The sequence below is a fragment of the Fictibacillus aquaticus genome (assembly GCF_002245695.1).
Lineage (GTDB): Bacteria > Bacillota > Bacilli > Bacillales > Fictibacillaceae > Fictibacillus > Fictibacillus aquaticus.
Window position 1 is genome coordinate 1 of sequence record NZ_NOII01000013.1, and the last position, 57,671, is coordinate 57,671.

At 43.6% G+C, this 57,671-nt stretch carries 53 protein-coding genes, 2 tRNA genes and 3 riboswitches (1 of these 58 running past the window's edge); of the genes, 19 read left to right on the top strand and 36 right to left on the bottom strand.

Features of this window, described 5'->3' with window-relative positions:
- Nucleotides 1-254: 254 nt before the first annotated feature.
- From CGZ90_RS17565 to CGZ90_RS17605, 9 genes are all read right to left on the bottom strand, one after another.
- On the bottom strand, nt 255-1,688 hold the full coding sequence (locus tag CGZ90_RS17565; protein WP_094253843.1) for a nicotinate phosphoribosyltransferase: 1,434 nt from the start codon (nt 1,686-1,688) through the stop codon (nt 255-257).
- 90 nt (nt 1,689-1,778) lie between these two features.
- Nucleotides 1,779-2,771 (bottom strand): hypothetical protein, encoded by a 993-nt coding sequence (locus CGZ90_RS17570; protein WP_094253844.1) that lies wholly within the window; start codon nt 2,769-2,771, stop codon nt 1,779-1,781.
- Nucleotides 2,772-2,796: 25 nt separating this feature from the next.
- The gene (locus CGZ90_RS17575) at nt 2,797-3,093 is read right to left on the bottom strand and encodes a hypothetical protein (protein ID WP_133063612.1); all 297 of its coding nucleotides are present in this window, start codon (nt 3,091-3,093) and stop codon (nt 2,797-2,799) included.
- A gap of 29 nt (nt 3,094-3,122) precedes the next feature.
- Complete coding sequence (locus CGZ90_RS17580) at nt 3,123-4,127, bottom strand: VWA domain-containing protein (protein ID WP_094253846.1); 1,005 nt, start codon at nt 4,125-4,127, stop codon at nt 3,123-3,125.
- A 415-nt stretch (nt 4,128-4,542) separates the two neighbouring features.
- Nucleotides 4,543-5,841, bottom strand: a complete 1,299-nt coding sequence (locus CGZ90_RS17585) for an NCS2 family permease (RefSeq protein ID WP_094253847.1) — start codon at nt 5,839-5,841, stop codon at nt 4,543-4,545.
- Between the two features lie 461 nt (nt 5,842-6,302).
- Nucleotides 6,303-6,404: riboswitch (purine riboswitch) on the bottom strand.
- Nucleotides 6,405-6,496: 92 nt separating this feature from the next.
- A complete protein-coding gene (guaA, locus tag CGZ90_RS17590) occupies nt 6,497-8,035 on the bottom strand; it encodes a glutamine-hydrolyzing GMP synthase (protein WP_094253848.1) in 1,539 nt (512 codons plus the stop codon).
- Between the two features lie 123 nt (nt 8,036-8,158).
- Nucleotides 8,159-8,260, bottom strand: a riboswitch (purine riboswitch).
- A 41-nt stretch (nt 8,261-8,301) separates the two neighbouring features.
- Complete coding sequence (locus CGZ90_RS17595) at nt 8,302-10,494, bottom strand: DUF4129 domain-containing transglutaminase family protein (protein ID WP_094253849.1); 2,193 nt, start codon at nt 10,492-10,494, stop codon at nt 8,302-8,304.
- Complete coding sequence (locus CGZ90_RS17600; RefSeq protein ID WP_094253850.1) at nt 10,481-11,752, bottom strand: DUF58 domain-containing protein; 1,272 nt, start codon at nt 11,750-11,752, stop codon at nt 10,481-10,483. Before CGZ90_RS17600 ends, CGZ90_RS17595 begins: the two co-directional genes overlap by 14 nt.
- Entirely contained in the window at nt 11,752-12,726 is a 975-nt protein-coding gene (locus CGZ90_RS17605) for an AAA family ATPase (RefSeq protein WP_276206774.1), read from the bottom strand. The genes CGZ90_RS17600 and CGZ90_RS17605 overlap by 1 nt, the downstream gene beginning before the upstream one ends.
- A 338-nt stretch (nt 12,727-13,064) precedes the next feature.
- Here CGZ90_RS17605 and CGZ90_RS17610 point away from each other — a divergent pair, with 338 nt between their 5' ends.
- From CGZ90_RS17610 to CGZ90_RS17625, 4 genes are all read left to right on the top strand, one after another.
- On the top strand, nt 13,065-14,423 hold the full coding sequence (locus CGZ90_RS17610; RefSeq protein WP_094253851.1) for an arsenic transporter: 1,359 nt from the start codon (nt 13,065-13,067) through the stop codon (nt 14,421-14,423).
- Between the two features lie 33 nt (nt 14,424-14,456).
- A complete protein-coding gene (locus tag CGZ90_RS17615; RefSeq protein ID WP_094253852.1) occupies nt 14,457-15,110 on the top strand; it encodes a hypothetical protein in 654 nt (217 codons plus the stop codon).
- 507 nt (nt 15,111-15,617) lie between these two features.
- Nucleotides 15,618-16,871: an S-adenosylmethionine decarboxylase related protein gene (locus CGZ90_RS17620; protein WP_240515473.1), complete on the top strand. Its 1,254-nt coding sequence runs from the start codon at nt 15,618-15,620 to the stop codon at nt 16,869-16,871.
- Nucleotides 16,872-16,988: 117 nt separating this feature from the next.
- On the top strand, nt 16,989-17,318 hold the full coding sequence (locus CGZ90_RS17625; RefSeq protein ID WP_094253854.1) for a BhlA/UviB family holin-like peptide: 330 nt from the start codon (nt 16,989-16,991) through the stop codon (nt 17,316-17,318).
- A gap of 64 nt (nt 17,319-17,382) precedes the next feature.
- On the opposite strand, the gene CGZ90_RS17630 is transcribed toward CGZ90_RS17625, so the two are convergent.
- Both CGZ90_RS17630 and CGZ90_RS17635 read right to left on the bottom strand, forming a co-directional pair.
- Nucleotides 17,383-18,252, bottom strand: a complete 870-nt coding sequence (locus tag CGZ90_RS17630; protein ID WP_094253855.1) for a 5'-methylthioadenosine/S-adenosylhomocysteine nucleosidase — start codon at nt 18,250-18,252, stop codon at nt 17,383-17,385.
- Nucleotides 18,253-18,416: 164 nt separating this feature from the next.
- Nucleotides 18,417-18,520: riboswitch (purine riboswitch) on the bottom strand.
- Nucleotides 18,521-18,711: 191 nt separating this feature from the next.
- Entirely contained in the window at nt 18,712-21,792 is a 3,081-nt protein-coding gene (locus CGZ90_RS17635) for an efflux RND transporter permease subunit (RefSeq protein WP_094253856.1), read from the bottom strand.
- 94 nt (nt 21,793-21,886) lie between these two features.
- Between CGZ90_RS17635 and CGZ90_RS17640 the strand changes: the two genes are divergently transcribed.
- Nucleotides 21,887-22,723, top strand: coding sequence for a TetR/AcrR family transcriptional regulator (locus CGZ90_RS17640; protein ID WP_094253857.1), 837 nt, complete (start codon nt 21,887-21,889; stop codon nt 22,721-22,723).
- A gap of 144 nt (nt 22,724-22,867) precedes the next feature.
- Here CGZ90_RS17640 and CGZ90_RS17645 read toward each other — a convergent pair whose 3' ends face one another.
- Nucleotides 22,868-23,578, bottom strand: a complete 711-nt coding sequence (locus tag CGZ90_RS17645) for a hypothetical protein (RefSeq protein ID WP_094253858.1) — start codon at nt 23,576-23,578, stop codon at nt 22,868-22,870.
- A 291-nt stretch (nt 23,579-23,869) separates the two neighbouring features.
- Between CGZ90_RS17645 and CGZ90_RS17650 the strand changes: the two genes are divergently transcribed.
- From CGZ90_RS17650 to CGZ90_RS17675, 6 genes are all read left to right on the top strand, one after another.
- Nucleotides 23,870-24,559: an ABC transporter ATP-binding protein gene (locus tag CGZ90_RS17650; RefSeq protein ID WP_094253859.1), complete on the top strand. Its 690-nt coding sequence runs from the start codon at nt 23,870-23,872 to the stop codon at nt 24,557-24,559.
- The gene (locus CGZ90_RS17655) at nt 24,556-25,137 is read left to right on the top strand and encodes a DUF4367 domain-containing protein (RefSeq protein WP_094253860.1); all 582 of its coding nucleotides are present in this window, start codon (nt 24,556-24,558) and stop codon (nt 25,135-25,137) included. Before CGZ90_RS17650 ends, CGZ90_RS17655 begins: the two co-directional genes overlap by 4 nt.
- On the top strand, nt 25,130-27,745 hold the full coding sequence (locus tag CGZ90_RS17660; RefSeq protein WP_094253861.1) for an ABC transporter permease: 2,616 nt from the start codon (nt 25,130-25,132) through the stop codon (nt 27,743-27,745). Before CGZ90_RS17655 ends, CGZ90_RS17660 begins: the two co-directional genes overlap by 8 nt.
- 81 nt (nt 27,746-27,826) lie before the next feature.
- On the top strand, nt 27,827-28,033 hold the full coding sequence (locus tag CGZ90_RS17665) for a hypothetical protein (RefSeq protein WP_094253862.1): 207 nt from the start codon (nt 27,827-27,829) through the stop codon (nt 28,031-28,033).
- Between the two features lie 228 nt (nt 28,034-28,261).
- Nucleotides 28,262-28,783 carry an ECF transporter S component gene (locus CGZ90_RS17670; RefSeq protein WP_094253863.1) on the top strand — a complete coding sequence of 174 codons (522 nt, stop codon included), beginning with the start codon at nt 28,262-28,264 and terminating at the stop codon, nt 28,781-28,783.
- Nucleotides 28,784-28,917: 134 nt separating this feature from the next.
- Nucleotides 28,918-30,099 carry a DUF4317 domain-containing protein gene (locus tag CGZ90_RS17675; protein ID WP_094253864.1) on the top strand — a complete coding sequence of 394 codons (1,182 nt, stop codon included), beginning with the start codon at nt 28,918-28,920 and terminating at the stop codon, nt 30,097-30,099.
- 56 nt (nt 30,100-30,155) lie between these two features.
- Here the strand turns inward: CGZ90_RS17675 and CGZ90_RS17680 are convergent, their stop codons facing one another.
- Together CGZ90_RS17680 and CGZ90_RS17685 are read right to left on the bottom strand one after the other, a co-directional pair.
- On the bottom strand, nt 30,156-30,821 hold the full coding sequence (locus CGZ90_RS17680) for a DUF6143 family protein (RefSeq protein WP_240515474.1): 666 nt from the start codon (nt 30,819-30,821) through the stop codon (nt 30,156-30,158).
- Nucleotides 30,822-30,880: 59 nt separating this feature from the next.
- Entirely contained in the window at nt 30,881-31,567 is a 687-nt protein-coding gene (locus tag CGZ90_RS17685) for a hypothetical protein (protein ID WP_094253865.1), read from the bottom strand.
- Between the two features lie 399 nt (nt 31,568-31,966).
- Between CGZ90_RS17685 and CGZ90_RS17690 the strand changes: the two genes are divergently transcribed.
- From CGZ90_RS17690 to CGZ90_RS17700, 3 genes are all read left to right on the top strand, one after another.
- Nucleotides 31,967-32,653: a Na-translocating system protein MpsC family protein gene (locus CGZ90_RS17690; protein WP_165766900.1), complete on the top strand. Its 687-nt coding sequence runs from the start codon at nt 31,967-31,969 to the stop codon at nt 32,651-32,653.
- A gap of 184 nt (nt 32,654-32,837) precedes the next feature.
- A complete protein-coding gene (locus tag CGZ90_RS17695; protein ID WP_094253867.1) occupies nt 32,838-33,122 on the top strand; it encodes a hypothetical protein in 285 nt (94 codons plus the stop codon).
- A gap of 178 nt (nt 33,123-33,300) precedes the next feature.
- On the top strand, nt 33,301-33,816 hold the full coding sequence (locus CGZ90_RS17700) for a P-loop nucleotide/nucleoside kinase family protein (RefSeq protein ID WP_094253868.1): 516 nt from the start codon (nt 33,301-33,303) through the stop codon (nt 33,814-33,816).
- Between the two features lie 202 nt (nt 33,817-34,018).
- Here CGZ90_RS17700 and CGZ90_RS17705 read toward each other — a convergent pair whose 3' ends face one another.
- Nucleotides 34,019-34,942 carry an aldo/keto reductase gene (locus CGZ90_RS17705; RefSeq protein WP_094253869.1) on the bottom strand — a complete coding sequence of 308 codons (924 nt, stop codon included), beginning with the start codon at nt 34,940-34,942 and terminating at the stop codon, nt 34,019-34,021.
- A gap of 297 nt (nt 34,943-35,239) precedes the next feature.
- A complete protein-coding gene (locus CGZ90_RS17710; RefSeq protein WP_094253870.1) occupies nt 35,240-35,803 on the bottom strand; it encodes a hypothetical protein in 564 nt (187 codons plus the stop codon).
- A 278-nt stretch (nt 35,804-36,081) separates the two neighbouring features.
- Between CGZ90_RS17710 and CGZ90_RS17715 the strand changes: the two genes are divergently transcribed.
- Complete coding sequence (locus CGZ90_RS17715) at nt 36,082-36,477, top strand: hypothetical protein (protein WP_094253871.1); 396 nt, start codon at nt 36,082-36,084, stop codon at nt 36,475-36,477.
- Between the two features lie 266 nt (nt 36,478-36,743).
- Nucleotides 36,744-38,393, top strand: coding sequence for an ATP-dependent nuclease (locus CGZ90_RS17720; RefSeq protein ID WP_165766901.1), 1,650 nt, complete (start codon nt 36,744-36,746; stop codon nt 38,391-38,393).
- Nucleotides 38,394-38,709: 316 nt separating this feature from the next.
- On the opposite strand, the gene CGZ90_RS17725 is transcribed toward CGZ90_RS17720, so the two are convergent.
- From CGZ90_RS17725 to groES, 5 genes are all read right to left on the bottom strand, one after another.
- Nucleotides 38,710-39,090 carry a type II toxin-antitoxin system RnlB family antitoxin gene (locus CGZ90_RS17725; RefSeq protein WP_094253873.1) on the bottom strand — a complete coding sequence of 127 codons (381 nt, stop codon included), beginning with the start codon at nt 39,088-39,090 and terminating at the stop codon, nt 38,710-38,712.
- A gap of 62 nt (nt 39,091-39,152) precedes the next feature.
- Nucleotides 39,153-40,256, bottom strand: a complete 1,104-nt coding sequence (locus CGZ90_RS17730; RefSeq protein WP_094253874.1) for an RNase LS family HEPN domain-containing protein — start codon at nt 40,254-40,256, stop codon at nt 39,153-39,155.
- 4 nt (nt 40,257-40,260) lie between these two features.
- Nucleotides 40,261-41,163 (bottom strand): ribonuclease H1 domain-containing protein, encoded by a 903-nt coding sequence (locus CGZ90_RS17735; protein ID WP_094253875.1) that lies wholly within the window; start codon nt 41,161-41,163, stop codon nt 40,261-40,263.
- A 319-nt stretch (nt 41,164-41,482) separates the two neighbouring features.
- Nucleotides 41,483-43,120, bottom strand: a complete 1,638-nt coding sequence (gene groL / locus CGZ90_RS17740; RefSeq protein WP_094253876.1) for a chaperonin GroEL — start codon at nt 43,118-43,120, stop codon at nt 41,483-41,485.
- Nucleotides 43,121-43,192: 72 nt separating this feature from the next.
- Nucleotides 43,193-43,477, bottom strand: a complete 285-nt coding sequence (groES, locus tag CGZ90_RS17745; RefSeq protein ID WP_094253877.1) for a co-chaperone GroES — start codon at nt 43,475-43,477, stop codon at nt 43,193-43,195.
- Nucleotides 43,478-43,719: 242 nt separating this feature from the next.
- Here groES and CGZ90_RS17750 point away from each other — a divergent pair, with 242 nt between their 5' ends.
- Entirely contained in the window at nt 43,720-44,436 is a 717-nt protein-coding gene (locus CGZ90_RS17750) for a CPBP family intramembrane glutamic endopeptidase (RefSeq protein WP_094253878.1), read from the top strand.
- Complete coding sequence (locus tag CGZ90_RS17755) at nt 44,433-44,633, top strand: YdiK family protein (protein ID WP_094253879.1); 201 nt, start codon at nt 44,433-44,435, stop codon at nt 44,631-44,633. Before CGZ90_RS17750 ends, CGZ90_RS17755 begins: the two co-directional genes overlap by 4 nt.
- Nucleotides 44,634-44,789: 156 nt before the next feature.
- On the opposite strand, the gene tatC is transcribed toward CGZ90_RS17755, so the two are convergent.
- From tatC to moaC, 4 genes are read right to left on the bottom strand one after another with little or no spacing between them, the layout of a single operon-like run.
- Nucleotides 44,790-45,551, bottom strand: coding sequence for a twin-arginine translocase subunit TatC (gene tatC / locus CGZ90_RS17760; RefSeq protein WP_094253880.1), 762 nt, complete (start codon nt 45,549-45,551; stop codon nt 44,790-44,792).
- Nucleotides 45,552-45,564: 13 nt separating this feature from the next.
- The gene (locus CGZ90_RS17765; protein ID WP_094253881.1) at nt 45,565-45,783 is read right to left on the bottom strand and encodes a twin-arginine translocase TatA/TatE family subunit; all 219 of its coding nucleotides are present in this window, start codon (nt 45,781-45,783) and stop codon (nt 45,565-45,567) included.
- A 24-nt stretch (nt 45,784-45,807) separates the two neighbouring features.
- The gene (locus CGZ90_RS17770; RefSeq protein WP_094253882.1) at nt 45,808-46,455 is read right to left on the bottom strand and encodes a redox-sensing transcriptional repressor Rex; all 648 of its coding nucleotides are present in this window, start codon (nt 46,453-46,455) and stop codon (nt 45,808-45,810) included.
- Nucleotides 46,456-46,511: 56 nt separating this feature from the next.
- A complete protein-coding gene (gene moaC / locus CGZ90_RS17775; protein WP_094253883.1) occupies nt 46,512-46,997 on the bottom strand; it encodes a cyclic pyranopterin monophosphate synthase MoaC in 486 nt (161 codons plus the stop codon).
- Nucleotides 46,998-47,308: 311 nt separating this feature from the next.
- On the opposite strand from moaC, the gene CGZ90_RS17780 reads away from it, so the two are divergent.
- Entirely contained in the window at nt 47,309-49,243 is a 1,935-nt protein-coding gene (locus tag CGZ90_RS17780; protein ID WP_094253884.1) for an ABC-F family ATP-binding cassette domain-containing protein, read from the top strand.
- Between the two features lie 164 nt (nt 49,244-49,407).
- Here the strand turns inward: CGZ90_RS17780 and CGZ90_RS17785 are convergent, their stop codons facing one another.
- The 11 genes from CGZ90_RS17785 to CGZ90_RS17835 all read right to left on the bottom strand — a co-directional run.
- Complete coding sequence (locus CGZ90_RS17785) at nt 49,408-49,920, bottom strand: cysteine hydrolase family protein (protein WP_240515475.1); 513 nt, start codon at nt 49,918-49,920, stop codon at nt 49,408-49,410.
- 493 nt (nt 49,921-50,413) lie between these two features.
- Nucleotides 50,414-51,427 carry a tRNA (adenosine(37)-N6)-threonylcarbamoyltransferase complex transferase subunit TsaD gene (gene tsaD, locus CGZ90_RS17790; RefSeq protein ID WP_379675205.1) on the bottom strand — a complete coding sequence of 338 codons (1,014 nt, stop codon included), beginning with the start codon at nt 51,425-51,427 and terminating at the stop codon, nt 50,414-50,416.
- Nucleotides 51,424-51,882, bottom strand: a complete 459-nt coding sequence (gene rimI / locus CGZ90_RS17795; protein ID WP_240515476.1) for a ribosomal protein S18-alanine N-acetyltransferase — start codon at nt 51,880-51,882, stop codon at nt 51,424-51,426. The genes tsaD and rimI overlap by 4 nt, the downstream gene beginning before the upstream one ends.
- A 1-nt stretch (nt 51,883) precedes the next feature.
- A complete protein-coding gene (gene tsaB, locus CGZ90_RS17800) occupies nt 51,884-52,585 on the bottom strand; it encodes a tRNA (adenosine(37)-N6)-threonylcarbamoyltransferase complex dimerization subunit type 1 TsaB (RefSeq protein WP_094253886.1) in 702 nt (233 codons plus the stop codon).
- Nucleotides 52,582-53,037 (bottom strand): tRNA (adenosine(37)-N6)-threonylcarbamoyltransferase complex ATPase subunit type 1 TsaE, encoded by a 456-nt coding sequence (tsaE, locus tag CGZ90_RS17805; protein WP_094253887.1) that lies wholly within the window; start codon nt 53,035-53,037, stop codon nt 52,582-52,584. The genes tsaB and tsaE overlap by 4 nt, the downstream gene beginning before the upstream one ends.
- Before the next feature lie 12 nt (nt 53,038-53,049).
- Entirely contained in the window at nt 53,050-54,027 is a 978-nt protein-coding gene (gene thiL / locus CGZ90_RS17810; protein ID WP_094253888.1) for a thiamine-phosphate kinase, read from the bottom strand.
- A gap of 149 nt (nt 54,028-54,176) precedes the next feature.
- Nucleotides 54,177-54,252: transfer RNA gene (locus tag CGZ90_RS17815), tRNA-Asp, on the bottom strand.
- Nucleotides 54,253-54,337: 85 nt separating this feature from the next.
- Nucleotides 54,338-54,414, bottom strand: a tRNA-Met gene (locus CGZ90_RS17820).
- A 292-nt stretch (nt 54,415-54,706) separates the two neighbouring features.
- Nucleotides 54,707-56,092, bottom strand: coding sequence for an amino acid permease (locus CGZ90_RS17825; RefSeq protein ID WP_094253889.1), 1,386 nt, complete (start codon nt 56,090-56,092; stop codon nt 54,707-54,709).
- Nucleotides 56,093-56,176: 84 nt separating this feature from the next.
- Nucleotides 56,177-57,322, bottom strand: coding sequence for a trans-sulfuration enzyme family protein (locus tag CGZ90_RS17830; RefSeq protein ID WP_094253890.1), 1,146 nt, complete (start codon nt 57,320-57,322; stop codon nt 56,177-56,179).
- 69 nt (nt 57,323-57,391) lie between these two features.
- Nucleotides 57,392-57,671 carry the 3' portion of a c-type cytochrome gene (locus CGZ90_RS17835; protein ID WP_379675204.1) on the bottom strand. The gene runs 29 nt beyond the window's last position, so only the last 280 of its 309 coding nucleotides appear in the window; its start codon lies off the right edge, out of view; its stop codon occupies nt 57,392-57,394.

Here is a 57,671-nt window from a genome sequence, read left to right on the forward strand (position 1 = left end):
AATTCCTTACCTATGCTTTTGTTCAGTTTTCAAAGAACTTTTTTCTTTATCGCTTTAAAGCAGCGACAAGAAGTATCTTATCATGTTTCAACCTGCTAAGTCAACACTTAATTTTCATTAATTATTGAAGCCGGTTTTGCGTGTGCCGCTCGTCTAAAGCAGCAACGTTTACTAATATACCAGCCTGCTTAAAACCCGTCAATGCTTTTTTGCTAAATAAATCCCCCTTTTTTTAAAAGGGGGACCTAGACTCGTTATTTTGTATGCTTTTCAAGCAAATCCATCTTTGTCTGCCAGACGCGTTCTGATAAGTCGATATAGTATTCCTGCGGGTTAAGACGGCGCAGATGCTCCGGCCAGAAAAGGCTTAGCTGCTCCTGATGATACGATTTTATTTCTTCTAATGAAGGAAGCTCATAAACCCGCTTCCCATCAACAAAAATCGGCTGCTGCAGCTCGACCGCTTCTATATCTTTAACCACTTTGTTCTTATACGTGTGAACGGGATCGAAAAGCTTCAGCTCATCTGTCGGCACTTTTTCATCGACCATTGCGATATAGTCCGCTTCTGCCTTACCTTCTTTATTAAGGATACGGTAAACCGTTTTATAGCCCGGTGTTGTAATCTTTTCAACGTTCCCGGAAATCTTGATCGTCGGCTCAAATTCCTTGCCGTTGTATTTTGCCACAACTTTATAAACTCCGCCGAGTGCCGGCTGGTCTGCGGCTGTTATGAGCTGTGTGCCGATGCCCCACGAAGTAATCTCCGCTCCTTGGCGCTTTAAGTCTACAATCACATCATCGTCCAGATCGTTGCTGGCAACAATTACAACATCCTTCAGACCGGCTTCATCCAGCATCTTTCTCGCTTGTATAGACAGATAGGCAAGGTCGCCGCTGTCGAGACGGATGCCTTTCAGCGACTTGCCCTGCTCTTTCATTTTCAGACCGACTTTTATCGCGTTCGGCACACCGCTTTTCAATGTATCGTACGTATCTACGAGGAAAACGCTCTGATCAGGGAGTGCGTTCGCGAAACGTTCGAAGGATTCTTCCTCTGTATCATGGTCCTGTACCCATGAGTGTGCATGCGTACCCTTAGTCGGGATGCCGAACAGCTTGCCCGCTCTCATGTTGGAAGTCGCGTCAAAGCCAGCGATATAGGCCGCCCGCGCACCCCAGATGGCTGCATCCGCTTCCTGAGCGCGGCGTGTTCCGAACTCCATCAGCACATCTTTTGGAGCAGCCTGCCTGATGCGGGATGCCTTGGACGCGATAAGAGTCTGGTAGTTCATGAAGTTTAGCAGCGCTGTTTCGATGAGCTGTGCTTCAAATACACGCGCTTTTATCCGAATAAGAGGTTCGTTCTGAAAAACGACAGTTCCTTCTTTAACAGCATAAAGCTCACCTGAAAACTTAAAGTTCCTCAGTTCTTCAAAAAAGCCTTCCTCATAGTTTTCTTCCTGCTCTTTTAAATAATTAATATCTTCCTCTGAAAATCGGAGTCTTTCTATGTAAGTGATGATGCGCTCGAGGCCGGCGAAAACGGCATAGCCGCTCTTAAATGGGTTTTTCCTGAAAAATGCTTCAAAAACGCGGATATTGTTATGAGTTTCATTTTTCCAATGTGCGTACATCATATTGATCTGATACTTGTCTGTGTGCAGTGCGAGATCTTCGTAGCTCATTTATACTCACCTTTCTTCCTCGGTCTATTACTATTATCCCCTTAATTTGTGTAAGTAAAAAGCCCGGTTTCACATTGCCGGGCTCATACATTATTCGCTGACATTCAGCTTTTTTTCGAGATAATACGATCCTTCGTATTGTTCTTTTATATAATTCCCTTTAAATTTCTGCCCTTTTTCGCCGTATGTTGTCTTGATGCTGTTCCAAAAGTTAGCGTCAGGGTACATGCGTATAAAGATTTCATAGTCTTTCAGGTTTTTGATTCTTTTATCGTTTGCAGGATTTTCAAAAATGATTCGGTATGAACCATCTGGATTTACCTCTGTCACTCCCTTAAAGCCGGAAGTGACGTAACCAGGAATTTCTGCCTTTGCTTCGATATGTGTACCTTCCAGAAAATTGCTCGTTCCTTCTATATAAATATATCGTTCGTCTTTTGTTATCTTCGGGTCATCGATGCGGATATTTACATCACCATAGTCTTCGGGCTTTTGCCAAGCAGGTTCCTCAATCTCTACCGTGGTCTTTCCCCCCTCTTGCGGGATATCAAGCTTCAAAATAGCCTGATTGTTCGGTGTGCCGGAATCTTCGGAAAGACGAACGAAAGAACCTTCAAGCTTCTCACCGTTCTTGCCATAATGCTCGATGATTGGTGCGTTATCTGTTGCAGGCTCAAACTTCATGGTCAGTATTGATAGCCCGTCATACTCTTTCGGGATTTCAGCATCTAATTGAAAGCTCCCGTTATTTTGGACCTGTGCCACGTTAGTGCCGCCGACGATGCTGCCTTCGATGCTATCAATATAGTAGGTAAGCCTCGAATCAGGCTGGAGGTTCGTCTTTCCTTTAACAGAAATCTTTTTTCCTATTCTCTCAGCTTCCCCCTTGAACCATACCTTTGCATCCCCCTGGTCTTCGGGTGCACCTTTCGCTTTATCTGTCACTTCTACTGTTTCTTTTTCGCTGCTTTCTTTATTTTCCGCAGCAGCTGGCTTAGAATCCGCCTTCTTTTCATCCTCACCACAAGCACTAAGCAGCAAAACCGTTAAGACAGCTGCAAATAATAACACGTTTCTTTTCATGAAAATATCTCCTCTATTGAAATCCTTATTCTGTTCTCGCGTTCTCCGCATAATCATTGATCAGCTTAAGTACTCGCTCTGTCTCGGCATTGAGTGCCTCTTGCTTTTCATTATTCACCGACCTGTTATAATTGTGGATCGCTTCGTATCTGGCTTGAATTAGTTCAGAGAGCTTAGTGCTTTCCTCGCTTGAAAGTTTTTCTTGTTCATTTAATTCTGCATGAACATCTTTCATAACTGACCACTCGTCTTGGATGATGTCAAAAATGTCTCCTTGCAATTGTCTTAAATCGTGGCCTTTCCCTGAACTGCTCCAGTTCACACTAGACGCATCCATAGCCGATGACCAGTTTACACGTGCGTCATGCATCGCTTTCGACAGTTTGACTCCACCTCATCAAAAAGTTCTTTCTGCGAGGAAACTGATTCAAACTTTCCTCCGCCTGCTTCAGCCACGGCTTTCAGCTGCTGCTGGCCTTCGTTATCCACATCAAAACCGATGATATTCACTTCTGCCTGGATGTTGGATTCATGGAGCTTTTTCGCCGCTTCTACCGGATTGCCGTCGCACGTTTCAATACCGTCACTCACGATATACACGACATTGTTGCCTTCTTTTCCTTGAAGGTCCTTTTCTGCTGCTGCAATTGATGCGGCGAGAGGTGTCCAGCCTGTCGGTTTAAAAGCAGCAAGCGATTTTTCAAATGCCGCTGCATCATACTTCCCAAGCGGGTACATCATCTCAGTGCTGCTGCATGACAACTTCTTATCCTTATCGTCGTTGCTTCCTTTATGGCCGTAAACGCGCAGCATCACGTTCGCGTCCTTCGGCATGCTGCCCGCGAACTTTTTCAGCGCCTCTTTCGCAGCCGTCATCTTATCCGTCCCGCCAGCTTTTGCCGCCATACTCCCGCTCGCGTCCAGAAGAATCGCTACATTAAGAGGACCTTCCTTCTTGTCCTCGCCACCTTCTTCTTTATACTTCTCGTACGCTTCTACCTCTTCAAACGTAATATCGAAGTCCTCAACCTTTTTGAATGCAGGACGGTAATCGTAAGAGAATCCCGCCACAATTCGGTTAAATGCTTCATCTGCGCTTAATTTTTTCGGAAAATCCTTCGTCAGCTTCTGCAGTTCACTTTCAAGTGCATCCCCTTCAAGATCCTTCACCTCGTCATAGTGCTCACCTGGACCTTGTTCTACCATTTCCTTTGGCTCGTCCGGAGCTTGTGCTATGGTTTCTTTCTTAGGCTCTTTTTTCTCTGCTTCCGCTTTAGTTTCTGGTTTCTCAGAAGAACATGCTGCCAGAAACACCATAAGAAGGATTAGTACCGCACCAACTCTTAATCTCTTCATTCCTTCTCTCCTATCACTCGTTTAATAAACCATTGATTTTTTCCCAAATAAATACAAATATAAACAAATCCCGCCATGCAATTTATGTAAAATGTTATTTCTTGATAAATAACTATGCCAAAACTATCACAGATTTTTCATGATAGTCAACAGCCCGTCAGCCCTTGGTGCGAAAGGGAAAAGAGGCTGTTTAAAGGCTTTTTTACTATTATCAATCCTCTTCGACTTGTTTCGACACATTTGTATTCATTGTTCAAATCTTATCGCGGTAAAATATACCCTCATTTTTAACAAATGCATCCATCTACTCTGTTTTCGAATTTTTTTAAGTTCAATAGAAGAAGGAATCTCCACAGTCGCATTTCGCGCATAAAAAAAAACGCCACCGCATGCGGGGACGTTTTTTTCTCATAATCTATTCAACCAAAAACACAAAGTAGCAGACAAAGATAGCGAACAGTACGTACATGATCGGGTGAACTTCTTTGGCGCGTCCTTTTACTGCCATTGTCACTGGGTACATGACGAAACCGAGGGCGATTCCTGTTGCGATGCTATATGTGAGCGGCATCGCGATCAAAGTTAAGAATGCCGGTACGGCAATCTCAAGTTTCTCCCATTCGATCTTGCGGAGCACTGTTACCATTAATACGCCGACGATGATCAGTGCCGGTGCAGTAACGGCTGGTGTTACGACAACTAATAATGGCGAGAAGAATAGTGCGAGCAAGAACAACCCGCCTGTCACAACAGATGTGAAGCCCGTTCTTCCGCCGGCAGCTACGCCTGATGCAGACTCGATGTACGCTGTTGTAGAAGACGTTCCAAGTACAGCACCTACTGCGATAGCTGATGAATCTGCAAGTAGAGCTTTTCCTGCGCGCGGCAGTTTGTTGTCCTTCATGATGCCAGCCTGTGAGGCGACAGCCATCAGTGTTCCTGCTGTATCAAAGAAATCGACGATAAAGAATGTAAGAACGACAATCATCATTTTCACGGTGAAAATTTCATCAAAGTGGCTGAACGCCTGACCGAACGTTGGCTCAAGGCTTGGAATCGCACCAACGATTTTATCAGGTGCATCGATCTGGCCGACCGCGATACCGACGACTGCTGTGATCACCATACCGTAGAAGATGCCTCCGCGAATGTTGCGAACCATCATTAAAATCGTGACGATAAAACCAAAGATAGCAAGCAGCGCAGGTCCTTTTGTAAGATCTCCCAACGAAACGAGTGTTGCTTTATTTGCTGCGATTATGCCCGCATTTTTCAAACCAATAAAAGCGATAAATAGTCCAATACCAGATGCCGCCGCAAACTTTAGATCTTGCGGGATGGCGTTAATGATTGTTTCGCGGATTTTAAACAGTGTAATAAAGATGAAAATGATACCTGACATTAAAACACCCGCAAGGGCCGTCTGCCACGGGATGCCCATGACGAGCACGACTGAATATGCGAAGAACGCGTTCAGTCCCATACCCGGAGCGAGTGCGATCGGATACTTGGCCACGATTCCCATGATGAGCGTTCCGAGTGCCGCAGCAAGAGCTGTTGCGGTAAAGACCGCGCCTTTGTCCATGCCAGCGTCGCCTAGGACCATCGGGTTAACGAATAAAATGTATGCCATCGACAAAAACGTCGTCAAGCCAGCTACTGCTTCTTTTTTATAAGTTGTGTTGAATTCTTTAAAGCCGAAATAACGTTGCAATGTAAATCCCCCTATACGTTTTTCTTCATCAAGGCCGATACTATGTTGCTTTTTAGGTATTCGGAGATGTGGTTGATCTCCGTTTCAGGCGCACGCTTTCCGCGGGGCGGGCGGTGAGCCCTCTCGTCGCTACGCGCCATTGAGAGGTCTCACCTTCCCGCTCGTCCCGCAGGAGTCGGCGCCTTACACTCCGATCAACTTTATCAATGAAGGATTCAAGATGATTTAAGAAGTGTGATTGTCAGCAAAGTAATAGGACATAACAACATAGCTTAGTCATTGAAGCACAACTTATACCCTAGAGAATACTCCGCTGAACTTCCGATAAAACAAACCCTTCAATAACAACAGCCCTTAAGAGATGAACCAAAAGAAAAGGCTCTTGGCGGAGTGCCAAGAGCCTGAACATATAAAGGAATACAGCAGGACACATTTTCGGTCCTGAAAAAGGCCGAACGCATCTGCTAAAAACATTCCTTCATAGTCAGACCATTTACGGCAGTCCGGTAGAAACTTTTGGGCCATATCCCCAAGATTATATGAAGAACGTGATATGCAATTATTAACTCGTTTTTAGTATAACGGGACTTTCGACACCCGTCAACATAATTCACGAATATTAAAATTAAAATAATGTTTATTGTTCGTGTTTAGTCTATTCCCACTCGATTGTTGCTGGCGGCTTGGACGTAATGTCGTACACAACACGATTGATGTGGTCGACTTCGTTTACTATGCGTGTCGAGATTTTCTCGAGTACATCAAACGGGATGCGCGCCCAGTCGGACGTCATGCCGTCGATAGAAGTAACCGCACGGATACCGATTGTGTAATCGTACGTACGCGCGTCTCCCATAACACCGACACTGCGGATGTCCGGAAGAACAGTGAAATATTGCCACACGTCGCGCTCTAGGCCGGCGTTGGCGATTTCTTCACGAAGAATGAAGTCAGATTCGCGTACGATCTCAAGCTTCTCTTCTGTGATTGCACCAAGGACACGGATTCCGAGTCCTGGACCTGGGAACGGCTGGCGCCAAACGATGTGTTCAGGAATGCCCAGCTCAGTACCAACGATGCGAACTTCGTCTTTAAAGAGCGTGTTCAAAGGCTCGATCAGCTTGAACTGCATGTCTTCAGGAAGACCTCCTACGTTATGGTGAGACTTGATCGTCTGTGCCATAGCCGTGCCGCTCTCAACGATGTCTGTGTAGAGCGTGCCCTGCGCCAAGAATTCGATGCCATCTAGCTTAGACGCTTCTTCATCAAATACATAGATAAACTCGTTCCCGATAATCTTACGCTTCTGCTCAGGATCTGAGATGCCCGCAAGCTTCGTTAAGAAACGGTCCTTCGCATCAACTTTGATGATGTTGATGTTAAAGCCTTCGCTGAATGTTTTCATAACCTGGTCGGCTTCATCTTTACGAAGAAGTCCGTGATCAACAAAGATACATGTCAGCTGGTCGCCGATCGCTTTGTGAACAAGCACAGCTACGACAGATGAATCAACACCGCCGGACATCGCGCACAATACTTTCTTGTCGCCGACAACATCGCGGATTTTCTGCACTTCGTCTTCGATCCAGTTTTCCATCGTCCAGTTGCCTTCACATTCACAGACAGCAAACACAAAGTTTTTCAGCAGCTCGATACCATACTCAGAATGGCGCACTTCCGGATGGAACTGAACACCGTAAAGCTTGCGTGATACATCGCTCATCCCTGCGACCGGGCAGGAGATGCTCGTTACGTCCGTCACGAACCCTTGTGGAGGTGCGACAACAAGGTCAGAGTGGCTCATCCAGACAACTTGAGAGTCCGGAAGCTCATCGTACAGCTTGTTTTTGTTTGAAACATTAATCTGAGCCTTGCCGTACTCGCGGTGGCTCGCACGTTCTACTTTCCCGCCAAAATGGTGGGTCATCAGCTGCATGCCGTAGCAAATGCCGAGAACAGGAATACCCAGCTCAAAGATCGCTTCGTCACATGCCGGCGATCCTTCTGCATATACAGAGTTCGGTCCGCCTGAGAAAATGATGCCTTTAGGATTCATCTTCTTAATATCTTCCGCTGTAGTCGTGTGCGGATGCAGTTCGCTGTATACCCCTAAATCACGTATACGTCTTGCAATCAGCTGGTTGTATTGACCGCCAAAGTCGAGTACGACGATCATTTCGCTTGTTACGTCCATGTGCTCACCCCATCTAAAAATTCTTCATATAGTATCCGTCAGTATGCCGAACTTTATAAAAATAAAAAGAATCCTGCCTCTGTTTTCGCAATAAAAACAAAGGCAGAATTCTTTTATAACAAATATAAAGAATCCTGCCTTCATAGTCAGGTTGTTTACGGTAACCCGGTAGAGACTCTCGAACCTTATTTTCGAGGATATACGAAGGAGAAAATTATTCTGACGCTATAATCTTAAAGCCATTCTAACAATGCGCTCTATAGCGGTCAAGGGCGGATTCTTTTAATTAAATTTTCCCACAATTTGCGGTTTGTTTCGGTCCAATAATCTTTATGATTTTCCCGTCCGCTGTATTGCAGATTTTCATATGCTTTGGCGAGGATTTTCATGTCCTTCGTATCGAGCGCCCGGTCTACATGAAGTGCATACTCTCTTAGCGTGTAGGCCGGCTGGCGCTTGATTCCGTAAAAATTCAGCAGCCAAACGAGTTTTTCAAACGCCTGTGGGAACGTGTCCGCACCTTTTTTGCGTTTAAAACGCCAAAGGACGTACTCCCTCATCCATTTCTTTCGGAACAAAAATCCGAGCGCAAGACCTGCAAGGATTGTTGAGCCGGCAAACATCGCGATTTTTCGGCCGAGTTCTGCCATATCAACATTGCTGCTCTTCTCATCAGGCGTATCGGTTTCTGTATCCACTTTTTCTGGCTTTTTCTCTGGTTTCGGAACAGCAGCTGCCGGAGTGCTTGAAGTGTCTGTTTCAAACCTTGACGGGTTGCTGAATCCGCGAGTAGGTTCAAACGGAAGCCACCCGATGCCCTGGAAATACACTTCAACCCATGAATGGGCATTGGCATTCGTTACCGTAAACTCTCTCATGCCATCTTCCAGAACTTCCTCGATTTCTCCCTGCGTAAAGCCTTTTGCCCAGCGAGCCGGAATGCCGGCAGAACGCAGCATGACAACCATGGATGAGGAAAAGTTATCGCAATAGCCTATGCGTGTTTCGAACAAGAACTGGTCGACATAGTCCTCGTCTTTTTTCGGCACTTTCACATCTACTGTGTTGTAGCCATAGCCTTCTAACTCAAAATAACCCTCCACCGCTTTTACTTTGTCATAAATCGTCGGCTTGTCCTTCATGATCGACTGTGCCAGCGTTTTTACACGGTTCGGCAGCGTGGATGGCAGCTGGAGATAATTATCCTTTATATACGCAGGATAGGCATTCCCGCTCTTTTTGACCTCTTCTTCCTTTAAAACAGGCAGCTGATAATTCAATTCATATTGATCCATCAATACTTCTACATCGCCATTTTTCGTGTAAAGCTTGCCTGAGATGATATTTTCGTAAAGGTCGTTTTCATCGCCGATATCCACGCTTTGTAACTTTCCAGGATTTAGAACAAACGGATATTTAATTTTTTCCCCGGTCACGAGTGCCTTGTGGTCTTCTGTCTTCACACCGTCTTCAAGCTGCTGAACAAGCTGGGAGGACGGTTCATACCGCGATTCTATGATCTGAATCTGCTGCTGTCCTTTTGATGTTTCCCACCCTTTGCCTGTATACGTTTCTTTCGTTTCGACTTTCCAATAGTGGCGGCCGGTGTCTTTTACAGTAAAAACAGGCGTATAGTCGAACTCGAACGGACCGCCAAGACGGCTGTCATTCGTGCCGTAGCCGATTTTCGAGACCCCTTTTCCGCCAAGACCTTCGCCTTCATCTTCACCTTCACCTGATTTTGTAATAAAAGATACCGGATCCGGCCATTGCGGCTCTGCTTTTGGCGCGATGTATCCTAAAAAGGAGGAAAACGCGATAACAACGGTCAGAGGCATCATCCAAAGTATCGGAAACTTGCCTTTGAGCAGTGAAAAACCTTCTGCCTCGATGATCTTCATCATGCGCAGGATCCCTGTCAGTACGAGACCGATAAAAACGACACGGACGATCGCGACAGTCGCGTCATATCCGGCGAACGTATCAAGAACCGTAATGTAGAGAATCGTCAAAAAGAAAAAGAAGAAAATTCGCTTCGTCTGAACGAGCCAATAGTGCATCAAATAGCTGACGATCCAGAGCAGTATAAAGAACAAAAACGATCGGCTGAGAGACGTCATGCTGTCCCAGTCACGGTCCGCGATGAACCCGATATTGGTTTTTACATCTTCCATAAAATAAGGGAACCATCTGAACGACAAGAACACATCCGGAAAATACATGGAGTGCAGTGCGTACAGCAGTGCCAAAAGTTTTACCGGAAATGAGATGTAAAACGGGAACTGAAAATACGTGACGATAAAAAGAAACGCAGTATACATCACAAATATCTGGACGTCCGACGTATCGGTCAGAACTTCAATCGGCCGCAGCCATTCCCACAGCAGCAAAAAGCCGAGGGCATAAAGCACAATCGTATGAAAAGTTGAAGCTTCACCAGAACTTTTAGACTGTCGCATACGTTACACCTGCCTTTAACGACTCACTGAAATCAGGTCCAATGATCGCTGTCGCCGGAATTGAAGCGTGGTTGAGCCTGTTCAGGAGGGTCAGATCGAGAGCAGACAGCTTCATATCGGCGGCGATAAAAAAGAATAGTATATTGGCGTTTCGCACCGCCGCCATCTCAAGTATCCTGACCATTACTTCATCAAGACGCGATGAGATGATTACTGCCGTCTTTCCTTCTAAGCTGCCGGAAAGAAAATGGCGCTTCAGCACTTCATCGAACGTATCCTTCATTTCTGGCTCGACCTTCGCTAATGCATGCAAAATTCTCCACTGCTGCTCGACACCGCTGCTGATCGCGATGCCGTCGCCGCCTTCGAGATTCTCGAGCCCGATCGCCCCGCCTTTGGAGATCGAGTAATGGCTTAGAGAAGCCGCAAATGATACCGCTCTTTCAAACAGCCACGTGTGGCGGCCATAGCTTTTCGCACTTTGGTCGAGAACGATGCAAAAATCATCATTTCGCTGATGCTCGAACACTTTTGTCAGCAGCTTATTGGAACGGGCACTCGCTTTCCAGTGAAGCCAAGCCATCCTGTCGCCAGGAGCATACTCCCGCACACTGACCGTTGACGTGTAGTCGGTCATCGAACGCCTGCCTGCCTGCTTGGAGCCGCTTTGCAGCATCTTCCCGACTTCCCAGCGCTCAATTTCCTGATAACGCGGGTAAACGAACACTTTATCGAGTGTTTTCACAACCGCTTTGCGGTGCACGAAACCGAAAAGGTCACCCGTCTTTAGGGCGATCGCATCGAGCTCGAACACTCCGCGCGGCGCCGGTTCAATCTTATACGTAAACGTCATCTCTTTCTTAAACAGCGGAAACAGCAGCACACGCGACTGCTGCTGATGAGCGTTTCCAGCCGTATGCGCCACTTTTTGCAGCGCGTCTGGAATCAAGTCTTCGATCACCATGTAAAACAGCGGAAAGTTGCTTTTTTTCTTGATTGAAATCGTCACGGTCAGCTCTTCACCCGCCATCAGCATTTCCTTGCTGATGGTGCGCCTCGCACTAAGCCGGTCGGCCGGATAAAAAGCCATCATGATCGAATAAAGAACAAACGGAAGCACACTGTAAAACAAAAACCAGCTGACAAAGCCGCCCTGAAACATCGCATATGAAAAAGCCAGCCCCAGAAGAAGAAGGATTCCCGCAAAACCGAGAGGCGCTTTATACTTGCTTCTCAAGGACATCCATTTCTTTTTCATCACACACTTTGTTCCTTATTAATCGGAACCGGCACCCTTGCCATCAGTTCCTTCACGACTTCAGCAGGCGTCGTTCCTTCAAAACGGGCTTCCGGCTTCAAAATGATGCGGTGTGTCAGCACGAACGGAGCTAGGTATTTAATGTCGTCAGGGATGACAAAATCACGGTTCATAAGCAATGCATAAGCCTGTGCCGCCTTCATGAGTGCAAGCGATCCACGGGGACTCACGCCAAGGTAAATCGAACGATGGTTGCGGGTGCGGCTTATGAGCTCAACAATGTAACGTTTAACCGGCTCGGAAACATGAACAGCCTTCATATCCTCTTTAAGCTGCAGCAGTTCTTCCACTGTAATGACTGAGTCGATGAACTCGATCGGGTGCTCTTTTCCGATAAGGTCCAGCACGTTCAATTCTTCTTCTACTGTTGGATAGCCCATCGAAAGCTTCATTAAGAAACGGTCAAGCTGCGCTTCCGGAAGCGGGTACGTCCCTTCATATTCAAGCGGGTTCTGTGTTGCCATGACTAGGAAAGGCTCTGGCAGCGTATATGTCTGGCCATCCACTGTCATGCTTTTTTCTTCCATAGACTCAAGCAGCGCCGACTGTGTTTTAGGCGATGTTCGGTTGATTTCATCCGCTAGTATCACGTTTCCTAAAAGTGGACCTGGACGGAACTCGAATTCCATCTCTTTTTGGTTAAAGATCGACACACCTGTGATATCGGACGGCAGCAGATCCGGGGTAAATTGGATACGGCTGAACTTCAGTCCGAGAGATTTCGCGATTGAGCGCACCATCATTGTTTTTCCGACACCTGGCACGTCCTCGAGCAGAACATGGCCGCCCGCAATGAGCGAAACAAGGCTCAGCTCGGTTATCTTTTTCTTGCCGACCATCACCCGCTCCACGTTTTTAATAACTTCGTTTAATTTAGGATGGTATTCTGTCACCTCATGCTTCACGATTTTCACGTCTGACTCCCCCTTATCTATATAACAGCTGCCCAAAACTCGGACAGAATTTCAAAAAAATTGCATCCTTGTTACTTTCTCAACCATTCCTCTTTTTTCCTTGTTTTTTGTAAAAAATAGTCGGAAAGTTTACTTGCCAAATTTAAGCAGATAAATCGCAGGGGCAGCTGTCCTCATTTCCCGCCAATTTGATACGCACTTACCTAGCTTTTTCTCTCTAGTTATTTAACCAAATTTAATTTGCTAGTCTGCTACCCACGCACTCTTCGTTTATTTGAATAGAATAAACGGACAAGTAAAACAAGCTTTAGATTTTTTGCAACGAAGAAAGGAACAACATGAACATTCACATCTTTATATCAGTTTTTGTATTCCTTATAACCACCTTTATCATCCTCTGGAGACCTAAGGATATAAACGAAGCCTGGCCAGCGACGTTTGGAGCGGCCATTATTTTAATTACAGGCGTAGTTTCACAAGGGGATATATATGACATACTTCATAAAATCGGCGGGGCCTCGATCACAATCATTTCGACCATCGTCATGGCCGTTATATTGGAGAGCTTCGGATTCTTTCACTGGACCGCAGCAAAGCTAGCCGTATTAGCTAAAAGGTCAGGACACCGCCTGTATTGGTACATTCAGCTGCTATGTTTTTTGATGACACTATTGTTTAATAATGATGGAAGCATTCTAATCACGACTCCAATTCTCATATTACTTCTGAAAAACCTCCGATTGAAGCCGCATCAGAAAGTACCATACCTATTAACGGGGGCGCTGATTGCCACTGCATCGAGCACCCCGATCGGCGTGAGCAATATCGTTAACTTAATCGCGTTGAAAATCGTCAACATGACCCTTTTCGAATACACGGCGATGATGTTTGTGCCTGCTATGCTGGGATTAGGGTTCATGTCTTGGATCATGTATGTCTTAGTAAGGAAAAAGCTCCCTGTACAGCTCCCGCACTCCGCACAGGATATTGAACAGCAATTCTTCACGAAGAACCACCACCCGCTTAAAGGAGGAATATCAGACGAGGCCCGAAGACAGCGCACAGCCTTTATGATGAAAATCCTTCTGTTTATTCTCGGCATACGCTGCTCTCTCTTTGTGGCATCCTACTTCTCGATTCCAATCGAGCTGGTAGCCGTATTAGGTTCGGTTATCCTGCTCGTATGGCGCTGGATTAAACTTCGCACGAACCCTGCAGACATCCTGAAAAAGACACCGTGGCACATTCTCATATTCGCATTCTCTATGTACGTAATCATTTACGGCCTGCACAACTCCGGCTTAACCGATCTGCTGCTGAAGATCTGTGAACCGATCGTCGCACAAGGACTGTTTCACGCGACCTTCCTGATGGGAGCACTTGTTACTTTGCTGTCAAACTTCTTTAACAACCATCCAGCACTGCTCATCGGAACCATCACGCTGACTGAAATGCATCTCGATCCTGTTACGCTTAAAACAATGTATCTTGCGAGCATCATCGGAAGCGATATCGGCTCCCTGCTGCTGCCGATCGGGACACTGGCTTCCCTCATCTGGATGCATATTTTGCGGCAAAACAAGATTAAGATTAAATGGAAAGATTATTTAAGCGTGTCGCTCTTTGCTGTCCCGCTCACACTGGTTATAACACTGCTGCTGCTGTATGTCTGGATACAATTTATTTATGTTTTATAAAACGTTCAAAGAATTTTTCAGGAGAGGATACTTTTGTTTCAAATGAAGCATTTGCTTAAAAAGCACATCATCTTAAAGATGACAGGAGGTAAAGTGCTCGAGGGCATTCTGGCTGATGTCGGAAATGATATTTTAGTATTGTTGAGCAGCGATCAGTATTACTATATCCCGCTGCTTCATATTCACAAGATCCGTGTAAACTCTAGTAAAAGTGAGGCATTCAGCACTTCTGGCCCGCTGATCTCATCAGCCGAAAAAGAAAAAGCTATCTCCTATCGCTCCATTTTGACGCAGGCTAAGGGCTTGCTCACACAGATACACGTGTCAGGAAAACAAGATTTGCGCGGCTATATTACACACGTTATGAGTGACTACTTCGTTTTCTATTCTCCTATATACAAGACGATCTATATTCCGCTCTTTCACTTAAAATGGCTGACTCTTTGTAATGAGGATAATATCCCTTTGACGCTTGAGGAGGCGGCTGCACCAGCACCGCTCAGCCGTTCGTGGGAAGAGCAGCTGAAAAAGTTCGAAGGCCGTCTCGTCGTATTTGATTTAGGGACCGATTCCGATAAAGTCGGCATGCTTAAAAAAATCGACGGCAGCGCAGTTGAGCTGGTGACGACAAAAGGGGAAACGTTGTACCATAAGCTCAATCATTTGAAGTCGGTGTATGTGCCTTAAGAAGAGAAGAAAAAGGGTGTCCCTAGAGGGACACCCTTTTTCTTATGAAAGCTGATAGGAAGAAGCTCCATCATATTAGTCGATATTTTAAAGTAAAAATTAGATTTTTTCCCATTTTTTATTGAATTTCTTACATTAAGGCTAATCTACTCCTCATTTAAGCAATTTACTTCAGCTTTTATTATCCTGCCAGTATGGAGTATTGCCTTATCACAACAGTTCTGAGGATTCTTACATCATTTCTGGAATTTTTTAAAGCTTTTCAAGAAATTCTCAAAGTATTTTATCAATTTCTCACAGCATTTCCTCAAAATCTTACAGCTTTTGAATAATTCCCTTCAAAAAACCGCTCAATGTTTTGGGGTACGGTACCGAGTCCTCGTACTCCCTCTAAAATCTATAAAACAAAACTTAGACGGTTGTCCTATGCCATCCAACCACACCAATGCGGGTTAATTCTCATAAACTATTGTATCAACCGCTAGGAAGGATGGGATGATCTCCCTAATGAACACTCAGCTTACAATCCTCGGAAGCGGGGGCGGCGTGGCGAAGGCCATTCTTTCGATCATCAACCAAGCAGTTCAGGATCCGAATGACCCTCTCTTTAACCGGCTTAAAAACTCCACACTGCATTTAATAGATATGCAGCAAAAAACATTAGATTACTATGAGAATCTGTTTCCAAACCTTAATAACCATATAAGGCTTTACCAATTTAATTTAAACGATCTGGACGTTTTCCGGAATCACCTTAGAACAACAAAAACCGAAATTGTGATCGACGTATCGTGGGCCGATACGATTGAGATGCTCACGTGCTGCAATGAGCTCGGCGTTTCTTATGTAAACTCTGCCCTTGAAAACACGGCTGTCGATGAGGATCCGACGTTGTATGGATTCCCGCTGTCTGAACGATTCAGCAGATTTGAAGACAAGAAAGGACAGTTCACCAACACGAAAGCCGTCATAGGCTCCGGCATGAACCCCGGCGTCGTTCAATGGATGGCGCATGAACTGATCCATAAGCACCGCGGCTCCAAACCGCTCGCCTGCTACATCGTCGAGCATGATACCTCGTTTTTCGCCGATCCTGCCATCGTGAAAAAAGATACGATCTACACTTCATGGTCAGTTGAATGTTTTTTGGATGAAGCGATATTAAGCTATCCTATGTACGTATCACATCAAACACCGCTTTACATGTACGATGATGTGTACCGGGACGAGTACACTGTAAATCTTGGAGATGTCACGTTTCAGGGATGCTTAATGCCGCATGAAGAAGTGCTGTCACTCGGAAAGCTGTACGACATGGAGTTCGGCTTTATCTACCGCGTCAACGAACACACGACAAAACTGATCCGCGACAACCTGCACCAGACAGACGAGCTGTGGGATTGGGAACACCAGCTAATTGACCCGGAAATAAGAGACGTTACTGGCGAGGATCTCGTCGGTGTACTGCTAGTTTTTGAGAATCATGAAGAATACATCTACAACGTGATGAACACGAAAGAAATCTATCCAAAGTACAAAACAAATGCCACATACTTTCAGGTAGCATGCGGGCTTTACGGCGGAATCGCAAGTCTGCTGCTTGATTCGGTTCCGAACGGTGCTCATTATGTGGATGAGCTGCTGCTCCAGCCAAACTGCCAATACGGAAAGTATCTTTCTTATCATATGAAGGATTTTGTTACAGGATGGAATAATAGCTCGGATGGATTGCTATATAAACGAAGAAACAGAATTGTATAATCTATCATTTGGAAATAACCTGCGTAAGCTTGCAAATTACACAATCAAGTAAGACAAGCACTGCATAAAATAGAGCATGTCCATATTAAGTGGACTAAATAGTGGGAGGTGAGATTGATGAATGTCGACTTGCTGCACTATTTCTCAACACAAGGTCCTTGGGCTGTTTTGTTTGTAGGCGGACTGATTTATACACTTAACTGGGCTCGAAGCCGTGAAGAATATTCACAGAAAAACATGGAAGAGCTGCTGGACAAATATGATCAATTATCTAAAGATTTATGGGCTATACACAATGAAATCATGAAATGCCAGCAAAATTTAGTAAATAACAAATCCCTAGTTGAACTCATGCAGGACGAATACTCCAAGCACCGCGACATTGAAAAAGACATTCTCGAAAAAGTAGCAGAGATCAGTGCCATAATAGAAGATTTAAAGAAATAAGACTTTCAAAAATGATCAAAACCCCCTACACTTCAGTGAACTGTCGTGTTGAGGGGGTTTTTTATTATTTTTTCTTTTCAGCAATATACTTCTTCACTACTTCGTATACATACTCTTGATTTGCAGCTGCTGTATTCGGATCATACTTTCCGCCGTTTACTTTGTTGTTTGATAAAATACGAATGCCTAGGAAAGGAACGTCATAGCCTTTTGCCATTTGAGCTGCAGCCGCACCTTCCATTTCTTCTACCGAGCTGCCAAATTTCTCGTGAAACCAGTTAATGCGGTCGACTTCGTTGTTCCACACATCTGCGGACCCAATCGTCCCTTCTACTATCTTGCCTTTTTTGTACGTGTTCTTGACAGCATTTGCCGCTGCAAGAAGCTCCGCGTCACCTTCATAATAACGCGCCTTTTCAGCATTTGGATCCTCGCCGGCACTTCCTTCGCTCGCCATCAAGTCCATTGGGATCCAAGTTGTTGGGTCGATGCCTTCGTTTTCCAGCTTACTCGTCGTTTTCAGTGCACCTAAATTGACCGTTCTTTTCCCCAGTACAATGTCATATACGTTCAAATCAGCGTCATGGCCGCCAGACGTTCCTTGATTGATGATGGCTGCCGGTTTGTACTTTTCAATCGCAATAGCGGTCGCTGCAGCAGTGTTTTCCATGCCTTTCCCTGTTTTTGCAACGATTACCGGATAACCATTAAGGGTTCCTTTATAAAACACGAACGTTCCTGATTTTTCTACTTTTACGTTATCCAGCCTTTTTGCAAAGTTTTCTGCTTCAATCGGCATTGGCCCTTGAATGATAATTGGTCTTTTATTCTTGGCATGTGCCACCATTTCTTTTTCAGATATTGCGTTCCAACCAGCTAACACAGATAAGACGAGTGCAGCCATGATCGTAATGAGTCCTGCTTTTTTAAACATACTGTTCTCTCCTCGTTGTAAGTTTTCACCCGTATATCGCATATAAAAAAGCCTGAAAAGCAGAATAACTTCTACCTTCCAGACCTAAATAGAGTCAAAGTATATAAGATCAGAACAATCGAAAAGAATGCCCAATCAGACACGAATTTACGCCAAACACACGCAAAACCGATACTTTAACCCGTAGTCCGGTTCTTTCATTGGGAACCAGGTAGAAACACTCAGACCATATTACCGAGCATATACGAGCAGCAACTATTAAATTGTTGTTTACTTTAATACCGTAACAAAAACCATCGTAAAAAGCGAACATTTTTTTATAATATCCGCCAATCATTCGTTTTACAGTGTATATTTTTCAAGAAAATCCACTTATGACATATAAAACTGCTCTAATTACGGAAAAAGAATGAACGAATCAAAAAACCTCTCGAGTCGAGAGGTTTTGATTTTAGCTTTTTAGTTCTCTTCTACTTCTCTACGGTTTTTCTTAAAGACTTTAGAAAGTACTTCGTAAACGATCGGAACGATGATCAGCGTTAATAACGTCGAACTCGTCAAGCCGCCGATTACTGTGATGCCAAGTCCTTTTGAAATCAATCCTCCGCCGCCGGAGCCGATTGCTAACGGAATCAATGCACCGACTGTTGCGATAGCTGTCATAAGGATCGGACGAAGACGGGTTGCGCCAGCCTCGAGTATCGCTTCACGCATACTCATTCCATCGCGTTCCATGTGGATGATACGATCTACTAGTACAATCGCGTTTGTAACGACAATACCTATTAGCATCAATAACCCCATCATGACCGATACAGAGATCGTTTCATCCGCGATTAATAGACCGACAAACGAACCGATCACCGCAAACGGAAGCGAGAACAGAATCGCAAATGGCGCTACACCTTCACGGAACGTGACCACTAGAATAAAGTACACGATTGCGATCGCTGCAAGCATCGCCAGGCCAAGCTGTGTAAAGGTTTCCTGCATATCGGCCGCTACACCGGCAACATTCATCGTCACACCTTTAGGTAGGTCTAGTTTTTCAATCGCTTTATCCGCTTCAGATGTTGCTTTTGAAATGTCCTTCCCTTCGACCGTTCCTGAAACGGTCGCGTGGTATTCCCCTTTGCTGCGGGCAAGCGTATTTAATGTTGTCCCTTTTTCAACTTTTACAAGCTCAGAAAGAGGCATTTTCGTACCAAGAGCTGTCGGCACCTGTGTTGCAAGAATATCATCGATGGATTCCGGCTGTTTCGACTGCTCCTGCTGCACAATTACATCGAGTGATTCCCCATTTTTCTCAACGGTTGTTAATACATCTTCTGCCTTCATCGGGTTGAGCATCATGACAATCTGTCCAGCTGTTAAGCCGTATTTCAGCAGTTCATCCTGTTCGACTCTAAACGTGTGCTCGACAAAAGCATCCTCTGCACTAGATGAAACATCTTTTAAGCCGTCATTCTTTTTCAGTTCGCCTTCAACCATTTTTACAGCTTCATTCAGTTTATTTAAATCTTCACTGTAAAATGTGTAGCTAAGCTCATTAGGAGCCATGGAAGATGCTGAGAAGTTCTGGCTTTTCCATTCGCCGGATTGGCCGATATCACCTACATACTTTTCGATGTCTTCACGAACTTCAGGGAAGTTCTCCATTTCTGGGTCAAAAATCAGATACATCATGGCACCGCTTGCTCCGCCCGACATCGCCATCATCGGATCGACCGTATCCGAAACAGAAACCTGAACGATATCAATATCCTTGCGTTTAAGCATCTTTTCTTCTACTGCTTCAACATTCTTTAACGTCTCTTCTTTAAGCTCGCCTGCTTCTGGCGTGTAAGTCAGATACATGACCTTATCTTCTTCGCTGCCCATAAAGCTGAATCCGATGATCGGTGTTAACGCTAAGCTGCCGGCTAATAAAAGAACGGCCAGGACAGACGTGATGATTTTATGATTAAGAGATTTGTTAAGAATTCCTTTATACCAATTTGATAGCTTGCCAGTCTCTTTATGGCTGCTCTCCGTTTTTTCACCATACAGCTTCTTTTTGAACAAGAAGTGAGATAATGCCGGCACGATTGTAATCGCCACAATAAGTGAAGCACCTAGCGCGAACGTCATCGTTAAGGCGAAAGGCGTGAACAGCTCCCCTACCATGCCGCCGACAAAGATAAGCGGAGCGAATACCGCAACGGTTACTAACGTTGATGAAAGGATCGGCTTGAACATTTCAATCGTCGCTTCGCGGATAAGCGCGCGTCCTGACAGCTTTTCTTCTTTTAAATGCAGTCTGCGATAAATATTCTCTACGACGACAATGGAGTCATCGATTACACGGCCGATCGCGACCGTAACCGCACCAAGCGTCATGATATTAAGCGTAATATCCATCCAGTTCAACAGCAATAGTGCCATGAAGATTGAAACTGGAATGGACACGATCGAAATAATCGTTGATTTAAAATCACGCAAAAACAGCAGGATGATTAATACGGCGATCAATCCGCCGAACAACGCTTTTTCAATCATCGTTGAAACAGACTCTTCGATCGGCTTACCTTGATCGAGCGATACATCAATGACTAGGCCATCAATTTTCGCTTTTTCCTCTTTAATCAACTTCTTCACACCGTTAACGACATCAACCGTGTTTGCTTGCTGTTCTTTGACGATTTGAATCGCAATCGCTTCATCGCCATTTGTGCGCGATACGGATTCTACCTTACCGACCGTTTTAATGTCAGCGATGTCGCTGAGTTTCACGAACGGCGATGGATTTTGTGCAGAAGGCGTGACAGGAATGAGCATGTTCTTTAACTCATCAGCCGTCATGAACTTTCCGTCCACAGCTACAGCTTCTTCGCCCTCTTTAAACTCATATAGCCCTAATGAAACAGACAGATTGCTCGCCTGAATCATTTCTTTTACTTTATCTTCGGTTAATTTCAGTTCCGCCATTTTTGCCTGATTATATGTAAGGTCCACTTCTTCAATATGCTGACCTGTAATCTTGGCTGACGCCACACCGTCGATTTTTTCGATCTTCGGCAGGATAATATCTTCTACAGTTGAAGTTAATTCAACGATATCTTCTTTCGAACTGCTCACACTGAGTGCCGCAACAGGCATCATGTTCATGCTGATTGCTGTAACGGTCGGCTTTTCTGCACCTTCTGGCAAAGTAACAGTGTCCAGCGCAGATTGTAAGGCACGTTTCGCTTCATCCATATCTATGCCATACTCATATTCGATTTGAAGATTCGACATGTTCGAATACGAATTTGAATTGACGGTTTTAACATCTTCAAGTCCTTCAACCGCTTTTTCTATTGGAATGGACACATCTTCCATCACTTTTTCAGGAGTTGCTCCAGGATAGACGTCCATGACCATCAAGTATGGAATCGAAACATCTGGTATAGTCTCCATATTCATACGTGTTCCTGAGTAAATACCTGATACCGTTATAATTAGAGTAAGCAGCCAAACAGCCAGCTTATTCTGCAGAACAAAATTAACTAAACCCTTCACTCGTACACCAACCCCTAATTGACTTATGAAACTCAATTACTTATACTAATGACTGGTTGGTCATTTGTCAATGAAAACCATTAGGAGCGATAACATGAGCAAAAAACAATTAATCATGGAAAGTGCGTTAGAACTCTTTGCTAAACAAGGATTCGAAGCCACTTCCGTTCAACAAATAACCGATCATGCCGGTATTTCCAAAGGCGCTTTTTACTTATCCTTCAAGTCAAAGGATGAACTGATCATCGCCTTGATCGATCACTTTATGATGCAGTTCACATCCGATATTGACTGGGTAGTCAAAAACTCGAATAATGATACGGAACTGTTGTATGATTTTTATAATGCAGCCTTTGCTTCGTTTCAAAAGCATTCGGACTTTGCCAAGATTTTTATAAAAGAGCAGTCACAGACACCTAACGAAGAGCTTATCTCAAAAATGCGCCATTACGACAAGCTTACCGATAAAATCATCTTAAGTATGATTGACCGTCTGTATGGAGAAGAAGCTCGCAAGGTAAAATATGATTTGATTTATTGCATCAAAGGCTTCATTCATGTGTACTCTCATTTATTTTTATTTTTTAATCTGCCATTTGATCTGGATAGCCTTTGCCGTTCACTGGCGCAAAAAACTAATGTACTCGCGAAGCATTCTACGATTCCTTTTATTACAGAAGAGTTGTTTCAGACGTTTACTACTGAACAGAGTTATGAAGAAGTAACAGCTGAACAGCTTATTGAACTCTTGGGACAAACAATAGAGGAAATTGAAGAGCCGATTGAAAAGGAATCGTTAACATTGCTCAAGCAGCAGCTGATTGAACCTTCCTTAAGCCCTGCCATTGTGAAAGGGTTATTGGAGAATATACGAAATCATCCGCATTGCAAGTGGGTTTCTTATTTGCTGCGGGGTTATTTTGGATTTTAAGTAGATAAACGAAATGCCCTGCAGAGCGGTTCTCTGCAGGGCATTTATTATGTCGATATTTTACTCGGAATTTGTAGATATTTCTCGGGAAATGGAGATTGTTGTGCTTTACTTTTCTATATCGCCCTGCGATACAGAAGCTGCTTATTTTCGGAACAACCCGAAAAAACCCCGCCGTTTTTCTTCTGGCCGATTTTGCATCGCTTCTTCCAATCGCGTATTAAAATCATTCTGCGCACGCCATTCTTTAATCTGTTCTTCGCGCAGCTCTTGTAATTCTTTCTGCAAAAGTTCACTTTTTTCTTGCTCTTGCTGCAGCAATGCTTCGTAATGATCTTTTTGCTGTTCTGTTAATCTTTCAATTCTAGCTGTCGTTTTCTGCGATGCATTTCCAATTGCAGAGCTGATCACATGATGATCCTGCTGGAGACGGGAAACCGTTTGTTTAAGCTCTGACATATCGCTTGCCAGCTTAACGTTCATTTCACGTGCAGCTGCGAGTTCGTTGCCTAACAGCATTAAGAACTCTTTTAATTGGTTCGGATCTTGAGGAAGACTTTCATATGTATCGAATATCGCTACGTCTGTTTCAATGGAATCTGTTAATCTTTCGCTTTGCTGTGAGGCAAGGTCTTTTGCTGCATCGTCTAGCTGCTTGTCTGTATCGCGCAGCGCTGTAAGCGCTGTGATGTCAGACTGTACAAAAATCCGGCGGTCGCCGTCTTTCAAAAACTCATAACCGTTCCGCTCTAAAATCTGTCCATACTTTCGGACAGTAGGTGTGGCAATCCCTACTTCTTCAGCCACTTCCTTAGAGGAGAATGCTCGTTCATTTTGTTGTATATCACGCCGCATATCGGACCTCCTATTCTAATACCTTAATTATACAAGTTTATATCGCCCGGCGATACGAAACTTTAATCGCTGATTCGCTATGTTCTATAACATTCGAAGGTAACATTCGTTGTTCGTCTATGCTGGCTAAAAGAGTTCTTGAAGAAACCTCTCGCTGCGAAAGGTTTTTTTGTATTTTAATAGAACTGAATAAAAATGGAAAAAACATACTTTTTTCCATTTGGTAAATGTTATCATTATTTAAATCCTAGAGCTTGCACCTTGTACTCGAATTAATAAGGAGAGGTCAAAATGACACATATAATCACAAAGAACGTGTCTAAAGTGTTTAGCGGTGATGGCGTTTTAACAAGCGCGGTCGAAAATATTACTCTTTCATTTCATCAGAAAGATTTCACTTCCATTGTTGGACCATCAGGTTCAGGCAAATCTACTCTGCTAAGTTTGATCGGCACGCTGGATCAGCCGAGTTCCGGTCAGATTTTTTACGATGATACGAATGTAACCTCTCTTAAAAATAACCAGCTTGCTGATTTCCGCTTTGAAAAGATCGGATTTGTCTTTCAGCAATTTCATCTTCTTCCGACGTTAACAGCTCTTGAAAATGTTCTGGCACCGCTCTTTTCGCGCAAGGTGAATTACCATAAAGAGAAGCGGGCCAAAGAACTGCTGGAACAAGTTGGATTGAAAGATAAGCTGCACTCCTTCCCTTCTCAACTTTCTGGCGGACAGCAGCAACGAGTGGCAGTTGCACGCGCCCTCATTCACTCTCCGGAATGGCTGTTGGCGGATGAGCCAACGGGTAACCTGGACACCGAATCCGGTGAAGTGATCTTCAGCCTATTAAAACAGCTAAACCAAAACCATAATTGCGGCATTATTCTTGTGACACACGATATGAAGCTAGCTCAGCGGACAGACCGCGTCATTAAAATGGTCGACGGCCAGCTTGTGTCGGATACAAATGAGGTGGCCATATGAACAGAATGTCCATCATTATCATTGTCTTTTTGTTCATTATAGGTGCAGCTGGAATTTACATGATCTCGTCTGTAGAAATGATTACCGATGGACCTAAACCCGTGGATACAACAACCGTTAACAAAACAACTCCAAACCCTGTTGAGGCCTCAACCCCTCCAGCAAAACCAAAATACCCTGCAGGACAGATAGAGGATAACATGATTGAAAAGGTGATTCCTTTTCCGATCGTAAAGCCCTCTTACTTGCCGTCAGGATTTGCATATAAAGAGCGCGAAGCCTTTGTTCACTATTACGGCGATCAGGCATCATACAAGATGACGATGTACTACGAATCGTCTGACAAGTTTATTTACATTGAGATGACGAATGAAGCACCGATGGACAAAGGGAAGCAAGAAGAAGTCGATGTAAATGGAATACCCGGGGCCTTTATTAAGCTGGGTGCTCCGGCCGACACGAACAACGTCGTCTCATTTTCATTTAAAGAAGCCTATTACGAGGTGCATGGTACGAATGTGACAAAAGAAGAGCTTGTAAAGATTGCGCGTTCTTTGCCGGTGAACGCCAATGATTAAGTTTATACTTCAAAACTGGCGCCGTCAGCGTGAACGGTTCCTGCTTTTACTTGCCGGAGCGGTTATGATCAGCGGCGGTCTAAGCTATTTGCTAAATCTATCTGAAGGAAATAAAGGAACGGTTGTCGAGAACCTGCAAAAAAGGTGGGAATCTTCTTACCATATCGTCGTGCGCCCTCAAGGATCCAGGAGCGTGACAGAAGAAAAAGGACTGCTCGAACCTAACTACTTAAGCGGCATTGCTGGCGGTATCAGTCAAAAACAGCTCTCGGATATTAAAGCCATCACAGACGTTGAAGTTGCAGCACCTGTTGCGGTGCTTGGATATTCACCGTTAGAGGCTGAATTTAAAACACAAATCATGCCAAAAGAGTTTGGCATCTATCGTATTAAAATCCAGAATAGAGCGTTTGACGGTGTCCGCCATACGATTGAGGACCGCGACACCCTTTACGTACCGCTTGGCAAATGGAATATGCCTGAAGGATATGGCGGCCAGAACGGCATTCAATTCGGAAAAGATTTCGGATTGATGGATCAATATGACTGGATCCTCCGAGCTTCTAGCCAGCAGCTTCTTGTTGGCATCGATCCGGTGGAAGAAGCGAAATTGGTTGGATTGGATGCCGCGGTGCTGCAGCAAAACGGGAGTCAATATTTTTCCCCACAAAACTCAGACGTCACGAAGACAAGTGACGTGAGCACCGCTATTCCTGTATTAATAAGCAGTGCTCCTTTCGTAGACGAAACGATCACATACACGGTCGAACCGCTCGATCTTCCGTTTCAGGACATTAACGAAGCTGCACAAACATTAGCAAAGATTAAAGAGAACGGCGGCAAGAAGTATTTGAATAGCCTTGCAACAAACAATGACGCTAAAAAAACGTATGACATATCTTCTGAAAAGCTGTACAAAACGTTATTCGGCTCTCTGACTGGCCTTGACCCTGCTACAGGAAAAAAAGTGAGTCTTTTAGACGGACAGTCCAACATTACGGAGTCCCATGTCGCTTTGAAATCAACGGCTTTATCAGTAAAAAGTGTAACTAGCCCTTTTGGTGAGCGTTGGGCATATGCGTTTAAAGCGGAGCCGCAAAAAGCAGAATTTCCATGGGGCGGCAAGATCCATAACGCGTTCAGGCCGCTCGATTATTACGAGCTGCCAGACGGAGGAGTGCCGGGAGTAAGCTATAACTTTGTCGGATTTTATGATCCAAACAAGCTGAAGCTCTCAAAAGACCCATTAAATGAATTACCGATGGAAACATACCGCCCTGCTACCGCTCATCTTGTACTGGACGGGAAAGGCAAGCCCGTTAATCCGCAAGTAACCGTCCAGCCGACGAGCAATCCATTGGGATACCTGACAGCTCCCCCTACCCTGCTAACAACAATTGAAGCAGCCGCTGCCATCAACGGGGACAAGCCTATTTCTTCCGTACGAATAAAAGTGGCAGGGGTCACTTCACTTAGTGAGGAAAGTCAGAATAAGCTTGAAGCAATCGCAAAAGAAATCGAAAGCAAAACAGGGCTGTTAACCGATATTACGCTCGGTTCATCGCCGCAGCCACTCATCTTGGAGATTCCGAAAAACGGCAATACACAAGCATTAGGCTGGATCGAACAGCCTTGGAGCAAGCTGCAATCCTCCATCACACTGTTTAGAGAAACGAAGCTTGGCTACTCTGCCGTCATTGTTTTCGTTCTATTAGTAGCCGTAGTCTATGTATTCGCGAGCTGCCTTGTTTCCTTATTATCACGAAGAAAGCAAATGGCCGTCCTGCTGTCACTCGGCTGGCGTCCATCACAGCTGAGCCGGATGATTATGATGGAATCGATCATCTTAGGCTGTGTAACGGCGATCATCGCCTGGAGTATTACAGCCATAACAGCACCAGCAGAAATTTCATTAGTAAAACTCATGTTGATCGGTTTTACAGGAATTACGATCTACTTGTTAGGTTCTATCTGGCCTGCAATGCTCGTCCGAAAAATCAAGCCTTATGAAGCGATGCGAACCGGGGAAATCACAGTGAGTTCCAAGCGCGTCATGCGTACCAAAAATTTATGGTCGCTTGCACTCAGTCACTTTCTTGGAAAATGGAACCGTAACTTCTTATCGGTCCTTTCCATCGCGATTCCAGCAACACTGCTGTCCATATTTGTCTCCATCACACTTAGACTGCAAGGCATCATGTACACCACATGGCTCGGACAATATATATCCGTAGAGATCGGCAAAGTCCACTACATCGCCATGGGCATCGCATTTTGCATCAGCATCCTCACCACATCCGAAATACTCTGGCAGAACATCGCAGAGCGGCGGAACGAGATCGCCCTGTTAAAAGCCATCGGCTGGAGAAGCTCGACGGTACGCAGGCTCATCTGGCTAGAAGGCTTATACTCAGGCGGGTTGGCTAGCTTAATAAGTGTCCTGTTAAGCAGCTGTGTCATGTATTTGCTGTATGGCGGTTTGACACTGTCACAGTTCGGTTTGATGCTTGGTTGTTCGCTCATCCCATTAGTTATGGGCTTTTTAGGATCTGTACTGCCTGCTGAGTCAGCGATTAAAGTGGAGCCTAATCGGGGGCTGGCGAGTTAAATCATATGGCGACAAAGCACATATCACGAAGTTACCAATTAAAGATATACTGTGATTAAAAAGACAAAAGGAGCGGTAATCATGGCTAAGATCATTCCGTTTCCAGAACCGGAATTCGCTTTGACCGATGAAGAGGTTATCGAGTATCACCAGATTAAAGAGCTGCTTGAAACAGCCAGCACCTTCCGCCATTACCGCATCTTGAAGAAGCGTGTTGCTGAATTCATGGCTCGCGTTGAGGAACGCCGTCAGCAAGAGCTGAATGATAGTCGGAGACCTTATAAATGAAACCGTAAAATAGTGCACCCTATAAAGTAGCTTCTGCTTTATAGGGTGTTTTTTTATCACCTTGACCAGGTGAACGATTAACTTGCAAGTCTCTAATTCCCATCATTTTCAAACAATCCACACGTGTAGCTAGTTTTTACCAACTTCAATTCTTCATTTCCTATTTTCTAAAGCGCTAGTGGCAGATATAATAGATGAACAGGAAATAATTATGAAAGAGGTCATCTTATGAATACAGCATACTCATTAGAAACGACGAAAACAAAAGCATTAGTCATCAATGCCCTTTTCATTGCATTGACACTTGTTGCAACTATGTTCATCAACTTAAGGCTTCCGACAATAGGTAACGGCGGGCTGATCCACCTTGGAAACGTTCCGCTATTAATAGCCGCATTTGTTTTCGGCAGAAGAACAGGTTTCGTTGCAGGCGCTTTTGGAATGGGCTTGTTTGATATCATTTCAGGCTGGACCGTATGGGCGCCATTCACCTTCTTTATTGTAGGAACAATGGGTTATGTGGCAGGTTTGATTTCTGAAAAAGCCCCTGGGAATCGACTTCTCGTCAACACAATGGCAGTAGCCGCTGCACTGATCATAAAAGTTGTGGGCTATTATTTTGCCGAAGTAATCCTATACAGCAACTGGATTCAGCCATTCGGGTCTATTCCAGGCAACATTTTGCAGGTGGCTATAGCGGGAATTATTGTTGTGCCGCTTGTGGCGCGTATTAAGAAAAGAGTGATTTAGTTTTCATACACCTAATTGAGCAGATTGTTCAATTAGGTGTTTTTTATAACTTCGCCTAAGTACATAACACCATGTATGGTAAAATTAATCCTGCTTCAAACTCAAATCAGGTTCATTTAGGAGTGTATGTAAGCATGAACAAAAAAGATATCTCACAAATCCGCAGACAATTTAAAAAAGATAATGATCTACTGAAAATTTCCAGCATTTTTAACGTTTATATTATGAAGGAATCGAGTGACATCTATCATCACCAGAGCCAGCACTTCGAAATGCTGGATCCGGATCAGCAGGAACTGTTTTTGAACAACTTTAAAAAGCTGCTTGGCGGGAATATCGATGAAAAACTGTTTGAATTAAAGTTTCAGAGAAATGCAGAAAACAGCAGCCAGCTTATCCTGCATCAAGGACTGCTCAGCAGTGATACGGAGGACTGGAAAGAGCGTATGCTCCAGATGGTCGGCAAGATGCTTTTACACCGCCAATACGAGAAGGATATCGTCATCACTTTTATCCGTGGCGAATATATGAAGCCGGCAAAGCGCCGAAATGATGAGACGGAGGAAAGCGGGAGTGAAACCGTCTACTCTAATCCCTTCATTCTCTGCAGCATCAATAACACGCAGGAACCGAAAAAAGAACTGCTCTTCGACTATGCTTCAAAAGAGTTCAAATACAATTTCATTCTTGATCCCGTTATCAACCTGCACGCTCCGCTCGGCGGGTTTCTGTTCCCTTGCTTTACCGACAACGCAGCAGATGTGAACCACATTCTGTATGCCGCAGGTAAAGTACATGAACCCGATCACCTGTTCATCGAGCAAGTGCTAAACGGCGAAGAAACGATGACAGCTAAAGATGACAAGATCGTGTTTGAAGAAATCATCAAAAACGTTACGGGAGATTCGTTAAATACTTCTACCCTATCGAACGTATATGAAGAGATTCACCGCATGATCGAGGAAAATGAAGAAGAAGAACTTCCGAAGCTGGATGCCAAGGACGTCGAACGCGTACTGAAGATAAGCGGCCTGGAAGATGTGGACACCCAAAAAGTAGAAGCCGCCTTCCACAACGTGATCGACGACAAATCATACGAGATCAAAGCAAACAGCGTTGTACCAAAATACACATCTAAATCCATTAAAATCAACACAAAGTTAGCGAACATTTCGATAAGCCCGCAGGATTTGAAGTATGTGAAGCAGGTTCATCTGAACGGCAAACGGTACCTCATGATTGAAGTGGATGAAGATACGGTGATTGAAGGGTTTACTATGATTCCAGAGGCTTTTGGGGAGAAGGTTGAGAAATAATATAGTGAAAGCTTCTCATCAGGTTTTGGGCTGGTGAGAAGCTTTTTTATATCATGCTACATCTTTTTATTTTTTTCAAACCACCCGAACGCAACTTCCGCCTGAATGATTTCATTATTTGGTGAGGTTAAAAAAATAATAAATGATCCGCCTGGAGGGAAGATATATTTTCCATCTTCATCACTGGTTAAAGTGCTTTGCGGCGGTACAATCCGTCTGAATGCCATTACTCCTTCTTTCGGAGTTCCATCAACAAATTCAGCATATGCGATTTTAACTTCGGGCTTTGGAAGCGGGGTAAGAGCTGTGTTTGCCGGTGTCACGTTTTTAGAAACTTTCGGCTTCCCAGGAGAAACCGGATTAAACCAAATTTCAGCTTCAAACGGCTGCTCAGAATGATTGGTGATGGTAAATGCATTTACAAATAAATTGACATCTGATTTAAACGGATTAAATAAGCCGCCCCACCCATTTTTCCCTTTTCCAAAAAGAATGTGTTCGGTTTGCCCAACAAAATATCTCCCCTGCAAGGATTGATATAAAGGGTTGGGTATGTTGACGGCTTTAATAATCCGGTCATTATTAGACATTGACATAAGATGCTTCACTCCTTTCCAAAAGTTTATGTGAATTGGATAGAGAATGTTTGGGCAAAAATTTCGAAAACAGGGCTGCCGTGGTATTTGGGGATGTAGGAGAAGAAAAAGAGCCGCCGTTTTCATAACGACAGCTCTTACATACTTGATCGCTTATATAACACTTTTTCATTGATCTCATTTGCTTATAAACGAGCAGTTATTACATCATGCGTCCTTAGTCTCTTAGGCTCTGCCCAAAGAGTATACCCCAGCCAAATGAGAGCTGCTCCCATCGGTATGGCCAGCACACGATCGAATGGGTGTGGAATGACGGCGGCAGCAAAGGTGACGACCGCGGCGAAAGCAAGCAAGGCACCTGCCATGCGCGGGAAGACTCTTGCACGATACGTAGCGATTCCAAACAGAAGCCCGCCAAAACCATACAGAATTCCCGCAATGGGGGCTAGTACTGGGAAAATCCCCAGATCCGCCGTGCTTGTTGTTCCGCTAAAGAGCCCTGCGATCCCTTTTACAAACTCAGGAGCATCTGTTGTCAGCAGCGGCAGCACAAATGCCTCGATGAAACTAAAATTCATTGAAAGCAGCCAGAATAGACTAAAGAAGATAAAACCAATCAGCCCCAGCCAGCCAGCTTCTTCCGCCTGCCTGCTGTAGATACCTGATAGGCCGATGAGACTGAAAAGAGACATGAGACTCGTCGCACATGCAACGGCCACCCATAAGCTTGTGTTAACAGAGGATAGCTGATCCGCTGGGTGAACAAACTGAATCCCGATATACAAAATCCCTGCCAACAGTGCAAAAACACCTGCTACTCGCATGAAACGCTGCCCCGTAATACTTGGCTTTTTATCAACCTTCTTATCCATATGGCGCCTCCAATTTAATATTTACTTTTATTTCAAAGGGAAATCGTATGACCTATAGTAAGTTATGAAAAAGCACGGTGTTTCATTAATCAATTGTGATGATATTTCCGTACAGACTGCATGTAATTTAATTAAGAAAAGGCTTTTCAAAAGTTTGGATAACTAGTGAAAAGCCTCTTGGAGTTTAATATTTTGTTTGTTGTAAACAGAGGGATGTTTCTCCTTGTTTAAGAAGTGCGAGAACCGTCCCCATGCTTGTCATCCAATCTTTCCTTTCTATAGAACACTCGCTTGCTTGCTTTTGATTCAATCTCCCCACCGATGGGTATTATTACTATAATCTTCCTATTTATTATAACAGTTGCGGCACTAACCACTACAGATTCCAAGGAGCGTTCTATGGAGAATAGTAAAGTTCTAGAAAGAGAAGCAGCAAGTGTCATTGGAAAGGTGCTACGCGACAACTTTGGAAAAGGGCCTGGGAATGTTATTTGTTCTTTATCTGATTCTGTCCTCGTAACATATATCACGAATTTCGCATCTCCTGTAGAACTTTCATTGATGAATATACAGCAAAATTTATTCGTAGAAAAAACAGGAGACTTATTAATGCATACACTGAAAGAAGAAATGATGATGTTTATTGAATTGAAAATGCATCTAGAGGTGAACGAGTTTTTTTACGATTGGAACCTTGATTTTCATACAGGGATGCTGATTTTTATCTTTAATAAGGATGCTGTTTATGATGACTTTTACTCTAATCAAGAAAAGCTGCATGACGTGATCTCAAAAATCACCTATGAAGCACAAAGATTACCTGACATCGTTCAGTCAAGAAGATTAAACACGAAGCATCTTTTAGTTTTTAGAGAAGGACTTTTAGTCAATCTTGAAAAAGAATTACTGACTTTAGGCTTTGAAGAAACGCTCGTTTTGGGGAAGAGGCGTCTTGAAAAGAGGCTTATAGAAGAATACAAGACGATCATTGAACAACTCTTAAGTGCCAAGATCATCGATTTCTTTGTTGTTTGGAACTTTAGCGAAGACAAAAGCTATATATTATTCGTATTAAAACAGGAATAGGAATTGTTTTCCATGTAAATACATGGTATAGTTTAAAGTGATATCGTATGAATTTAATAGTGTGCTGATGGTAATGGATGGACATTCTATATAGATGGACCAAACATAAGTCAGGAAAGAAGCGTAATACGTTTCTTTCCTGACTTTTTTATTGCCATTCTATATAAAAAAAGGAGGAAGTGCATTGATTCTTGCTAAGGAACGGCTGCTTTCTGCCTTAAAAGATTTTATTGAAAAACACCATGATGACGCTTTAAATGGCACCCCGCCCCTCATCCGCAAAAAAGAACTGGAAGGTTTTATTGAAACCTCTGCTCTTAACATGCAAATTGCTTATTCCAAACACTCTTCGACCACACAGACATTCTATCTATTCGATCTATTGGCATTCGATCTAACCATGGAAATTAATTATCGATACAAAAGTTTCTATACTAGGCATACTTCATCTGTTGCTTACAAAACCTGACCGGATGCAAACACCACCCTTCAGCCAAAGGGTGGTGTTTCTTTGACGCACGAGAACCCTCCCCACACTTCTCTTCACCATACTCATGCTTCTTTATGATTGCTCAATGCATGTGCATGCAATAACCTAGAGTAAAGAGTTCAACAACCACTAAAATGAGCGCAAGGAGGTTAAATGTATGCCGCAACTAGGGACGCTATACTTTCTCTGCGGAAAAATGGGCGCAGGGAAATCTACTACTTCAAAACAATTGGCAGCAGATAAACAGGCGGTATTGTTGTCAGAGGATGAATGGCTTTCCTCTCTCTATCCCAATCAGATTGCATCATTTGAGGACTATTTAAAATTCTCAGCGCAGCTTAAGCCGTTAATGAAAAAGCATGTCCAAAACATATTAAGTGTCGGTGCAGATGTCGTAATGGACTTTCCAGCAAACACTCAAAAACTGCGAAAGTGGTTCTTAGATATTGCGTCAGAGATTCATGCAAACCACCAGCTCATTTTCCTTAATCTAACGAATGAGCAATGCTTACGTCAGGTTGCACAAAGGCGAATCGAACAGCCAGAAAGAGCTGCCTTTGACACCGAAGCGGTGTTTCATCAAGTTACTGCATTTTTTGAAACTCCGGAAGCTTCTGAGGGTTTACATGTATTAGAGATTAGTGGAAAAGAAAATAGAAAGGCTGGTCAATAAGCACATTTTAATGCACCGAAATTGTGGTTCGTCTTCATAAACGATAGAGTGCATCTATCTTCAAAAGCTAAATAGCTTTCAATTACAAGGTGAAGCATGAGACCCTCACTGTGCTCCCGGGAGCTGCTTCTCCCCATTTTTATCATGCAATTAAAAATGGAACAAAAACTAACCCCAGCCATGATAGCTGGGGCTTACTTAATTATGACCGATCCACACTCTGAGCATGGTTATTTTCTACAAAGTCTGCGGCTTTTGCGTTGAGTTCCACTTGTTCTGGATTTTTACAGCCGGGGATGACTGAGGTAACGGCAGGATGCTTCAGACACCATGCTAATGCCCAAGTAGACATCGGAACACCTTCAGGAACTTCGGCAGCACGAATCTTCTCCACTTCGTTCAATAGTCGTGCCGTTTCTTCTCTGTCATGCTTGGAACGGACATCGTCAGTGCTGAAGACGGCTCCTGGCTTATACTTCCCGCTTAAATAACCGCTAGCGAGCGGAACACGTGCAAGAACGCCCAGGTCTTGTTTTACGCTTGATGGAAAAATCATTTCTTCCGGTTTTCGGTCCAAACGATTGTACACGACCTGAATGGCACCGACATTTACCTCTGTCGCCTTGTCTGTTTGATAGCTCTCATCATTTGTCTTAAGTGAAACACCTAAGTGCCGTATTTTGCCGGCTTGTACCTGCTTATCAAGCATCGTCCATAGCTCGTCATTATTAAATTCCTCGTCCGAGCAAGAATGCGCTTGGTATAAATCGATGTACTCCGTTTTCAGTGATTTAAGAGAAGAATCCAGCTGCTTCAAGACATCCTCGGCACTCCATTGCCTAGTCCGCTCAAAATTACCATGGAAGTGGTGGCCAAATTTTGTGGCAACAATCCAATCCTCCCTGTTGCTTCCGCTAAGATAACCACCAATCAGGCTCTCTGACAGATGATCACCATAGCATTCAGCGGTATCAATAAAATTAATGCCCATTTCCTTCGCCTTATCCAAAATAGAGTCCACTTCCAGCTGGGTAAAATCCTTTCCCCATTCTCCACCGTACTGCCATGTTCCAATCCCAACAACGGAAATATCTAGATTGGTTTTCCCTAGCCGTCTGTACTTCATCCAATCACCTCGAAAAAAGTATTTGGGATAAGGGTAACATGTTGGTGGTTTTTTGGGAAATGTTTGGGTTGTGGGACAATACGGTGCTTAAGCTCAGGCTAATTGACATTGACGAATGCTTACAAATTGTTACCGTTCCCTTGCTCCCTAAAATGAATGGGTTTTAAAAAAAAAGTGCCCCTGGGACATTTAAAGTACACGGGACACTCTTTTTGTTATCTTTCAGTCCGTAGAGGAGCGCGAGAACCGTCCCCGTGTTTCTTTTTGCGGGATAAGAGATTTATACAACCAACTAATTTAACAAAAATGTTTCTTTATATATTCTTTTCTCTTTTGAGTTTGCTGCTCTATAAATTCGTATAATTCATCGTAGTTTCCTTGTTCTAATTTCTGTTTAAATCTCGTCACATTGCTTTCAAAACCTTTAAAGTAATTGCTGTTATAGTTAGTATTATTAAATATTCTTAAATACTCTTGATAATCTAATAATCTAATTTTATCTTGAATTTGAAGAAGTATATTTTCCCAATTACGAGTTCGTTTTAAATGTAATGGTTTTGTTACCACTAATTTTATATTTTCTTCTTTTTCTATTTGTTCAATATAACCTTCAACCTCTAACTTATAAGAAAAGAGCTCATGCCTTGATTTTTCATTCATATTAGGCAAAATCTCCAAATTATAAACACGATATCTAGCTTTCCTAAAGTGAACATCACCTTCTCGATTAAATACGTTTTTCACAAATTTACCTGCGGAATGAAAAGCACTAGCTCCCGCTACAATATCCTTTCCATTATCTTTCATGAATTTTAAAGCTTTAGGACCGTTATCTTTAATATTTTTAAAAATTTTATTCATAGTAATAGATCACATCCTATTTTTGATAACCTTATTTTAACATTTTACCAATAAGCATGGGGACGGTCCCATGTTTCTTTTGGCATGCTCACTGCAGGTGTAAATGATTTAGACTTTAGGTTACACAGTTAACCGACGGGCTGCTTAAACAGGAAATGAAGCGCTAGAACCGTCCCCGTGCTTCCGTGCTTCTGGGCGGTTCAATAAATGGAAAAATGTGCTACTATGTAATATGTACTTACTCTGGGGACAAGCGTAAAGGAAAGGAATTGTAGAAAGTGAATAAAATTAAAAACCTCATTCTTCTGGTGAGTCTAGCATGTATTTTGGTAAGCTGTGGATCACCACAAACAGAAAAACCACAAGCTGCTAAAGCGCCTGAAGTTAAGGCTGCAAAGATTGAAGACGCCGTTTCAGTAATTAAGAAAGAAACGCCAACCGATTATAAATTGATTGAACATAAACCCTATCACTTCACTGGACAGAAAACTCCAGAAGTCTATGCACTTTATCGGCCTGATAGTGTCACTGAAGGCGATTTTACAATTAACATTATCCGGGTTTATCAATTCAATAAAGACAAAAATGCTTGGGAGGGTGTGTTTAACCAATCCATAACCGATAAGATGCAGTTAACGAGAAGCATGGGGACGGTTCTCATGCTCCTTAACTAATGCTCAGTAAAAGTCCAAACGATTAATTCGATTAAACAGTTTAAATTATGAGTGCACATTTTGTTGCAAATAATTACCCAGTTAACTCGAAAACACTTATTCTACTTCCATATTAAGACAAACGAAGGGAAAATGCTAAAAAAAGTTTTCATGAACAGAAAATGTACCGTCCCCGTGCTTCAAAAATTAAAGTTACTTTAAAATACTTCTTTTATAAATTATACTACTGTTTGTACACTAATTTACTTTTTTTGGAGGGTCATGATTTGATAATTAATTTTTCCATAAAACATGGTGAAACTACTGATCAAAAAATATTACCTGTAGAGGGTGACAAGATAACTATTTTTGTAGGACCCAATAACTCCGGTAAAAGTCTTGTTTTAAGAGAAGTTGAAGAATATTTCACGAATGCCAACCAAGATTTTAAATTGCTTGAAGGTATTATGCTTAAAACACCTAGTCTAGAAGAGTTAAGTGATTATTATAATAACTATAAAATTAATGATCCCCATTTAATAACAGATTCAAATTATGTATATCTTAAGAAAAGAACTGTCAACGGAAAAATTGAACCCGTTCATATACATAAAGCGACAATGGACCAAGGGTTACAAGGAGATCAAAACTATTTTCAATATTTTCTTCAAAATTATTATGGAATGTTTTTATTAAGATTGGATGGAAGTACAAGGTTTCACCTAACCTCCCCTCAGGAAGGCGGTGATTTAAGTGCTTCTCCCACTAATATACTAATGGATTTATTTATTAATGATGAATCAAGATTAAGGATTAGAGAAATTATAGCAGATGCTTTTGGTAAATATTTCGTTATTGATCCAACAAGTATGTTGACTTTACGAATAAAACTATCGGATGTTCCGCCAGTTGATAAAAGTGAAGAACAAGCACTAGACTTTAGAGCAAGAAAATTCCACAGTGAAGCAACTGATATCAAAGATTTAAGTGATGGTATAAAAGCCTTTACAGGAATTATTACATCCGTATTTAGTGGAGATTCTAAAATTCTCCTTATAGATGAACCAGAAGCTTTCCTTCATCCACCTCTAGCCAGAAAATTAGGTTTAAGATTAGCCCAACTCGCTCCTGAAAGGAACGCTACACTTATTGCAGCTACCCATAGTTCGGATTTTATTATGGGATGTATTCAATCAGGAAAAGAAATAAATATTATTAGGTTAACGTATCAAGATGGTGCATCATCTGCAAAACTATTGTCCTCCTCTGATTTAACCAATTTAATGAAAGACCCCTTATTAAGATCATCGGGAGTTCTAAGTTCTCTTTTTCATGACACGGTTATAATTACAGAATCAGATGCGGACCGAGCATTCTATCAAGAAATTAATGAGAGATTAATTTCTTCAGGGCAAAAAGGTATTAACAGTTGCTTATTCTTAAATGCACAAAATAAGCAAACTATACATCGTATTTTAGGTCCACTGCGCAATCTAGGAATAAAAGCTGCTGCAATAGTAGACATAGATGTTGTAAAAGAAGGGGGACAAGTTTGGGCAAATTTGCTCAGATCTGCAAACATTCCTTCTACCCTTATTGAACCTTTAAATAACCTTCGTCATAACGTAAAACAATACTTTGAAAATACTGGAAGTAACATGAAGAGAGATGGCGGTATTCAACTGTTAGAAGATGATGAAAAAGCGGCTTGCCAAAATTTATTTGAACAATTAAAAAATTACGGTATATTTATTGTACCCAATGGCGAACTTGAATCTTGGATGAAAAATTTTGGCATTCCAGGTCATGGACCTGCCTGGTTAATGTCTATGTTCGAAAGAATGGGTAGTGACCCCGAGGATACAGATTACATAAGACCTTTTGATGGAGACGTGTGGGCATTTATTGAAAAAATAGCAAATTGGTCGGAACTATAAGTAAAAAAAATATTTTTTAAAAGTAAGAGCTCATTATTGATAAAATACGAAGGCTCAACCAACTGATGAATAATACGTTTGGGGACTCGTCACTTTCATCCAGCCCTCTGCCTAACTATTGAAAAGCCTTTAGGAAGTAAATATTATATTGTTGGGAGCATGGGGGGGAGCATGGGGACGGTTCTCATGCTTCTTTTTTATGCTCAGTGCAGGGCAAGTGATTTAGACTTTAGGTTACACAGTTAACGCGAGAACCGTCCCCTTTCTCCAAAAAAATCAACCTAGCTCAATTTTAGCTAGGTTGAAATTATTTCTTTTATATAACTACACCATGTAGCAATAATTTAATCTGATTAGAATTCAAAACTGTATTGAAGATCCCTTCATTTAATTGTTTGAAAACTTCCATAGATTTTTTTCGAATGTCACTTTCAATAGGGAACTGAACAAATTCACATGAATTCAAGTCAAATCTTTCCCCATTAAATTCTAGTGTGAGATATCTTTCGGAATTATTGCCTACATAAGACAACAAATCAAAAAGTATCTTTCCACTCATTGAATAATGTTTCAAATCACTCTCTAACCGCGAAATTTGTTCCATATTTTCTAAAGGATCTAAATAGGAAATAGCAACAACCATGCCTGCATAGTGATTCACTTTTCCATTTAACTGTAATAAAGTATATCTTTGCATGGCTATTTCCCCTCCTTAGATAAACTGAAATTTAAAATAACACAATAGGAATACAAAATCAATTATTTGTAATAATCGTTCATAATACTAAAAACATCCTGAATATAACCTTGGGCCTCATCTAAACGTTCAATCATTCGAGTTCTATCGACTTTTAGTGGACCATCTAAACAATCCCAATGGAATAAGGGATTTCTATTATATTTATAAAAATTATATGCGTCTTCTACACTTTTCTTTTGTTGAGATGTGAACTTCACATCATATGTGGGTTGCAATGTATACCTACTTAAATGGCCAGGAATTAGTTTAGTGAACATACTAAAATTCCCAGATTCAAGAGGGATTGTTTTTTCATGCATTACATACTTTAAATGACCTTCAATTAATCTAAATGAAGGATATGCTAAGAAAGCATAGTCAAACATGTCATCATTTACTTTTAAATTCATTAAGGCTTGATAACTCAATCGCTTCAATTTTTCACTTATTTTTTCAATGGCATCAGGTAAATAAATATCAAGCTCATTTACAATCGTTTCTTTAGTTATATTATGAGCTATACTTAGTTGTTGGTTCATTATTTTTGGAATCTCTTCGACATCCATTAAATTAAGTAAATAAGTATATGTCTCAGTAAATAACTTTAAAGGTTTCCCTTGTACCATAGCTTTTTTAGTTTTTAAGAAGTAACTTATTGTAACAGTTTCATTATTTACTGATGATTTAAGAACCCATTGGTTTCCACCCGGAACTACTCGATTAGAATTTTCCGATACACCGTCAAGTTCTTTTACTAAATTTAATACAGTAGTGAAATCTTCATATTCTACATTTTTAAATACAAAAAATGGTTTATCAAATCCGCTAATTTCTTTTTCTTGGCAGATAGAGGAATTTTTAATAAACTCAGCCATTTCTTCTTTAATTTCATTTACTCCACCAGGAGTCAAATCTATTGTAGTAGTTCCATCCATGTTGTAATGAAAATCCACTTTATTTGCATCAAAACCATATGTAAATTCAATTCTGTGTCTATTTCCATTTACATTGTTTAATTCACTGCATGTAAACTCTTCTTCTTTTGATGATAAAAATGCTATAACAGTAGTTTCAATTTGGTCTCTATATAAATGTAATTGACCGTATTTAGTTTTAGTCCTCATCTCTTTATTCCCCTTTTATTTTTACCACTTTGTCAATCTTGTATTCATTGTTTTTATCACTTAATTCTAATTCTAAAAGTGAGTTATTTAAATTTAAAAATGCCTTAATATTTAAGTCTCCTACTTTTCTATTTTCTTCTTTCCAAAAGTGTTTAGCTATTTTAATAACAGCATTATCATTCCAAACAAAACCATTTAATTCAATTTTAATTTTTTCTTTATTTGTATTACCTACAATTTTATTAAAATCTTTTAAAGTAATTATTTGCTCTGGTGAATCTGCATTGTAATGACTTGTATCATGTGTTTCGTCAATTTTTTCGACCGCACTTTTTGCCAATTGATCAGCTTGTTCATTAAATATATCACCAGAATGAGCTTTTACTTTAAAGAAATTTATATTAATATGTTTTTTAAAATTATTCATTTTTTCTACATATTCTTTAGTAGTTCTCTTATTCGCTTTCCAATCACCTATATACCACTTTTCAAGTCCTTCATAATCGTAAAAAATGTTAACTTTACGGTAATCATTGTTAACACTCCATTCAACAGCATGTAGTACCCCAGCTATCTCAGCAGATACATTCCATAAGTCTTCATTTTTATCAATAGGTGATTGTTTTGAAACTTTATGAATTACTTCATCATCCTTAACAAAAACACAACCGAATCCTGCTTTATCTTTCGCTTTTGAATAGCTTCCATCTACATATATTAGAAGATCACCACTTTTAACCGCTTCTTTCGAGGAAACGTTACTCTTCAAAAACTTTTCTGCTTCTTCTTTTGTAAGGAAAGATTTATAACTTGCTCCACTAAATCCCTTAACTTGCTTTTCACATTCTGACCAAGTACTGAAAACACCAATTTTTCTACCTACTTTAACAGCATAAAATTTACCCACTTAATCACACCTCAACTAAACTTTACCTATTTTTAAATTTTATGTAAATACCTATTCTTTAATAAGAATACAATCCCTTCAAAAATCATCTCCCATACTTTAATAATTTAATATGGTAAATTTCATGTTAGAACTCTTAGAACACTATGATTCCTCAATAAGTATGTATATTACAAATGAAAAAAGAGGCTTTCCAAAAGTTTAAATAACTAATAGAAAACCTCTAAATTTAACATGAATTTTAAAATGTTTCTCGATTGTTACCCTTGCCTATTTATTGTGCTTGAAAACACATTAATAAAGTGTTTTGAGCAAAGAATTACATCATGCCGCCCATTCCACCCATTCCCATGCCGCCCATGTCTGGCATGCCGCCGTTTTTGTTTTCTTCAGGCTTGTCGGCGATAACTGCTTCTGTTGTTAGGAACATTGCAGATACGGATGCTGCGTTTTGAAGCGCAGAGCGTGTTACCTTAGTCGGGTCAACGATACCAGCTTCGAACATGTTTACCCACTCGCCCGTTGCTGCATTAAATCCGATTCCGATTTCTTCGTTCTTCAGGCGCTCAACAACAACGGATCCTTCAAGACCTGCGTTGTGTGCGATCTGGCGAACTGGCTCTTCTAGTGCACGAAGTACTAGCTTCACGCCAGTCAATTCGTCTCCAGCTGCTTGCACTTGAGAGATTGCTTTTAGCACGTTAACTAGAGCTGTACCACCACCGGATACGATACCCTCTTCAACTGCTGCACGAGTTGAGTTCAGTGCGTCTTCAATGCGAAGTTTACGCTCTTTCAATTCTGTTTCAGTAGCTGCACCAACCTTGATAACGGCTACGCCGCCAGCAAGTTTAGCAAGGCGCTCTTGAAGCTTTTCTTTATCGAACTCAGAAGTTGTTTCTTCGAGTTGTGCTTTGATTTGGTTTACGCGTGCTGCGATTTTAGCAGACTCGCCTGCACCTTCAACGATTGTTGTGTTTTCTTTTGTAACAACAACTTTAGAAGCTGTACCTAGCTGCATGATGCTTGCAGATTTAAGGTCTAGGCCTAGCTCTTCAGTGATCACTTCACCGCCAGTAAGAACTGCGATGTCTTCAAGCATTGCTTTACGGCGGTCACCGAAGCCTGGCGCCTTAACTGCAACTGCGTTGAACGTTCCGCGAAGCTTGTTAACTACTAATGTAGCAAGAGCTTCACCTTCTACGTCTTCAGCGATCAAAAGCAATGGCTTGCCTTGCTGAACAACCTGCTCAAGAACAGGAAGGATTTCCTGGATGTTCGTGATTTTCTTATCTGTAATCAAGATGTAAGGGTTGTCGAGCTCAGCTTCCATCTTGTCAGGGTTTGTTACCATGTAAGGAGAAGCGTATCCGCGGTCGAATTGCATTCCTTCTACCACTTCAAGCTCAGTTGTGAATCCTTTAGATTCTTCGATTGTGATAACGCCGTCGTTTCCAACGCGCTCCATCGCTTCAGCAATCAATTGTCCTACTTCTTCATCAGCAGCAGAAATGGATGCAACCTGTGCGATAGACTCTTTGCCTTCGATTGGCTTAGAGATTGCTTTAAGCTCAGCTACAGCAGCAGCAGTCGCTTTTTCAATTCCTTTGCGAAGTACCATTGGGTTAGCGCCAGATGTTACGTTCTTTAGACCTTCACGGATCATTGCCTGAGCAAGAACCGTTGCAGTCGTTGTTCCGTCACCAGCTACATCGTTTGTCTTTGAAGCAACTTCAGCAACAAGCTTTGCACCCATGTTTTCGAAAGCATCTTCCAACTCGATTTCTTTCGCGATCGTTACACCGTCATTCGTGATAAGCGGTGAACCGAATTTCTTTTCAAGAACCACGTTGCGCCCTTTTGGCCCAAGTGTTACTTTTACCGCGTTTGCAAGTGCGTCCACACCGCGAAGCATGGAACGGCGAGCGTCTTCACTGAACTTAATGTCTTTAGCCATGAGTAAAACCCTCCTATTATTTTAAAAAGTTATTTTCTATGCAGCTCTTATTCTGCGAGCTATTTTGTTTGATTAGCCTACGATTGCAAGAACGTCTGTCTCGCGCAGGATTAAGTATTCTTTGCCTTCGTACTTTACTTCTGTTCCGGCATATTTGGAGTAGATTACAGTATCTCCCTCAGAAACTTCTAAAGCGATACGCTCACCATTGTCAGCTACACGGCCAGTTCCAACAGCGACAACTTTGCCTTCTTGAGGCTTTTCCTTTGCTGTATCTGGCAGCACGATTCCGCTTGCCGTTTTCTCCTCGCTTGCAACAAGCTCGATAACAATACGATCACCTAGTGGCTTTAACAAGTGAAACACCCTCCTAATATATTGAATAGTTTTATTTATTAGCACTCAATTAAACTGAGTGCTAACTCCATTTTCTATAATAAATAATTCTTTTTCACAATGCAAGCAGTAACTTTATGCAAAAAACGACAAAGTGTGTTTCTCGCTTACATGAAAACATGTGTGTTAAAATGAAGGGTATGTAGGAAAGAATGAATGACAGGAAGAGTTTCTGTCTTTTATATAAAAAGGAGAATAACATTTTGGAAAAACGGTACTGGTGGATTATCTTTATTTACTTTGCCATGCAGTTTTCTGGCATTTTAGCAAAGCCAATTCTTACGGCGCTTGATATACCGCGAACGGAATGGGCTGGACTGTGGGGAACGTACAGCTTCGCGCTCGCTCTCATCCTGATTTTGATCTTGCTGCGACCGGATATCCGTGACCGCCACCAGCGCGGCGGACGCGTTTCGCGCGGCAGTGCCGTATTGTGGGCGATCGGTGGTATTTTCATGGCGTATGCCGCTCAAATTATCGCGATTACGATTGAATCAAAAATTTTCGGCGTCCCAACTGGCTCACAGAACACGAAGGATCTTGTTGAGATCACAAAGCACACACCATACTTTATGGTCGTTGCCGCTCTGATCGGACCGATTTTAGAAGAAATCGTATTCCGTAAGATTCTGTTCGGCAGACTGTACGGCCGCTTCGGATTTTTCCTCGCGGCGCTTATCAGCTCTCTTGTTTTCGCAGCCGTGCACATGGATTTTTCACATCTTCTTATTTATTCAGCGATCGGATTCACCTTCGCTTATCTATATGTAAAAACAAAACGCCTGCTCGTCCCAATCATCGCGCATATGTCTATGAACTCTCTCGTCCTGCTCGTACAGTTCGTGTTTGCGGACCAAATCCGAGAATATGAGAAACAAATGGATACGATGCAATTCATCTTTGGAGGATTTTTATCATGAGAACATCACCGCTCTTCATGGGCTTTCTGTACACTGTAATCGGAGTTGTCTTCACTTATCTGGCAATCCACTATGCGCAGGATTATGGACTGACAAGCATCTGGACGATTATCACGATGGTCGTCGCCACATTCGACTTCGCCAACGCGATCCGCTACTTCGCGTTTCATAGGCATTTGAAGAAGAAAAGAAAATAACCTAGTTTTTGGGGTCCGGTACCATCACTGATTTAGCAGTGGAGGTACCGGACCCCATTTTAATTATTTCGCGCTATATCCCAGAAATTAAAAACCGGGGTACGGTACCTCTAAAGCCAATGGCGATAGAGGTACCGTACCCCGGTTTCTTTATAACTATGAAGTGATCTCTTCCTCGAGCAGCGCGTCTTCCTCAGCCTGCAGTCTCTTGCGGTACGCAAAGCCTGAGATAAAGATGCTGATCTCGTACAGGACGATCAGCGGGAGTGTGACCATAAGATGCGACACGAGCTCCGGCGGTGTGATCATGCCAGCGATAACGAGAATGGCAAAGTAAGAGAATTTACGGATATTCTTCAGTAGCATCGGTGTGACCAGTCCGAGTCTCGTCAGGAACATCACGAGTATCGGAAACTGGAAGATGAGTCCGAACGGCAATGTCATGCTGAACAGAAACGAAAAGTACTCCTGAATGCCGTATTCCCCTTCTACCTTCAGCGTTTCCGCAATGTTGCTCATAAATGTGACAACGAATGGAAACAGCAGCAAGTATGAAAATGCAATTCCAGCAAGGAAAAGAGCAAAGGAAATAGGAATGTACATGAGCGTGACTCTTCGTTCGTTCTCATACAGACCGGGGCTGATGAACGCCCATAGCTGGTAGAGCGCGACCGGCGCCGTCATGACTAAGCCAATAATAAAGGCAAACGAAATATATACTTTTAACGGGTCGGTCAGATCAAACGCGTTCATCTGTATATTCTGCGCGATCGAATCGTTCTGCAAATACACAATAACGGGCCGCGATAGAAAGAATCCTGCGACCATGAACAAAAGAAAGACGGCACTGATGATGATGAGCCGCTTTCTTAATTCACCGATATGATCATATACAGACATGTTTTTATCTTGTGTCATATCTTTAACATCCTTACTTTTTCACGTCGCTGTCCTTTTTGTCATCCTTATCGTGCTCGTCCATGATGCCTTGAGTTGCACTCTTGAATTCTTTCAGCGTCTTGCCTGCTGCACGTCCAAGCTCTGGCAGCTTTTTCGGTCCGAAGATGATAAGTGCTGCAAGTCCGATTACAACGGCACTTCCTGGCCCAATCCAACCGATAACAAGTGAACTTCCTACTAATCCGATCATTCTTACACCTCCTATTAGACTGTTTTATTGTTGTTCAACAGGATATTGCTTCATAAAATAAACGAGTGACTGCAGCTCTACGGCAAGGTCGATGTGATGGACCCGAATGTGCGGTGGAACCGTCAGCCTCGCAGGCGTGAAATTCAATATGCCTTTTATCCCCGCTTCCGCCAGATCATCAGCGATTGGCTGTGCGGCGCCGACTGGAACGGTTAAGATCGCGACATCGATCTCTCTTGTCGCCAGCTCTTTTTTAATGTCGTTGATATGGTAGATCGGCACATCCGCGATCTCGGTCCCGATCTTGTTGGGATCAACATCAAACGCCAGCTGTATCATTGTGTTGTTGTTCTTTGTAAAATTGTAATGCAAGAAAGCGGTACCTAAATTACCGACACCGATCAGTGCCACAGGTGTTGTTTCATCCTGGCTCAGCGTTTTGGCGAAAAAGGAAAGCAAATAATTGACGTTATAGCCATATCCCTTTTTTCCAAGTGCGCCGAAATAGGAAAAGTCGCGCCTGATGGTTGCCGAATCGACCTTCACCGCCTCGGCCAGTTCAGCGGATGATACACGCTGTTTGCCCGATACGGAAAGGTTTTTTAAAAACCGGTAATATAGTGGAAGCCTCTTGGCTGTTGCCTGCGGTATTTTCAATTGTTCTTGGCTCATTTTAGCCCTCCAGCATGAGAAAGCTTGTCCCATCTATTGTAGCATATTTTTTCCGGTTATTCTTCCCGGTGAAAATCTCCATTTTTCCCGCCAGTCTTGAGGACGAGCGATGTTGGCCCGATGATCATGCCTTTGTCTGCCGACTTGCACATATCATATACGGTCAATGCCGCAGCCGAAACCGCCGTCAGCGCTTCCATTTCCACGCCCGTCGATCCCTTCGTCCGCACTTCACACTGTATGTTTAATATGTAAGATTCCTCACTCAGATCCCATGAAAAAGACAAGTCTACACCCGACAGTGATAACGGGTGGCACATCGGAATCCACTCAGATGTCTTCTTCGCCGCCATGATCCCCGCAACCTGCGCGACTGCCAGAACATCGCCTTTTGAAAAGCCGCCTTCTCGTATTTTATTATAAATGGTCTTGTTGACCGTAACGGCGCTTTTCGCCACAGCCGTTCGCAGCGTCGTTTCTTTCTCAGAAATATCCACCATCCGGGCGCGGCCTTCTTCATTAAAATGAGTTAACTTATCCATGACTCGCCCTCCTTTCCTAGAATATACAATAACTACCCCGCCCCTGTCCTCATCCATCCCTTCATAAATATAACGAAATCTTGAACAATTCGTTGTTTGGTGGTTTGTTTTGGGGTACGGTACTCGCGCTTCAAAGGAAAGGCGCGGTGCCGGCGTTACGGGTTGGGGGTCCGGTACCAAAGGTACCGGACCCCCAACCACCCACTCACTGTCTCCTAGTTGCCACGCAGGAAACGAGTGGGCTACACTAGAGTTATATAAATAGAAGCGGTATGGGGTATAATTCCCCTTTTCCATAGAGGTGAACAGCGATGATTATTTTACAGGTGAATGATGTCAGCAAATCATATGGTGCTGAACCGATTTTAAAGAATATTAAGCTTGAAGTACAAAAGGGTGAGCGTATCGCCCTTGTCGGAAGAAACGGTGCCGGAAAGTCCACCCTTCTCCGCATGGTGACTGGGGAATTGTCTCATGACACTGGCCATATCATGATTCCGAAAGATGTACAGGTCGGCTATCTGTCTCAGGATGCCGGTCTCGACTCTGAGAAATCGATCTGGAACGAGATGCTGAGCGTGTTTGACCATCTTCGCCAGATGGAGCGCCGTCTGCGGCAGATGGAAGAACAGATGGGTGATCCGGTTGTTCTCGCCAACGAAGCGGAATACAGCCGTGTTTTAAAAGAATACGATGAGCTTCAGGTGACATTTAAGGACCTCGGCGGCTATCAATATGAAGCAGACATCCGCAACGTGCTCCACGGATTTCAGTTCAGCGAGTTCGACCGCGAGACGCCTGTCCACACGCTGAGCGGCGGACAGAAAACACGCCTTGCGCTCGCTAAACTTTTATTAACAAAGCCAGACCTTCTCATACTGGATGAGCCGACCAACCATTTGGACATTAAGACGCTCACGTGGCTTGAGCAATATTTACAGTCGTATCCCGGCGGAATCCTAATCGTTTCCCACGACCGTTATTTCTTAGACAAAATCGTCACAACGGTCTACGAGATCTCGAGGCTCCGTTCCGCTCGCTATGTGGGGAACTATTCCAAGTACCTCGAGCTGAAGGCAGAGCGCTTTGAACAGGAAATGCGCGAATTCGAAAAGCAGCAGGATCAGATTGCGAAGCTGCAGGATTTCGTGCAGCGCAACATCGCCCGTGCTTCTACGACCAAGCGGGCGCAGAGCCGCCGCAAGCAGCTGGAATCCATTGAAGTTCTCGACCGTCCGGCGGGCACAGAGAAATCGGCTTACTTCTCGTTTGATATCGACCGCCAAAGCGGAAACGATGTACTTAAGCTGAACAACGTATCGACTGGATACAGTCCGAATGAACCGCTGTTCAAGCCGGTTAACTATCATATATCCCGTCAGGACAGCGTCGCAATCGTCGGTCCGAATGGGATCGGGAAGTCCACTCTGTTAAAAGCGATACGCAAAGAGCTGCCGCTTCTCACAGGCGATATCCAATACGGAACGAACGTAAAGATCGGCCATTATGATCAGGAGCAGGCTAACCTGACTTCTAACAAAACACTTCTGAAAGAGCTATGGGATGACTACCCGCTAAAAACGGAGAATGAGATCCGCTCGATCCTCGGGCAGTTCCTGTTCAGCGGTGATGATGTACAGAAGTACGTGAACGAGCTGAGCGGCGGACAGAAAGCACGGCTTGCGCTCGCGAAGCTAATGATGCAGAAATCCAATGTCCTGCTGCTAGACGAGCCGACGAACCACTTGGACCTCGACAGCAAGGAAGTGCTCGAGAATGCACTCATCAACTATCCAGGCACGATTATTTTCGTATCGCATGACCGTTACTTCATCAACCGTATCGCGACAAAAGTAGCTGAGCTGTCTAAAGAAGGCATAACCGGCTACCTTGGGGATTACGATTATTATGTAGAGAAAAAAGCCGAGATGAAAGCGCGCGAAGAGATCGAAAAGCAGGAAAGCTCGACCACGGGTGTCTCTACTTCTGCTCCGGCACCTGGTTCTGGAAAGCACGCGATCGACAAGGAAAGCAAAAAAGCCGACCGCAAGCGCCAGCGCCGCATTGAAGAGATCGAATCCGAGCTGGAAGGACTTGAGGAGCAAGCCGCTTCCTATGAAGAAGCCCTATGCGACCCAGAAGTATTCCAAGACTATGAAAAAACAGCCGATTTCCAGAGTAAACTGGATGCTGTTAACGTGAAAATCGAGCAGTTGATGGAAGAATGGGAAGAACTGCAGCAATAACAAGGAAAACCCTCAGGGGGTCCGGTACTTCGGTGCCAAGTCTCCTGATGGTTTTTTAGTTTGCGGGGTTTTTGTAGAAGGCTCTTTTCGTATAGATGTTGCTATTTGGATCATTTCAAGGAGTAGCATTAAATAATTGGAACATTACCTTAATATTAATTGAACTATACTAATTCTGGATCTTGAATCAATAAGTCATTCAAACAAATGATCTTGCATCCTTTACTTTCATAATAGTCCACCATATCATCAATTTTCTTTTTATCATAACTGGTAATGCAATCTGATAGCACACTAACCCCATAGTTTGATTTACGTAAGTTATAGCAAGTTGACTTAACACAAGCAACAGCATCTGCTCCAGTGATGTAAAAGTCGTCTATTTCATTTATACGAATAAAGTCTGCGAATCCTTCACTTGTTAATGCGTTTCCTTTATATTTTGTAAAAACATTTTCTGATACTATTTTCAAATCTGGAACTAATTCGGCACCTCGTGTATCTGTTTTAAAAGTTCTCGTACCAGGTGATAAATTCTCATGTCTTATATAAACAACATGAATATTATTTTCAACCGCCCAATCAATCGATTTGTTAATATTGTCAATGATATCTTTGTAATTCTTAGTTATGTCATTTTGAATATCAATGATTACTAAAGCTTTTTTCTGCATCATGCTTCCTCCTAATAAATAAACCGCTGTAATATGCTACTGTAACTACAATACCATAAAAAGGGAATTTAACTTAGGTTTATTTAAAAGCAATAATTTTTTTCGAAAAAAGCCTTAAAGAAATGCGCGGGTCGAAAATAACCATTTGCGGGTCCTGATCCCTCGTGCCAGGTCTCGGCTAGCTGGGGTCCGGTACACGCGGTACGCCTTGCACCGCGTACCGGACCCCCCTTTAAAAAATCCCCAAATTTATCTCAAAAAAACTTATCCACAACCAAAACACGGAAAAAACTTAGCTTTTTGTGAGTTATACATGAGTTATCCACTTTATCCACAGAATTAACACGTGAAACTGTGGATTTTGTGCACAACTTCAAATCTTTGCGGTTGCTGTCTTTCTTTTCGTTTTCCACATTATCCACAGACTTGCTGATAACTTATCCACATTAAATAAAAAGAGCGATTCCTACTCTTAAAGGAACCGCTCTTCTCTATTTTATTGAGCCTCTAAATCCAATCCTGGTACGCCATTCAGCGCCAGATCAGCTCTCTTGCCTTTTTTATACTCAATGCTCGCAGCTGCTCCGATCATCGCTGCATTGTCCGTGCATAGCGATAATGGCGGGATGATCAGCTCATACTGTGAGCCGGCAAACCGTGCTTCTAATCCTGCACGCAGTCCTTTGTTCGCGGCAACGCCTCCAGCAAGCAGCACTTGCTTCACGCCGTACTCTTGAGCTGCACGGAACGTTTTTTCCACAAGCACTTCTACTACACTCGCTTGAAAGCTCGCTGCCAGATCTTCCGGCTTGATCGTTTCGCCGCGCTGAGTGGCGTTATGCACAGTGTTGATAACTGCGGACTTCAAGCCGCTGAAGCTGAAATCATAGCTTCCCGGTTCGAGCCAGGAACGCGGCAAGTCGATAACCGGCTCGCCTTCCTGCGCTAGACGGTCGATATGTGGACCGCCTGGATAAGGCATGTTCAAGGTGCGTGCCACTTTATCATACGCCTCGCCCGCTGCATCGTCCCGTGTCTCCCCGATTACTTCATACGAGCCGTGTTCTTTCATATATACAAGCTCCGTATGGCCGCCGGACACGATCAGCGTCAGCAATGGAAACTCCATCTCTGTCAGAAGTCTGTTCGCGTATATATGGCCAGCGATATGATGCACCGGTACAAGCGGCAAGCCGTGTGCGAACGCAAAAGCTTTTGCCGCATTAACACCGATCAGCAGCGCGCCGACAAGTCCTGGTCCTTCTGTCACTGCAACAGCCGTCAGGTCACTTGGCTCCAAGCCTGCCTGCGCTAGAGCTTCCTCAAGTACAAGTGTCATCTGCTCCACATGATGTCGTGACGCTACTTCAGGAACGACGCCGCCAAAGCGTTTGTGGCTCTCAATCTGTGAAGATACGACATTCGAGACGATTTCTCTTCCGTTTTTAATGACCGCAGCGGCTGTTTCATCACAGCTCGTTTCGATCGCCAGTATCAGTTCATCCATCATAATTCCACCCACATGACCAGTGCATCTTCTCCGTTGTCACTGTAATAGTTTTTTCGTATGCCCCCGTTTTGAAAGCCGAGCTTTTCATACAGTTTTCTTGCCGGCGTGTTGGTTAGCCGAACTTCCAATGTCATCGTCGCCGCACCGTATCGCTTCGCAAGCTTCATCACCTGCTCAAGCAGCGCCACTCCGAGCTTTCTGCCGCGGTGTTCCGGCAGTATCGCGATATTCGTGATATGCGCTTCGTCCATGACGACCCATACGCCGCAATAGCCGATCGTCTGGAAGTTCTCTTCAATAAGCATATAATGCGCAAACTGGTTGCCAACGATCTCGTTATGAAATGCTTCTGCCGTCCAAGGTGTTGCAAACGAGCATTGCTCGATCCCGACTATATCTTCAATATCCGATATTTTCGCCATTCGATACGTGATGTTTTCCATGTTCACACTCATATCAAACCTGCTTATTCTGCGCCTTGAGCCAGTTTACTTCAGCTTCAGCCAGCTGCAAGTAGCTCGGCACAAATGCATGCACGTCGGCCTCAGGGTCTTTTTCCATGCCTAAACGGGCAAGCTCTGATGGCTTCGGAATATTGTCTCCTGCAGTCCCGAACACCGCGAGATCACCCATCGCATCCGCAATCGCTTCTTGATGCAGCGGCAGATCGGTTCCGATAAAAAGCACACGGCGATTATACGTCTTCAACACCTCAAGCCATTCGGCGCGCAGGATAATGCGGTCTGCAGCCAAGTTCTTAAACTCGCCATCTTCGCGTCCGTAAAGTCCTGTAAACAGCTGCGTGCGGCGTGCATCGAAAAGCGGCACGACAAGACCGTCAAAGTACTTCCCGTTCTGTGCCAGCACCTCAAGGCTTGAAACACCGACAAGCTCCTTTTTCAACGTCCAGGCAAGTGTTTTGGCCACTGTCACACCAATTCTGACTCCTGTATATGAACCCGGTCCCTGCGCCACAGCGATTCGGTCTAAATCAGCCGGCGCTGTACCCGTTTCCTTCATCAGCTCGTCCACCGCTCGCATGAGCCGGATCGAATGGTTCTTTTTTAAATTCGTGATGATTTCCCCTGTCACGATCCCGTCCTTCAAGACCGAGATACCCATCACAAGGTTCGATGTGTCAATCGCCAAAACGTTCATGATAAAAGCTCCTTACATAACTTGATGTACCGCTCGCCAACAGGCTGCAGTTCGATTTCCCGCGCTGTGTCCCCTTTATGGCGGATCACAATCGCAAGCCTGTCGTCCGGCAAATACTCACCGATAAACTGTGCCCACTCGACGACACAGACTCCTTCGCCGTAAATGTATTCATCAAACCCGAGATCCTCATCTGAATTCTCGAGCCTGTACACGTCCATATGATAGAGAGGAAGACGCCCGTTGTATTCCTTCATGATCGTAAAAGTCGGCGAATTCACGTTGCGCTTCACACCAAGCCCTTTGGCAAGCCCCTGGGTAAACGTTGTCTTCCCAGCGCCAAGATCGCCTTCAAGCGTCAGCACATCGCCAGGCTGGACGAGCGTTCCAAGCTTAAACGAAAGCTGGTTTGTCTCCTCAGCCGAATCCGTCTTTATCGTATAAGTCTCCAAGGCTCTTCCTCCTTACTTTTTAAAATGATTGTAGCCCTTCTTTTCAAGTGCTCTTTTCCCGTTGCTGTCTGTTATGTAAACAAAAGCAGACTGTTTTTCTGTTACTCTTCCGATCTGAAAAATCTGCAGATCACATTCCTCAAACTGCTGTTTCATTGCTTCAAATGTTTCAAGTGAAGCTGTACCAGCCAGCTTATAATCCTCTCCGCCATACAGCATCCAGTTCAGCTGCTGTTCAGAGTTGAACTTTTCAAGGTGCTCGCTGACTGGCAGTTTATCCCGTTCTATTTCAATGGATACAGCGCTTGGTTCGGCGATTTCATGCAGCTCGCTAGCCAGCCCGTCACTGACATCGTTGAGCGCAATGCGTTGCTTCAACCCCGCAAGCAGCCGGCCTTCTTTTATATGAGGCATCGGCGTTTGGTGAGCAGCTAAAAGCGGTTTAACGTCATCTGATAATTTGTTATTCAGCAGAAGCGACAGCCCTGCCGCCGATTCCCCGAGTACGCCAGTAATGAACACAACATCTCCCGCTCGGGCATTTTTCCTGAGCAGCCTGACACCGTTCTCGACCCTTCCGATAACAGTGACCGAAACCACGAGCGGACCTTCTGTCGAAACCGTATCCCCGCCGATCAGATCTACGCTATATTGCAAGGCAAGACTGTCCATTCCCTCATAGATTTCCCGCAGTTCATTTTCATTCCATGAAGGCGGTATAGCGATCGATACGAGATAAAACTCAGGGACAGCTCCCATCGCCGCCAAATCGCTTAAATTCGCAGCCAGCGCCTTATGCCCAACCTGTGCTGGGCTCATCGTCCGACGTGTAAAATGAACGCCTTCTGTCATCGTATCGAGGCACACAACCTGTTCGCTGTCTTTTATAGGGCGCCAAATGGCCGCATCATCGCCGATTCCTTCTTGCAGGGATTCTTGATGATGCTGTTTAGGGGTGATCTTACGGATAAAACCGAACTCGTCCTCCATCGCGGCGCCCTCATTTCAATAAGTATCTCATAATAAAAAAGCCTTAGGTTTATGCTGTCCTAAGGTTTTCGTTCTATCATATAGTTTATAACAAGTCTGGACATAAAAAAACACGAAACCACTGTTTCGTATCTGAAAGTAAATATAAATGGCGGACCCGACCGGGGTCGAACCGGCGATCTCCTGCGTGACAGGCAGGCATGTTAACCACTACACCACGGATCCGTGAAAAATAATTGGTTGCACCTAAACGGCACTACTGATATTTCATGAGCCAGATGATTATCCGACGCAGTTCATGAAATAAATTTGGTTGCGGGGACAGGATTTGAACCTGCGACCTTCGGGTTATGAGCCCGACGAGCTACCAGACTGCTCCACCCCGCGACAATGATATAGCTTACGGATGATGTTACTCCTCCGAAGCGGACTGTTTCTTCCTCTACAAGATTACTCTTAGAGGTTTATGCGTCGAAACAACTCGCAGCGTATACATGATGTAACGCTCGTTGCTCCACCCCTGCAATGATGCTTTCGAAGAGGTCTTAAGGACAATATTAAATATAGCATACTCTTCCATAGGTTTGCAAGTGTTTTTATTAAGTTGAGTGTTTTTAGTTAATACTTCTCCTGAAAACAGAGATGAGCACCAGGTTAGTATTGACCTGGTGCTCTTGTTTTATGCTGCTTTTTGGTTGTCTGTTGGTGCTGTTTTGTTGAAGCCTTTTGCGTAGTAGACGGCTGTTAATCCTGCTAGCCAAAGTGGGCCGACTAGTAGGGCGATGCGTGTTTCTGGGAAGTATGCCATCAGGCCGACTACGAGGCCTAGGAATGCTAGTGCAATGTACGAGCCGTATGGGTAGAATGGCGCCTTGAATTTCAATGACGCTTTTTCAGCCGGCGATAAGCTCTTTCTGAACTTAAGCTGTGATAACAAGATCATCGCCCATGTCCATACTGCACCGAACGTTGAGATACTTGTGATCCAGACGAATACTTCGCTTTCCGGGAACAAGTAGTTCAGTGCAACACCGATCAAAAGAACGGCTGCAGAAGTTAGAACAGCAACGGAAGGTACTCCGCTTTTGCTGACTTTTTTCAATCCAGCCGGCGCTTGTTTCTGCTGTGCAAGGTTGAACAGCATGCGTCCTGTGCTGAAGATACCGCTGTTGCAGCTTGAAAGAGCTGCTGTAATAACGACAAAGTTTATGATTCCGGCAGCTTGTCCGATGCCGATTTTTTCAAATGTTAGTACGAATGGGCTTCCAGTCGTTCCGATCTGATCCCAAGGGTAGATCGCCATGATAACGAATAGTGCACCAACATAGAAGATAAGGATACGCCAGAAAACAGTGTTGATCGCGCGCGACAATGACTTTTCTGGGTTCTTAACCTCTCCGGCTGTTACCCCGATCATTTCAATTCCTAGGAACGCGAACATGACCATCTGCATGGACATCAGAATTCCTTGGAACCCGTTCGGCGCGAATCCGCCGTTCTCCCAAAGGTTGCTGATTCCTGTTGCTACTCCGCCATTTCCAAATCCGAATAAAATAATTGCTAAACCAGTTGCAATCATCACGACAATCGCAACGATTTTAATTAAAGCAAACCAGAATTCAAACTCTCCATACGCTTTGATCGCGATAAGGTTTATGCTTGCCATGATCACGAGTGCAGCAAGCGCCCAAATCCAACGCGGCGTGTCTGGATACCACATCTCCATGTAGATACCGACGGCTGTAATTTCGGCCATACAAGTTACGACCCAAAGGAACCAGTAGTTCCATCCAGTAATGTACCCTGCTAGCGGTCCGAGGTAATCTTTTGCATATCTGCTGAAAGATCCGGCGACTGGCTTATGTATCGCCATTTCACCCAATGCTCTCATAATAATAAACATAACAGCTCCGCCTAATGCGTAAGCAAGAAGGATCGCTGGCCCCGCCATCTTAATGGCAGATGCTGATCCTAAAAAAAGCCCGACGCCAATGGCCGCGCCAAGTGACATCAGTGTTATGTGGCGCTCTTCCAAGCCACGGTGTAATTGCTCATTCGGCTTCATATACGTATGTCCTCCCTTGATGTGTTTAAAATGAAGCGCTTTCAACATAGATATATTACCACGATTCGACATACGCTGACAAACTTACTTTCTAAGTGATTCTTTTACCGCGTTCTTAAACAAAGCGCATATGTCTCTTTTTTCCTCAATTCCGACTGAGATTCGTACAACATTTTGATTGATCCCAAGCTTTTCAAGCGTTTTTGGCGGCACAGAACGATGCGATGTGCCAAGCGGATATGAGACGGTAGTTTCCACTCCGGCAAGCGACGGAACGATTTTCACCCATGAGAGCGACTTAAAGAATTGCTCCACAATACTGTTTTCTGCAAGCTCAATCGTTACAATTGCACCATTTCCACGCTCGCTTACAAACTCAGGGTAATAAACCTTCTTTACCCCCTCTAAGCCGCGAAGGCTGTCCGCAAGTGCCTGTGCATTCTCCAGGTGACGCTGCATCCTTAATCCGAGCGTCTTGATCCCGCGTGAAGCAAGCCAAGCGTCAAACGGTCCAAGGTTGCAGCCAAGATGAATCATTTTCGCTTTCGCTTTAGCGATGAGTTCCTCTCCGCCCGCAACGACTCCTGCCGTCACGTCACCATGGCCGTTTATATACTTCGTCGCACTATGCACGATTAAGTCCACACCGCTGCTGTACGGCTGGAGCACATATGGCGTCGCAAACGTGTTATCGATCATCGTTAAGAGGCTGTGCTCTTTTGCAATCGCCGTAAGTTCTGCAATGTTTTCAACACGCAACAAAGGATTTGTAACAGACTCAGAATATAAAAGCTTCGTGTTCGGCTGTATCGCCTTTCGTATCGCTTCAGGATCAGAAAAATCAACAAAGCTCGTATCGATTCCGAACTCTGTAAGTTCATGTGCGAGCAGCTGGTATGTCCCGCCATATAGATCCTCACACGCGACAATGTGATCGCCATTTTTAACTGCTGCCAAAACGCCAACTAAAATTGCGGAAATACCCGAAGACGTTACAACTGCTGCAGGAGCACCCTCTAGAGCGGCAACACGCTCCGCAAAATCATTGTTGTTCGGGTTGTTCATACGAGTGTAAAGGTAATCATTCTTTCCTCTGAAATAGTCCTCAAGATCGTCCAGATCCTTAAAAGCAAACGCTGATGTTTGATAGATAGGTGTAATCTTACTGACTGATTTCGGCTTGTTTGCTGATGTATGTACTGTTTTTGTGTCAAAATGAAGTGAATCCATCTATACCGCCCCCATTTTTGGTTTTATCAAGTGTAACATAAAGAAGATCGCCGATAGCGATCTTCTGCTTTACTTTTTATCTGAGAGCCACGAGGCCACATTTTCAGCTTCTTTACCGCCTATAAGTCCTGCTGGCATTCCGCCTCCGCCGTCTTTAATCTGCTCCAAAATCTCATCCTTGCTGTATTCCTTACCGACCTCCTTTAAAGCAGGTCCACTAGATCCTTCAAGGTTCTGTCCATGACAACTCGCACAATTCTGCTTGTATATTGCTTCTGCACCCGCCGAGTCACGGCCGCTGCTCTCCTCTTTATCACCAGAAGAACACCCAGCAACTGATAAAATCAGT

Coding starts and splice junctions, on each gene's coding strand:
- CGZ90_RS17580 (WP_094253846.1), bottom strand. CDS start 4,127: ATGAAGAGATTAAGAGTTGGTGCGGTACTAATCCTTCTTATGGTGTTT.
- CGZ90_RS17825 (WP_094253889.1), bottom strand. CDS start 56,092: ATGAAGCCGAATGAGCAATTACACCGTGGCTTGGAAGAGCGCCACATA.
- CGZ90_RS17610 (WP_094253851.1), top strand. CDS start 13,065: ATGAACATTCACATCTTTATATCAGTTTTTGTATTCCTTATAACCACC.
- CGZ90_RS17675 (WP_094253864.1), top strand. CDS start 28,918: ATGAACAAAAAAGATATCTCACAAATCCGCAGACAATTTAAAAAAGAT.
- CGZ90_RS17655 (WP_094253860.1), top strand. CDS start 24,556: ATGAACAGAATGTCCATCATTATCATTGTCTTTTTGTTCATTATAGGT.
- CGZ90_RS17625 (WP_094253854.1), top strand. CDS start 16,989: ATGAATGTCGACTTGCTGCACTATTTCTCAACACAAGGTCCTTGGGCT.
- CGZ90_RS17755 (WP_094253879.1), top strand. CDS start 44,433: ATGAGAACATCACCGCTCTTCATGGGCTTTCTGTACACTGTAATCGGA.
- CGZ90_RS17785 (WP_240515475.1), bottom strand. CDS start 49,920: ATGATGCAGAAAAAAGCTTTAGTAATCATTGATATTCAAAATGACATA.
- CGZ90_RS17680 (WP_240515474.1), bottom strand. CDS start 30,821: ATGAAAACGGCGGCTCTTTTTCTTCTCCTACATCCCCAAATACCACGG.
- CGZ90_RS17620 (WP_240515473.1), top strand. CDS start 15,618: ATGAACACTCAGCTTACAATCCTCGGAAGCGGGGGCGGCGTGGCGAAG.
- CGZ90_RS17565 (WP_094253843.1), bottom strand. CDS start 1,688: ATGAGCTACGAAGATCTCGCACTGCACACAGACAAGTATCAGATCAAT.
- CGZ90_RS17570 (WP_094253844.1), bottom strand. CDS start 2,771: ATGAAAAGAAACGTGTTATTATTTGCAGCTGTCTTAACGGTTTTGCTG.
- CGZ90_RS17595 (WP_094253849.1), bottom strand. CDS start 10,494: ATGCGACAGTCTAAAAGTTCTGGTGAAGCTTCAACTTTTCATACGATT.
- rimI (WP_240515476.1), bottom strand. CDS start 51,882: ATGAGTGTGAACATGGAAAACATCACGTATCGAATGGCGAAAATATCG.
- CGZ90_RS17730 (WP_094253874.1), bottom strand. CDS start 40,256: ATGAGGACTAAAACTAAATACGGTCAATTACATTTATATAGAGACCAA.
- CGZ90_RS17830 (WP_094253890.1), bottom strand. CDS start 57,322: ATGGATTCACTTCATTTTGACACAAAAACAGTACATACATCAGCAAAC.
- CGZ90_RS17660 (WP_094253861.1), top strand. CDS start 25,130: ATGATTAAGTTTATACTTCAAAACTGGCGCCGTCAGCGTGAACGGTTC.
- CGZ90_RS17765 (WP_094253881.1), bottom strand. CDS start 45,783: ATGATCGGATTAGTAGGAAGTTCACTTGTTATCGGTTGGATTGGGCCA.
- tatC (WP_094253880.1), bottom strand. CDS start 45,551: ATGACACAAGATAAAAACATGTCTGTATATGATCATATCGGTGAATTA.
- CGZ90_RS17600 (WP_094253850.1), bottom strand. CDS start 11,752: ATGAAAAAGAAATGGATGTCCTTGAGAAGCAAGTATAAAGCGCCTCTC.
- CGZ90_RS17770 (WP_094253882.1), bottom strand. CDS start 46,455: ATGAGCCAAGAACAATTGAAAATACCGCAGGCAACAGCCAAGAGGCTT.
- CGZ90_RS17665 (WP_094253862.1), top strand. CDS start 27,827: ATGGCTAAGATCATTCCGTTTCCAGAACCGGAATTCGCTTTGACCGAT.
- tsaD (WP_379675205.1), bottom strand. CDS start 51,427: ATGATGGATGAACTGATACTGGCGATCGAAACGAGCTGTGATGAAACA.
- thiL (WP_094253888.1), bottom strand. CDS start 54,027: ATGGAGGACGAGTTCGGTTTTATCCGTAAGATCACCCCTAAACAGCAT.
- guaA (WP_094253848.1), bottom strand. CDS start 8,035: ATGGACGTAACAAGCGAAATGATCGTCGTACTCGACTTTGGCGGTCAA.
- groL (WP_094253876.1), bottom strand. CDS start 43,120: ATGGCTAAAGACATTAAGTTCAGTGAAGACGCTCGCCGTTCCATGCTT.
- CGZ90_RS17710 (WP_094253870.1), bottom strand. CDS start 35,803: ATGAATAAAATTTTTAAAAATATTAAAGATAACGGTCCTAAAGCTTTA.
- CGZ90_RS17690 (WP_165766900.1), top strand. CDS start 31,967: ATGGAGAATAGTAAAGTTCTAGAAAGAGAAGCAGCAAGTGTCATTGGA.
- tsaB (WP_094253886.1), bottom strand. CDS start 52,585: ATGAACGTTTTGGCGATTGACACATCGAACCTTGTGATGGGTATCTCG.
- CGZ90_RS17670 (WP_094253863.1), top strand. CDS start 28,262: ATGAATACAGCATACTCATTAGAAACGACGAAAACAAAAGCATTAGTC.
- CGZ90_RS17650 (WP_094253859.1), top strand. CDS start 23,870: ATGACACATATAATCACAAAGAACGTGTCTAAAGTGTTTAGCGGTGAT.
- CGZ90_RS17725 (WP_094253873.1), bottom strand. CDS start 39,090: ATGCAAAGATATACTTTATTACAGTTAAATGGAAAAGTGAATCACTAT.
- CGZ90_RS17640 (WP_094253857.1), top strand. CDS start 21,887: ATGAGCAAAAAACAATTAATCATGGAAAGTGCGTTAGAACTCTTTGCT.
- CGZ90_RS17780 (WP_094253884.1), top strand. CDS start 47,309: ATGATTATTTTACAGGTGAATGATGTCAGCAAATCATATGGTGCTGAA.
- CGZ90_RS17685 (WP_094253865.1), bottom strand. CDS start 31,567: ATGGATAAGAAGGTTGATAAAAAGCCAAGTATTACGGGGCAGCGTTTC.
- CGZ90_RS17700 (WP_094253868.1), top strand. CDS start 33,301: ATGCCGCAACTAGGGACGCTATACTTTCTCTGCGGAAAAATGGGCGCA.
- CGZ90_RS17705 (WP_094253869.1), bottom strand. CDS start 34,942: ATGAAGTACAGACGGCTAGGGAAAACCAATCTAGATATTTCCGTTGTT.
- moaC (WP_094253883.1), bottom strand. CDS start 46,997: ATGGATAAGTTAACTCATTTTAATGAAGAAGGCCGCGCCCGGATGGTG.
- CGZ90_RS17630 (WP_094253855.1), bottom strand. CDS start 18,252: ATGTTTAAAAAAGCAGGACTCATTACGATCATGGCTGCACTCGTCTTA.
- CGZ90_RS17645 (WP_094253858.1), bottom strand. CDS start 23,578: ATGCGGCGTGATATACAACAAAATGAACGAGCATTCTCCTCTAAGGAA.